59 protein-coding genes and 1 tRNA gene (1 of these 60 cut by a window edge) are annotated in these 54,100 nt (G+C 71.2%); 30 read left to right on the plus strand and 30 right to left on the minus strand.

The annotated features are described in order from the left end of the window. From VLK66_RS17525 to VLK66_RS17555, 7 genes are all read right to left on the minus strand, one after another. Positions 1 to 159 (minus strand): GTP-binding protein (locus VLK66_RS17525; RefSeq protein ID WP_325310860.1); only part of this gene is annotated, 159 nt, incomplete at its 3' end. 55 nt (positions 160 to 214) lie between these two features. Further along, positions 215 to 287 (minus strand) — tRNA-Thr (locus tag VLK66_RS17530). Positions 288 to 824: 537 nt separating this feature from the next. Continuing rightward, the gene (locus tag VLK66_RS17535) at positions 825 to 1,028 is read right to left on the minus strand and encodes a hypothetical protein (protein WP_325310752.1); all 204 of its coding nucleotides are present in this window, start codon (positions 1,026 to 1,028) and stop codon (positions 825 to 827) included. 79 nt (positions 1,029 to 1,107) lie between these two features. Then, the gene (locus VLK66_RS17540) at positions 1,108 to 2,238 is read right to left on the minus strand and encodes an ABC transporter permease (RefSeq protein ID WP_325310753.1); all 1,131 of its coding nucleotides are present in this window, start codon (positions 2,236 to 2,238) and stop codon (positions 1,108 to 1,110) included. Between the two features lie 412 nt (positions 2,239 to 2,650). Next, on the minus strand, positions 2,651 to 3,421 hold the full coding sequence (locus tag VLK66_RS17545) for an ABC transporter ATP-binding protein (protein ID WP_325310754.1): 771 nt from the start codon (positions 3,419 to 3,421) through the stop codon (positions 2,651 to 2,653). Further along, entirely contained in the window at positions 3,418 to 4,371 is a 954-nt protein-coding gene (locus VLK66_RS17550) for an HlyD family secretion protein (protein WP_325310755.1), read from the minus strand. Before VLK66_RS17550 ends, VLK66_RS17545 begins: the two co-directional genes overlap by 4 nt. After that, on the minus strand, positions 4,368 to 5,015 hold the full coding sequence (locus VLK66_RS17555; RefSeq protein ID WP_325310756.1) for a TetR/AcrR family transcriptional regulator: 648 nt from the start codon (positions 5,013 to 5,015) through the stop codon (positions 4,368 to 4,370). The genes VLK66_RS17550 and VLK66_RS17555 overlap by 4 nt, the downstream gene beginning before the upstream one ends. A gap of 381 nt (positions 5,016 to 5,396) precedes the next feature. Here VLK66_RS17555 and VLK66_RS17560 point away from each other — a divergent pair, with 381 nt between their 5' ends. The 10 genes from VLK66_RS17560 to VLK66_RS17605 all read left to right on the plus strand — a co-directional run bounded on the left by VLK66_RS17560 (position 5,397) and on the right by VLK66_RS17605 (position 9,557). After that, a complete protein-coding gene (locus tag VLK66_RS17560; protein WP_325310757.1) occupies positions 5,397 to 5,606 on the plus strand; it encodes a hypothetical protein in 210 nt (69 codons plus the stop codon). Positions 5,607 to 5,694: 88 nt separating this feature from the next. Further along, positions 5,695 to 5,916, plus strand: a complete 222-nt coding sequence (locus tag VLK66_RS17565; RefSeq protein WP_325310758.1) for a hypothetical protein — start codon at positions 5,695 to 5,697, stop codon at positions 5,914 to 5,916. 16 nt (positions 5,917 to 5,932) lie between these two features. Beyond that, on the plus strand, positions 5,933 to 6,082 hold the full coding sequence (locus VLK66_RS17570; protein ID WP_325310759.1) for a hypothetical protein: 150 nt from the start codon (positions 5,933 to 5,935) through the stop codon (positions 6,080 to 6,082). 35 nt (positions 6,083 to 6,117) lie between these two features. Further along, positions 6,118 to 6,333: a pinensin family lanthipeptide gene (locus VLK66_RS17575; RefSeq protein ID WP_325310760.1), complete on the plus strand. Its 216-nt coding sequence runs from the start codon at positions 6,118 to 6,120 to the stop codon at positions 6,331 to 6,333. Between the two features lie 13 nt (positions 6,334 to 6,346). Further along, positions 6,347 to 6,565 (plus strand): hypothetical protein, encoded by a 219-nt coding sequence (locus VLK66_RS17580; protein WP_325310761.1) that lies wholly within the window; start codon positions 6,347 to 6,349, stop codon positions 6,563 to 6,565. A gap of 32 nt (positions 6,566 to 6,597) precedes the next feature. Next, complete coding sequence (locus VLK66_RS17585) at positions 6,598 to 6,816, plus strand: hypothetical protein (protein WP_325310762.1); 219 nt, start codon at positions 6,598 to 6,600, stop codon at positions 6,814 to 6,816. A gap of 29 nt (positions 6,817 to 6,845) precedes the next feature. Beyond that, on the plus strand, positions 6,846 to 7,058 hold the full coding sequence (locus tag VLK66_RS17590) for a hypothetical protein (protein WP_325310763.1): 213 nt from the start codon (positions 6,846 to 6,848) through the stop codon (positions 7,056 to 7,058). A gap of 116 nt (positions 7,059 to 7,174) precedes the next feature. Continuing rightward, positions 7,175 to 7,417 (plus strand): pinensin family lanthipeptide, encoded by a 243-nt coding sequence (locus VLK66_RS17595; RefSeq protein WP_325310764.1) that lies wholly within the window; start codon positions 7,175 to 7,177, stop codon positions 7,415 to 7,417. Between the two features lie 47 nt (positions 7,418 to 7,464). Beyond that, entirely contained in the window at positions 7,465 to 7,707 is a 243-nt protein-coding gene (locus VLK66_RS17600) for a hypothetical protein (protein ID WP_325310765.1), read from the plus strand. A gap of 392 nt (positions 7,708 to 8,099) precedes the next feature. Next, the gene (locus tag VLK66_RS17605) at positions 8,100 to 9,557 is read left to right on the plus strand and encodes a hypothetical protein (protein ID WP_325310766.1); all 1,458 of its coding nucleotides are present in this window, start codon (positions 8,100 to 8,102) and stop codon (positions 9,555 to 9,557) included. A gap of 81 nt (positions 9,558 to 9,638) precedes the next feature. Here the strand turns inward: VLK66_RS17605 and VLK66_RS17610 are convergent, their stop codons facing one another. The 10 genes from VLK66_RS17610 to VLK66_RS17655 form a co-directional block, all read right to left on the minus strand. Further along, positions 9,639 to 9,920, minus strand: coding sequence for a hypothetical protein (locus tag VLK66_RS17610; RefSeq protein WP_325310767.1), 282 nt, complete (start codon positions 9,918 to 9,920; stop codon positions 9,639 to 9,641). Positions 9,921 to 10,141: 221 nt separating this feature from the next. Next, positions 10,142 to 10,906, minus strand: coding sequence for a hypothetical protein (locus tag VLK66_RS17615; RefSeq protein WP_325310768.1), 765 nt, complete (start codon positions 10,904 to 10,906; stop codon positions 10,142 to 10,144). A 74-nt stretch (positions 10,907 to 10,980) separates the two neighbouring features. Further along, positions 10,981 to 11,463, minus strand: coding sequence for a hypothetical protein (locus VLK66_RS17620; protein ID WP_325310769.1), 483 nt, complete (start codon positions 11,461 to 11,463; stop codon positions 10,981 to 10,983). Between the two features lie 269 nt (positions 11,464 to 11,732). After that, positions 11,733 to 12,197, minus strand: a complete 465-nt coding sequence (locus VLK66_RS17625) for a hypothetical protein (protein WP_325310770.1) — start codon at positions 12,195 to 12,197, stop codon at positions 11,733 to 11,735. Between the two features lie 96 nt (positions 12,198 to 12,293). After that, positions 12,294 to 13,517, minus strand: a complete 1,224-nt coding sequence (locus VLK66_RS17630; protein WP_325310771.1) for a winged helix-turn-helix domain-containing protein — start codon at positions 13,515 to 13,517, stop codon at positions 12,294 to 12,296. A 142-nt stretch (positions 13,518 to 13,659) separates the two neighbouring features. Next, on the minus strand, positions 13,660 to 14,727 hold the full coding sequence (locus VLK66_RS17635) for an NAD(P)H-dependent flavin oxidoreductase (RefSeq protein WP_325310772.1): 1,068 nt from the start codon (positions 14,725 to 14,727) through the stop codon (positions 13,660 to 13,662). 443 nt (positions 14,728 to 15,170) lie between these two features. After that, entirely contained in the window at positions 15,171 to 16,121 is a 951-nt protein-coding gene (gene coaA / locus VLK66_RS17640; protein ID WP_325310773.1) for a type I pantothenate kinase, read from the minus strand. A 382-nt stretch (positions 16,122 to 16,503) separates the two neighbouring features. Next, positions 16,504 to 16,998, minus strand: a complete 495-nt coding sequence (locus VLK66_RS17645) for a hypothetical protein (RefSeq protein WP_325310774.1) — start codon at positions 16,996 to 16,998, stop codon at positions 16,504 to 16,506. 445 nt (positions 16,999 to 17,443) lie between these two features. Continuing rightward, positions 17,444 to 18,655, minus strand: coding sequence for a polysaccharide deacetylase family protein (locus tag VLK66_RS17650; protein ID WP_325310775.1), 1,212 nt, complete (start codon positions 18,653 to 18,655; stop codon positions 17,444 to 17,446). Between the two features lie 92 nt (positions 18,656 to 18,747). Then, a complete protein-coding gene (locus tag VLK66_RS17655) occupies positions 18,748 to 19,401 on the minus strand; it encodes a hypothetical protein (protein ID WP_325310776.1) in 654 nt (217 codons plus the stop codon). Positions 19,402 to 19,591: 190 nt separating this feature from the next. Between VLK66_RS17655 and VLK66_RS17660 the strand changes: the two genes are divergently transcribed. From VLK66_RS17660 to VLK66_RS17685, 6 genes are all read left to right on the plus strand, one after another. Further along, a complete protein-coding gene (locus VLK66_RS17660) occupies positions 19,592 to 19,873 on the plus strand; it encodes a hypothetical protein (RefSeq protein WP_325310777.1) in 282 nt (93 codons plus the stop codon). A gap of 148 nt (positions 19,874 to 20,021) precedes the next feature. After that, positions 20,022 to 20,429, plus strand: a complete 408-nt coding sequence (locus tag VLK66_RS17665) for an endonuclease domain-containing protein (protein ID WP_325310778.1) — start codon at positions 20,022 to 20,024, stop codon at positions 20,427 to 20,429. A gap of 197 nt (positions 20,430 to 20,626) precedes the next feature. Then, on the plus strand, positions 20,627 to 21,532 hold the full coding sequence (locus VLK66_RS17670) for a deoxyribonuclease IV (protein ID WP_325310779.1): 906 nt from the start codon (positions 20,627 to 20,629) through the stop codon (positions 21,530 to 21,532). Positions 21,533 to 21,534: 2 nt separating this feature from the next. Continuing rightward, entirely contained in the window at positions 21,535 to 22,083 is a 549-nt protein-coding gene (locus VLK66_RS17675; RefSeq protein WP_325310861.1) for a CAP domain-containing protein, read from the plus strand. Further along, positions 22,080 to 22,337: a hypothetical protein gene (locus tag VLK66_RS17680; protein WP_325310780.1), complete on the plus strand. Its 258-nt coding sequence runs from the start codon at positions 22,080 to 22,082 to the stop codon at positions 22,335 to 22,337. The genes VLK66_RS17675 and VLK66_RS17680 overlap by 4 nt, the downstream gene beginning before the upstream one ends. Next, on the plus strand, positions 22,334 to 22,789 hold the full coding sequence (locus VLK66_RS17685) for a YhcH/YjgK/YiaL family protein (RefSeq protein WP_325310781.1): 456 nt from the start codon (positions 22,334 to 22,336) through the stop codon (positions 22,787 to 22,789). The genes VLK66_RS17680 and VLK66_RS17685 overlap by 4 nt, the downstream gene beginning before the upstream one ends. A 392-nt stretch (positions 22,790 to 23,181) precedes the next feature. Here the strand turns inward: VLK66_RS17685 and VLK66_RS17690 are convergent, their stop codons facing one another. Next, positions 23,182 to 24,366, minus strand: a complete 1,185-nt coding sequence (locus VLK66_RS17690; protein WP_325310782.1) for a class I SAM-dependent rRNA methyltransferase — start codon at positions 24,364 to 24,366, stop codon at positions 23,182 to 23,184. Between the two features lie 122 nt (positions 24,367 to 24,488). Between VLK66_RS17690 and VLK66_RS17695 the strand changes: the two genes are divergently transcribed. The 9 genes from VLK66_RS17695 (at position 24,489) to VLK66_RS17735 (ending at position 36,184) form a co-directional block, all read left to right on the plus strand. Beyond that, positions 24,489 to 25,688, plus strand: coding sequence for a HAMP domain-containing sensor histidine kinase (locus tag VLK66_RS17695; RefSeq protein WP_325310783.1), 1,200 nt, complete (start codon positions 24,489 to 24,491; stop codon positions 25,686 to 25,688). A gap of 544 nt (positions 25,689 to 26,232) precedes the next feature. After that, on the plus strand, positions 26,233 to 26,424 hold the full coding sequence (locus VLK66_RS17700) for a hypothetical protein (protein WP_325310784.1): 192 nt from the start codon (positions 26,233 to 26,235) through the stop codon (positions 26,422 to 26,424). A gap of 35 nt (positions 26,425 to 26,459) precedes the next feature. Then, positions 26,460 to 29,129: a cyanophycin synthetase gene (gene cphA / locus VLK66_RS17705; protein ID WP_325310785.1), complete on the plus strand. Its 2,670-nt coding sequence runs from the start codon at positions 26,460 to 26,462 to the stop codon at positions 29,127 to 29,129. Positions 29,130 to 29,534: 405 nt separating this feature from the next. Beyond that, the gene (gene mprF, locus VLK66_RS17710; RefSeq protein WP_325310786.1) at positions 29,535 to 32,147 is read left to right on the plus strand and encodes a bifunctional lysylphosphatidylglycerol flippase/synthetase MprF; all 2,613 of its coding nucleotides are present in this window, start codon (positions 29,535 to 29,537) and stop codon (positions 32,145 to 32,147) included. 505 nt (positions 32,148 to 32,652) lie between these two features. Then, positions 32,653 to 32,847, plus strand: a complete 195-nt coding sequence (locus tag VLK66_RS17715; RefSeq protein ID WP_325310787.1) for a hypothetical protein — start codon at positions 32,653 to 32,655, stop codon at positions 32,845 to 32,847. 49 nt (positions 32,848 to 32,896) lie between these two features. After that, positions 32,897 to 33,262, plus strand: coding sequence for a hypothetical protein (locus tag VLK66_RS17720; RefSeq protein ID WP_325310788.1), 366 nt, complete (start codon positions 32,897 to 32,899; stop codon positions 33,260 to 33,262). Between the two features lie 140 nt (positions 33,263 to 33,402). Beyond that, the gene (locus VLK66_RS17725) at positions 33,403 to 34,185 is read left to right on the plus strand and encodes a metallophosphoesterase (protein ID WP_325310789.1); all 783 of its coding nucleotides are present in this window, start codon (positions 33,403 to 33,405) and stop codon (positions 34,183 to 34,185) included. A 74-nt stretch (positions 34,186 to 34,259) separates the two neighbouring features. Continuing rightward, entirely contained in the window at positions 34,260 to 35,039 is a 780-nt protein-coding gene (locus tag VLK66_RS17730; protein WP_325310790.1) for a hypothetical protein, read from the plus strand. A 50-nt stretch (positions 35,040 to 35,089) separates the two neighbouring features. Continuing rightward, on the plus strand, positions 35,090 to 36,184 hold the full coding sequence (locus tag VLK66_RS17735; RefSeq protein WP_325310791.1) for a hypothetical protein: 1,095 nt from the start codon (positions 35,090 to 35,092) through the stop codon (positions 36,182 to 36,184). Positions 36,185 to 36,604: 420 nt separating this feature from the next. Here VLK66_RS17735 and VLK66_RS17740 read toward each other — a convergent pair whose 3' ends face one another. Both VLK66_RS17740 and VLK66_RS17745 read right to left on the minus strand, forming a co-directional pair. Continuing rightward, on the minus strand, positions 36,605 to 37,465 hold the full coding sequence (locus VLK66_RS17740; protein WP_325310792.1) for a hypothetical protein: 861 nt from the start codon (positions 37,463 to 37,465) through the stop codon (positions 36,605 to 36,607). A gap of 125 nt (positions 37,466 to 37,590) precedes the next feature. Next, positions 37,591 to 38,025 carry a hypothetical protein gene (locus VLK66_RS17745; protein ID WP_325310793.1) on the minus strand — a complete coding sequence of 145 codons (435 nt, stop codon included), beginning with the start codon at positions 38,023 to 38,025 and terminating at the stop codon, positions 37,591 to 37,593. Between the two features lie 107 nt (positions 38,026 to 38,132). Here VLK66_RS17745 and VLK66_RS17750 point away from each other — a divergent pair, with 107 nt between their 5' ends. After that, complete coding sequence (locus tag VLK66_RS17750) at positions 38,133 to 39,011, plus strand: hypothetical protein (protein ID WP_325310794.1); 879 nt, start codon at positions 38,133 to 38,135, stop codon at positions 39,009 to 39,011. A 390-nt stretch (positions 39,012 to 39,401) separates the two neighbouring features. Here VLK66_RS17750 and VLK66_RS17755 read toward each other — a convergent pair whose 3' ends face one another. Beyond that, complete coding sequence (locus VLK66_RS17755) at positions 39,402 to 40,181, minus strand: NRDE family protein (RefSeq protein ID WP_325310795.1); 780 nt, start codon at positions 40,179 to 40,181, stop codon at positions 39,402 to 39,404. 110 nt (positions 40,182 to 40,291) lie between these two features. Here VLK66_RS17755 and VLK66_RS17760 point away from each other — a divergent pair, with 110 nt between their 5' ends. Together VLK66_RS17760 and VLK66_RS17765 are read left to right on the plus strand one after the other, a co-directional pair. Beyond that, positions 40,292 to 41,191 carry a metallophosphoesterase family protein gene (locus VLK66_RS17760; RefSeq protein WP_325310796.1) on the plus strand — a complete coding sequence of 300 codons (900 nt, stop codon included), beginning with the start codon at positions 40,292 to 40,294 and terminating at the stop codon, positions 41,189 to 41,191. An 84-nt stretch (positions 41,192 to 41,275) separates the two neighbouring features. Beyond that, positions 41,276 to 41,710: an OsmC family peroxiredoxin gene (locus tag VLK66_RS17765; protein WP_325310797.1), complete on the plus strand. Its 435-nt coding sequence runs from the start codon at positions 41,276 to 41,278 to the stop codon at positions 41,708 to 41,710. Positions 41,711 to 41,800: 90 nt separating this feature from the next. Here the strand turns inward: VLK66_RS17765 and VLK66_RS17770 are convergent, their stop codons facing one another. Then, positions 41,801 to 43,162 (minus strand): S41 family peptidase, encoded by a 1,362-nt coding sequence (locus VLK66_RS17770; protein ID WP_325310798.1) that lies wholly within the window; start codon positions 43,160 to 43,162, stop codon positions 41,801 to 41,803. A gap of 595 nt (positions 43,163 to 43,757) precedes the next feature. Here VLK66_RS17770 and VLK66_RS17775 point away from each other — a divergent pair. Both VLK66_RS17775 and VLK66_RS17780 read left to right on the plus strand, forming a co-directional pair. Further along, a complete protein-coding gene (locus tag VLK66_RS17775) occupies positions 43,758 to 44,855 on the plus strand; it encodes a thiamine pyrophosphate-dependent enzyme (protein WP_325310799.1) in 1,098 nt (365 codons plus the stop codon). Positions 44,856 to 45,160: 305 nt separating this feature from the next. Continuing rightward, positions 45,161 to 45,967, plus strand: coding sequence for a PPK2 family polyphosphate kinase (locus VLK66_RS17780; protein WP_325310800.1), 807 nt, complete (start codon positions 45,161 to 45,163; stop codon positions 45,965 to 45,967). 160 nt (positions 45,968 to 46,127) lie between these two features. Here VLK66_RS17780 and VLK66_RS17785 read toward each other — a convergent pair whose 3' ends face one another. The 8 genes from VLK66_RS17785 to VLK66_RS17820 all read right to left on the minus strand — a co-directional run. Further along, positions 46,128 to 46,958: a phosphatase PAP2 family protein gene (locus VLK66_RS17785; RefSeq protein WP_325310801.1), complete on the minus strand. Its 831-nt coding sequence runs from the start codon at positions 46,956 to 46,958 to the stop codon at positions 46,128 to 46,130. 222 nt (positions 46,959 to 47,180) lie between these two features. Continuing rightward, positions 47,181 to 47,318 (minus strand): hypothetical protein, encoded by a 138-nt coding sequence (locus VLK66_RS17790; protein WP_325310802.1) that lies wholly within the window; start codon positions 47,316 to 47,318, stop codon positions 47,181 to 47,183. A 1-nt stretch (position 47,319) separates the two neighbouring features. Next, positions 47,320 to 49,170 (minus strand): long-chain fatty acid--CoA ligase, encoded by a 1,851-nt coding sequence (locus tag VLK66_RS17795; RefSeq protein WP_325310803.1) that lies wholly within the window; start codon positions 49,168 to 49,170, stop codon positions 47,320 to 47,322. Between the two features lie 811 nt (positions 49,171 to 49,981). Then, a complete protein-coding gene (locus VLK66_RS17800; protein ID WP_325310804.1) occupies positions 49,982 to 50,404 on the minus strand; it encodes a BrxA/BrxB family bacilliredoxin in 423 nt (140 codons plus the stop codon). Between the two features lie 345 nt (positions 50,405 to 50,749). Then, positions 50,750 to 51,322 carry a cob(I)yrinic acid a,c-diamide adenosyltransferase gene (locus VLK66_RS17805; RefSeq protein WP_349260517.1) on the minus strand — a complete coding sequence of 191 codons (573 nt, stop codon included), beginning with the start codon at positions 51,320 to 51,322 and terminating at the stop codon, positions 50,750 to 50,752. 2 nt (positions 51,323 to 51,324) lie between these two features. Then, on the minus strand, positions 51,325 to 52,041 hold the full coding sequence (locus VLK66_RS17810) for a hypothetical protein (protein WP_325310806.1): 717 nt from the start codon (positions 52,039 to 52,041) through the stop codon (positions 51,325 to 51,327). Between the two features lie 307 nt (positions 52,042 to 52,348). Beyond that, positions 52,349 to 53,266, minus strand: coding sequence for an LD-carboxypeptidase (locus VLK66_RS17815; RefSeq protein ID WP_325310807.1), 918 nt, complete (start codon positions 53,264 to 53,266; stop codon positions 52,349 to 52,351). Then, a protein-coding gene (locus VLK66_RS17820) for an MFS transporter (protein ID WP_325310808.1) crosses the window boundary here: on the minus strand, positions 53,263 to 54,100 show its 3' portion. It continues 311 nt past the right edge of the window; only the last 838 of its 1,149 coding nucleotides appear in the window; the start codon falls outside the window, past its right edge; its stop codon occupies positions 53,263 to 53,265. The genes VLK66_RS17815 and VLK66_RS17820 overlap by 4 nt, the downstream gene beginning before the upstream one ends.

The following is a 54,100-nucleotide window of genomic DNA, read 5'->3' on the forward strand; positions in this document are numbered from 1 at the left end:
AGCCTTGTCGATGTTGTCGAACGAGATGAAGTCGGCCAGCCCCTTGGCGGCCTGGATCCGCGTGATCGCCGCGGTCAGCGTGGTCTTGCCGTGGTCCACGTGGCCGATGGTGCCCACGTTCACGTGCGGCTTGTTGCGCTCGAACTTCGCCTTGGCCATGATCCTTGCTGGTTCCGATCCGGGGGTTTGATGTCGGTCCGGAGGGCCGTCCAGGAGCTCGCGATGGGACTCGAACCCATGGCCTCTTCCTTACCAAGGAAGTGCTCTGCCGGCTGAGCTACGCGAGCCCGTCCTCCGACGCTTCCGGGCACCTCTGCCCGAAAAAGACGAACAGGAGACCTTGCCGCGTCGTTGCGACCGGCAAGGCCTCGTGGCGTCTGCTGCACTCGCGGAGAGCTTCCATGCGCCCGCCGCGCCTTTCGGCCGATGGTGCGCTGGATACACTTCTCCCGGCGGAGTGCAAGACGAGGAAGTTACCGGAGAATTCCTCCGGAGTCAACCCCCGCGCCCGCCCTCACCGGGAGGGTTGCCGGACTGCCCGCTTCGTTGTCGAGTGTGCGGTTGATACGCCGCGGCGGGAGATCGGTTCCGCTCGGCCGGGGAGGGGAGGGCGAATGAATTCGCTGCAACAACGGCCCGAAGTCCGCCTTCGCGGACTCCCGCCCGCCACATCTGCGGGAGAAGCATCGAACCGCGCACCCCCCACCGCCCGCGCCGCGTATCCGGATTCCCCGTGCGTCCGGGCAGCAAGCGGGCGCGCGGTCCGGGTTCCGGGCCGCGCGCCTCATTCTTTTCCGTATCTCCCTTCCCGGTCGCCTGCGGCGTCAGAGGCAGCGGCAGCCGCGGCCGTCGCAGAAGCCGGTCTGGCCGGTCTTCGCGCACTTCATGTCGCAGGCGTTCTGCGAGCACCCGCGGAACCCGGCGTCCGACTTCGCGGGCGTGGCGGTGGCCTGCGCGGCCCCGAACCCCAGCGACGCCGCCACCACGGCGGCGAACGCTCCCCGGCGGATCAGCGATCTCGTGCGCATCGGCTCCCTCCTGGCGTGAGTGAAGATCCCGCGAGTCTCCGCGCGCCGCACGATTCACGCCTTCGCACGGACCGGCCTGCTACTCGATCGTCTTGGAGAAGCGGGCAACGCTGAGCATCAGGATAACGATCGCCATCACGGCGAGGATCGCGGCTTCCTGCCACAGGTCGCCGACGCCGACGCCCTTCAGGAGGATGCCGCGGAGGACGCGCAGGTAGTGCGTGAGCGGGAGCGCGGTGCTGATCCACTGCATCGCCCTGGGCATGGCCTCACGGGGAAACATGAAGCCGGAAAGGAGGATGTTGGGCATCAGCAGCATGAAGGAGAGCTGCATCGCCTGGGCCTGGGTGCGCGCGACGGTGGAGACGAAGAGTCCGAGCCCCAGGTTGGCGAGCACGAAGAGCAGGCTGATGGCGTAGAGCCCGGGGAGATTCCCGCGCACGGGGACGCCGAAGAGGACCCATCCGAGCAGGAGGATCACCGTCATCTGCACGTACCCCACGAGCACGAAGGGGAGGATCTTCCCCAGCATCATGCTGGTCTTGCCGATGGGGGTGACGATGAGCTGCTCCAGCGTGCCGCGCTCGCGCTCGCGGGTGATGGCGAGCGAGGTGATGAGGATCATGGTCATCGACAGGAGCACGCCCACCAGCCCGGGGACGATGTACACCTCGCTGCGGAGCGCGGGGTTGTACCACGGCCGCACGCGCACGTCCAGCAGCGGGATGGCCGCCGCGCGGCGGCCGGTGAGCTCGGCGGCGCTGGCCTGGCCGGCGAGCATGGCGCCGGACATGGCGCTCTGCGACGCCATGGGGTCGGCCGCGTCGACGATGACCTGCGCGGTGGCGCCGCGGCCGCGCTTGAGGCCGCGCTGGAAGTCCGGGGGGATGACGACGGCGGCGCGGGCGCTGCCCCGGTCGATCATCCGCTTCACCTCGGCGCGGCTCTGCACGTAGGCGACGACGTCGAAGTTGCCGGTGTTGCGCATGACGTCGACCAGGCGGCGGCTCTCGGTGGTGCCGCTCTCGTCGAGGACGACGGTGGGGAGGTGGCGGACGTCGGTGCGGATGGCGAAGCCGAAGATGACCAGCTGGATGGCGGGGATCATGACCATGATCCCCAGCGTGAGCCGGTCGCGGCGCATCTGGACGAACTCCTTCCAGAGCATGGGCCAGAGGCGCCAGTGGCGGATCTGCTCGCGGAGGCTCATGGGGCTCGCTCCGCGAACGGAAGTGCGAAAGTGCGAGAGTGCGAAAGTGCGATAGTGCGGAACTCAGCGCGTCGTCCGGCGCCCGGGGCGCTCCGGCAGGCATCTTCACCGCCAATGGAATTGGCGGGCAACAACTGCACGAAATCCCTGCGGGACTGCGGCCGCGGCATCGGGGCGGGGGGAGAAGCATCGCGGCGGCCGCCGATCGCCATGGCCGCTGCGTGAGGGATGCGCGCCCGGAGGGCCGGGACACCGCCGCGCCGCGCCGAGGCCGCGGAATCGACCGGATGCATGCGCGGCGGGGGCCCGGCGCGGTTGGCAACAGTCGTATCGTTGCCTACCGCGCGCGCAGCCCGTTTTGGCGCCTCGGCGCCAAACACGCCCAAAGCCTGCGGTTCCAACAGCTCACCCCTCATACGATCGCTCCCTCGTCGCGGCGCTGGAGCTCGATGAAGACGTCCTCGATGGTGGGCTGGCCGAACTGCGCGGTGATCTCGGCGGTGGTGCCGACGGCGATCAGGTGGCCGCGCGAGAGGAAGGCGATGCGCTGGCAGCGCTCGGCCTCGTCCATGTAGTGCGTGGTGACCAGGATGGTGGTGCCGCGCCGCGCGAGATCGTAGATGAGCTGCCAGAAGGTGCGGCGCGCGGCGGGGTCCACGCCGGCCGTGGGCTCGTCGAGGAACAGCATCTTCGGGCGATGGGCGGTGGAGCACGCCAGCGCCAGCCGCTGCTTCCACCCGCCGCTGAGGGTGCCGGCGAGCTGGCCCGCGCGCTGCGCCAGGCCCAGCTCGTCGACCAGTTCGTCCATCCGCTCGCGCCGCTCGCGGCCGGCCAGCCCGTAGACGGAGGCGTAGAAGCGGATGTTCTCCAGCACCGTCAGGTCGTCGTACAGCCCGAACTTCTGCGACATGTAGCCGATGTTGCGGCGCACCATCTCCGACTGCGTGGCGACGTCGAACCCGACCACCGTGGCCTTGCCGCCGCTGGGGGCCATCAGGCCGCAGAGCATGCGGATGGTCGTCGTTTTTCCCGAGCCGTTGGGGCCCAGCAGGCCGAACACCTCGCCCGCGGCGATGCTCATCGTGAGTCCCTCGACGGCCACGAGCGGGCCGAACGCCTTGCGCAGGCCGTCGGTGACGACCGCGGGGGCGGCGGACGGGTCGCGCGCGCCGGGGTCCGTCATCGCGCGGCGGCGCGGGGGAAGGTGACGGTGATGGGGAGCCCGGCCTTCAGCATCGGCTGGCCCGCGAGGAAGTCGACGCGGACGCCGAAGAGGAGGTCGGCGCGCTCGCGCTCGGTCAGCGCCACGCGCGGGGTGAACTCGGCCTTGCTGTTCACGGCGGTGATGCGCCCGCGGAAGACACGCTCGGGGAAGCCGTCGAGCCGCGCGTCGACCGGGTCGCCCACGCGCAGCCGCGGGAGCACGCGCTCGCCGACGTAGACGCGGGTGTACGGGTGCGCCGCGTCGCCCAGGGTGACGACGGGCTGGCCGGCGGCGATCACCTCGCCCGGCTCTGCGTAGCGGCCGACGACCACGCCGGAGACGGGCGCGGTCAGCGTCAGGTCGCTCGCGGTCGACTGTGAGGTGCGGAGCGCCGCCTGCGCGCCGGAAACCTGGGCGCGCGCGGCCTCGACCTCCTCGCGGCGGGGACCGCTCCGCACGGCGGCGGCCACCTCGCGCGCGGCGTCGCGGCGGCGGGCGGCCACGCGCGCGGCGGTCTGCGCGGCGTCGAACTGCTGGCGGCTGACGGTGCCGTGCGCGGCCAGCGGACGCAGCCGCTCCACGTCGCGGGCGGCGCGGTCGGCCTCGGCCTGCGCGGCGGCGAGGTCGGCGCCCGCGCGGGCCACGTCCTCGGGGCGGGAGCCGGCCTGCAGCTCGTTCAGCCGCGCCTGCGCCTGCTGCACCGTGGCCTCGCGCACGCCCACGTCGCCGACCGCGACCGTCTGCGTCAGCACGGCCAGGGTGTCGCCCGCGCGCACGGTGTCGCCCTCGCGCACGTTCATGCGGACGACGCGCGCGGGCTGCAGCGGCGCGGCATCCGTCTCCGTCATCTCCAGCGTTCCCGTGGCCATGTCGGCATCCGCGCCGCGCCCGCATGCGGCCAGCAGGAGCACGAGCGCGATCCGTCTCATCCTTCCTCCGTATCTTCTGCTCCACCCCGCCTCGCCTCGAGCGCCGAGAGGACGAACGCGGCGGCGTGGCGGGCGTAGGCGGCAAGGTCGTCGTCGGTGGCGGCACCGGGGCCGCGGTCCAGCAGCACGCCCATGGCCGGGCGCACGATGTGGGTGTAGGGGACGAGCGAGACGGCGCTGATGGCGCAGAAGCGCGGGTCCAGGTCGGGGCGGAAGAGCCCGCTCTTCTGCCCCTGCTCGATGAGCTGGCAGACGACGCGGAAGACGCCGCCGGCGAGCTGGCCGATGTGCTCGGCGGCGTGCTCGGCGTGCGGGTCGATCATCTCGCGCGCGAGGATGCGCGGGAGCGTGGGCCGCTCGCGCAGGCGCCCGGACTGGAAATCGATGAGCGTCCGGACCGCCTCGTCCGGCGGAAGGCCGGGCTCCATGCGCCGCGCGGCCGCGCCGAGGAGCCACTCGAACAGGCGGCTGAGGACGGCGCGGTAGAGCGTGTCCTTGCTGCCGAAGTAGTAGTAGATGAGCGCGGGGTTGGCGTCCGCCCGCGCGCCGATCTGCTTGATCGTGGTGGAATCGAACCCCTGCCGCGCGAACAGCTCTTCCGCCGCGTCGAGGATCAGGTCGCGTGTGGCCGCCTCGGTTTCCATGATGGAATTGATTAATCGGTTGATTAACTCGGCGCAAGGGCGTTGTGGTGAGTCTCAGGTGCGGAAGGGCGAATGAATTCGCGGCAACAACGGCCCGAAGTCCGCCTTCGCGGACCTCGATGGGCTGTATCCGGGCGGGTAGAGAAGCATCGTTGCCCTCGAAGGAACCGGCTTTGCTGATCCTCGTTCCGTAGCAGGATGAGAATCGCAGGCGAGTGTCTTGACTTCTTCCGTTTTCAGTCGAATTTAGATGTTGGTCTGCAATTCGATTGCAGCGCTCGGAAACACCTGACGGTAAGCGCACGACGCGCACAGCCGTCGCCGGGACTGCTCACTCCGTCGCGCCTAATCCGCCGCGGGGTGAAGTGGATGGAGACGAACATGAAGAAGAAGCTGCTGCTGGATCCGGGCGACCTGCGAGTGGAGAGCTTCCGCACCGCGGACACCGGCGGCGCCCGCGGGACGGTGCGCGCCCACGGATACACCGACCCGGACTACCCCAGCTGCGCCCGGACCTGCGGCTTCTCGCCGCCGCCCGACACCGAGATCTGTTACGGCTACGTGGCCAGCATCCCGCACTGCTGCGTCTGACCGCCGCACGCCTCCGCCCCCGGCGCACCCCGCGTCCGGGGGCGTTTTCGTCCGTCTCGCGATCACCTCAACCCGGCAAGGAGGACCGATGGATTCGTTTCTGTTGAATCCGGGCGACCTGCAGGTCCAATCGTTCCCGACCACGTCGTCCGACCCGGCGGTGGGGACGATGAAGACGTACGAGCCGGGCTGCACCACCCCCGACCTCTGCCCCAACGGAACCGTCGCCGTCGCGCCGATGAAGACGTACGAGCCGGGGTGCACCACGCCCGACCTGTGCCCGATCGGCGGCACGGTCGCCGTCGCCTGAGCCGGGAGGATCGCCCATGAGACCGACGAGACTGGAGCTGGACGAGCTGGCCGTGGAGTCGTTCGCCACCGCCGATCCCGAGGCCGCCGCGACGCTGCCGACGACGATGCGCACCTTCGAGCGCGACTGCACCTATCCCGACCTGTGCGGCGACACCACCGGGTGATCCGCCGCGGTTCCCCATCCCCCAAGGAGGGCGCGATGAAGAAGCTGAACCTGGACATGGCGGAGCTGAAGGTGGAGAGCTTCGAGACCTTCGTTCCGGAGGAGAAGCGCGGGACGGTGCACGCCAACGTCGCGTGCGTGACCGCCAGCTGCGGGGGAACCTGCGGCAACATCCCCGCGAGCGACCTGGAGAAGAACGGCGACTACGCGCTGATCTTCAACGGGCTGCGCACCCCGGCCTGCTGCGTCTGATGAGGAGGGTTCCATGAAGAAGCTTACGCTGGACATCGGCGGGCTGAAGGTGGAGAGCTTCGAGACCTTCGTCCCCGAGGACCGCCGCGGGACCGTGCGCGCCAACAGCGGCTGCATCACCTACAGCTGCCCGCCGGGCACGTGCGGCGCCCCGCCCGCCAGCGAGATCGAGAAGAAGGGCGACTACGCCGGGACCTTCGCCCCGAACTGCACCCCCGCCTGCTGCTACTGAGGCGCGGTCCCCGATCCCACGTGGAGGACGCCATGAAGAAGCTGGCGCTGGACCTGGCCGCGCTGACGGTGGAGAGCTTCGAGACCTTCGTTCCCGAGGACCGCCGCGGAACGGTGCGCGCGAACAGCGGGTGCGTGACCTACAGCTGCCCGCCCGGCACCTGCGGCGCCCAGCCCCTCAGCGACATCGAGAAGAACGGCGACTACGCGGGGACGTTCGCCCCGAACTGCACCCCGGCCTGCTGCGTCTGACGAGGCGCAACCCGAACGAGGAGTAGACGATGAAGAAGCTTACGCTGGACCTGGCCGGACTGAAGGTGGAGAGCTTCGAAACCTTCGTTCCCGAAGACCGCCGCGGGACCGTGCGCGCCAACAGCGGCTGCCAGACGTTCAGCTGCCCGCCCGGCACCTGCGGGATCGCGCCGGACAGCCTGGCCGAGAAGGACGGCGACTTCGCCGCCACGCCGCTGTGCAGCGGAAACTGCTGCGCCTGACCCTTCCGATCCACCCACACCGCTCCGGAGCGCCCGCGCGGCCCGCGCTCCGGAGCGGACCCATCACCGGGCCGCGCCCGATCGATCCCCGAATCGACTTTCAAGGAGAGACAGCGATGAAGAAGATGCGGCTGAACCTGGAGCAGCTCGCCGTGGAAAGCTTCGAGACCGACAGCGACCGCGCGAGAAGGGGCACCGTGCGCGGCCACGACGTGTGCAGCGACCTGTGCACCTACAGCGCGGAAGGCACCTGCGGCGCGCCGCTGGACTCGGTGCAGTCCGAGTGCAACGCCCTGCCGCAGACCAAGTTCTGCGGCGACACCATGGACATCTGCGGATCGCAGCCCTGCTGCGTCTGACGCATCCCGTCCCATCTGAACCGGATTCGCGGAAGGAATAGAGAACGATGAAGAAGATGAGCCTGAACCTGGAGCAGCTCGCGGTCGAGAGCTTCGAGATCGCGAACGAGCGGGCGCTGAAGGGCACCGTGCGCGGCCACGACGTGTGCAGCGACGTGTGCACCGCCAGTTGCGGCGGCACCTGCGGCATCCTTCCCGCCTCGGCCGAGAGCGAGTGCGCCGCCTTCCCGCGGACCCGGTTCTGCGGCGGCACGGAGGACCTCAGCGTGTGCCAGCCCTGCTGCGTCTGACCGCACGAAGTGCGGAAGTGCGTTAGTGCGGAAGTGCGGAAGTGCGGGAGTGCGCCGGGCCCTCGGGTCCGGCGCACTTTCCTTTTCGGGGGGATGATTCCCGCCCGTTCGTGGGTGCCGGCACGCTGGCGGGCCACAGGCGCAGCGATGGGAGCGCGGTGACTGGACGCGCCTGAACGGCCAGATATTAATCCATTCTTCCCCTTGTAATACCAGACATTTGTTTATAGCTTCGGAAACGTTGAGCGCGGCTCATCCGATTGCTGCCCAACGACTTAGGCGCTCTGTGCGACCTCACCCGCACGCCTGAGGCGGATTGTTTTACGCCTTCGCGTCCCATCCAGCGCGAGGCGATCGTCCCCTTCTCCACCCACCGGAAGGACGCCCCCCAGATGTCGAAGTGGAAGTTCCCGCGCCCCGCGCGGACCGCGGCCGTGCTGGCCGCCTGCGCCCTCGCGGCGGCCTGCGCCGACCAGGCCGACACCCCGCTCGCGCCCACCACGGCCCCCGCGCCCGCCATCTCGCCCGAGCAGGAAGCGGCCACCGAGCTGACCCGCATGGTGGCGGTGGCGCTGCGCGACCCCGAGCTGCGGCAGCGCGTGTTCGCGGATCTGCGCTCCTCGCGCTACAGCCGCGAGCACAAGCTGGAGCTCCGCTCCTACCTGCGCGGCCAGGGCGGCGGCGCGCTGCTGCTGGACAAGCTCGCGGGCGAGAAGGCCACGCGCGCTCCCGGTGCCGGTGCCACCGACCCGCGCGCCGCGGTGCTGCAGATGGTCGGGACGATCCGCCCGCTGGAGTTCTACATGCCGGTGCCCGAGCACCGCGCCGCCTGGACCGGCGGCCCGGAGCTGATCGTGGCCTCGCAGATCGTGAAGGACGCGGCGCCGGTGGGCTTCGACCTGAGCGGCTCGCCCGTGACGCTGAACAACGACACGCCCCCGGCCACCCCCGTGCTGGTGCTGGTGACGCAGGAGAACGCGTTCACGCAGCCGATGCCGGCGCAGTTCTCGAACGCCGACGACCAGGGCGGCCGCTCGCTGGGCACCCTGGCCCGCCCGGGCGAGAAGAACATCCGCTCGCGCTCGCGCTTCTCCGACGGCTCGGAGATCGAAGGCCCCCGCGCCATGATCGCGCCGGGCGACTGCGATCCCACCACGGCCATCACGGAGTGCCCCACCGACGGCGGTGGCGGCGGCGGCGGCATCAGCGCGCCGAGCTACCCGGCCGGCGTGTACATGGACGCCACGCACATGAGCGACCTGCGCGAGTCGTGGCCGCGCGGCGACGCCGAGGTGGAGGTGTTCGTGATCGGGCCCACGCTGTACGCCGACAGCCAGGGCGAGAAGATCGCCTGCGCGGGCCAGAACGGCTCGGGCGCCAAGTACTTCGACCAGAACGCCAACGACTGGACGCACTCGTCGTGGAGCGTGCAGGGCCAGCTCCTGACCAAGGCCGAGGTTTCGGCGTACTTCTCGGTGTACTCGGCGCCGTGGTCGATCCAGATGTGGGAGGACGACGACACCGCCTGCGACATCGTGTACAGCGGCCGCTCGACGCTGAACCAGCTGTACGACAACCTGCGTGCCGCGCAGCGCGCCACCACGCTGCTGCTGCAGGTGGCCACCGGGCACATCCTGATCAACCCGGCCACGGCCAACGCGCTGCGCAACCTGACCGGCGCGATGTTCCAGAGCGACGACGACTTCCTGGGCAACATCGTGTACCGCCCCAACAGCTCGCGCACCGACTACTACGGCGACACCTTCGTGGACGCCGACGTGTACCGCGAGGACATGACCTACAACGGGTGGGTCACCATCCGCACCAGCGACACCGACCACGTCCACTGAGACGCGGCCGGCCGATGACGGCGAAGGGCCCCGGGCGAGTTCATCGCCCGGGGCCCTTCGGCATTCGCCGCGGAGTTCGGATCAGCCCGCGTCTCCGTCGCCCGGCGGGGCGTGGTGGTCGCGGGCGTGGGTGGCGGCCAGGTAGGCCCAGGCGACGCAGAGTCCCCACACGGGAAGGATCCCCATCCCCACCGTGAACAGGCCGAGCACGACCATCAGGAAGAGCATGAAGAGTCCGGCGCCGATGCTGGTGTACATCAGCCCCAGCGGGCCGAAGAACAGCGCCAGCAGCACCGCCGTGCGCACCTGCACCGGCTCGCGCGGCGGATGGGGATGATCGGTCGGAAAGTCGGGGACGGCCATTCCTGCGCATATCCTGGGGGCCCATCGATCGGGATCGGCAGGATGCTGCCACCGCGCTGCGGCGGGCGCAAGTGCGGAAGGCCGCGCGAGATTCCGGATGTGCCCCGCGACCCGATGCCGTTGAAGCCTCGCGCGGTTCGCGAGGCTCTCCTTCGTCGTTGCCGCGGCTTCAGCCGCCTCTGGCGCGGCGAATCGTGGTTCCCGGTGCAGCGATCGGCCGGCTACGACGACGCCGGGAGACCCAGCGCCGCGGCGAGCGCGGGGTAGGCGGCGCGCGGGGCCTGCACCAGCACGGGGCGGGCGCGCGGGTCCAGCCACCGCAGCAGTACCTCGATCTCCCCGCCGTCCATCGCGGTGCAGCCGACCGTGGGGACGCCGGGCGCCTGCCACACGTGCATGAAGATGCACGACCCGCCGCCCGGCACCGGCGGCGCGTCGTTGTGCGAAACCCAGATCCCCAGCCGGTATACGCCGCTGGCGAGGCGCATCTCCTCGTGGCTGTCCCAGTCGGGCGCGGCCACGGTGTCCTGGTTCACCAGACCGCGGTTGTAGAAGCGCGAGGTCGCATCGTCCACGCACTTCACGCTGGGCAGGCTGTGCACGTACGGCAGGTGGATCCACGCCACCGAGTCCGCCGGCGCGTAGCCGAACGCCGGGCCCAGGCGGAAGATGCCGGCCGGCGCCTTTCCATCTCCCTCGCGCTTCTCCGGGCCGGCGCCGTGCGATGCGGCCAGGCCGCGCCCCCACGCCAGCCCCGTCCGCCCGACCGTCGCCGCCCAGGGCGAGCCCACCGCGCGCCAGGGGGCGCGGGCGCTCGCGCGCTCGTAGCGCTGGAGCACGGCGCCGGTGGAATCCCAGTCCGCGGTGAGCGAGACGACGGCCTGCAGCGGCGCGCCGGACGGGCGAGGCTCGGCGGCGCCGCCCGCGGCTCGGCAGGCGGCGACCAGCACGGCGGCGGTGATCAGGGGGATGGAGATGCGGCGCATGGGGCTCCCAACGAGTGCGGGGGTGATGCGCAAAGCTAACGCATCACCCCCGCGCCGCGCACTCGCCGCGCCGGTCAGTTCTCGAGGACCCGGTGCAGCACCCGCGAGGGGCCGTCGCAGATCGCGTAGCCGGAGCAGGGTGGCGAGAGGGTGAGCTCGGTGCCGGCGACGGCGTACACGCTCCGCATCACCCGCGGCTTGATGAGCCGGGGCTCGAGCGGCTGGGCGCTGAGCGGCTGCGGGTTCTCGGCGGCCATCAGCGCCGTCAGCACCAGCTCGTCGCCCTCCGTGCCCCACGTCCCCGTCTCCACGTACGTGGTGTACGCCGCGCCCGCGGCGGTCCAGAACTCGGTGTGGCGGCTGTACGTGCCCGCGGGCGCCAGCGACCAGAATTCTCGCATGGTGCCCGGCGTGGCGCCGGAGGGGATGGGGAAGGTCGCGGTCCAGGTGTCGCTCTGCCACGTGCCCACCAGCCCCTCGGGGGCGGCGAACGGGTTGTGGTCACACCCCGCCAGCGCGGCGAGGGCGAATACGGCGGCGATGATGCGCGTTTTCATGAGACGGATCGGGAAAGCGTGGGCCGGTTTCGGGTTCGTGAAAGAACGCGCGGCGCGCCGATGAGTTGACACGGCGGCCGCGCGGGATGACAAAGTGCGGGGAGATGGGATCAATCGGAGAATGCGTCGAGAGGGCGTTCGGAAGGTCGTGCGCGCCTCCGGCATCGCGCCCTCTCCGGCCGGCCTAGGCCGTCCAGCTCTCCCGTACCGGGAGAGGTAGCTCGGCAACTCTTGCGCTGCAATGACTCTATCCTGCCCGCCCGGCTCGGTCAGTCCACGGGGATGGCGCCGAGAGCGTCGCGGTGGCGCGTAACGAGCGCGGCGGCGTCCACCTGCGGGCGCAGGCGCGCGACCAGCGCGAGGAAGTCGGCGCGGTCGGCGGGGGTGCGCAGGTGCGCCTCGACGGCCAGCTCCAGCGCGCGGCGGGCGGCGGCGTTCGCGCCGGGGTCGTCGCCCCGCGCGCGGTGCACGTCCGCCTCGGCGGCGGTGACCTCGGCCCAGGCGCCCAGGACGTCGGGCTCGCCCACCATCTGCCCCGCGGTCACCGAATCCATGCGCGGGGCGACCGAGGCGAGCGGGCCCAGCAGCTTGCCGACGCCCTCTCGCGCCCGTGCCAGGATCTCGTCGGGCGAGCCGCCCTCGCGCATGCGGCCCATCATCCCGGCCAGCATGTGCCGGATCTCCTCGATCATGCGGAGGATGTAGTCCTTCTTCTCCGACGAAGTCAGCGGCATGGGAGTGCGAAAGTGCGAGAGTGCGAGAGTGCGCAGCCGTTCGCCGCGCGCCGGTCTCACGTGCTGATACGCGGGCGCGCGGGCGAAGTTGCGCGGCTACTCCATCTCCATCGCGGCGGAGAGCTTTGCGGCGAGCTCCGGCGGGTTGCTGCGGCGGACGGCGAGGCACGGGGTGCGGTGCCACGCCGCGCACTCGCGCACCGCGCGGGCGACGTCGTCCACCAGCCCCTGGGTGATGCGGACGCCGGGCTCGAGGTGGACCGTCTTCAGCTCGAACACGCCCTCGCTGCGGTGCGCCTTGGCGTCCACGCGGCCGATCAGGGCGCCGCGGCGGAGGATGGGGAGGGTGAAGTAGCCGTAGACGCGCTTGGGGGCGGGGGTGTAGCACTCCAGCCGGTAGTCGAAGCCGAACAGCTCGCTGCCGCGCGCGCGGTCCCACACCAGCGGGTCGAAGGGCGACAGCAGCGTCGTCAGCACCGGCCGGATCTTCCCCGCCGCGGCGGATTCGGCGAGCGCGCGGTGCCCGGGGTGCACGTAGCCGGGCTCCTTCCAGCCATCCACCGCCACCTCCAGCAGCGCCCCCTCCGCCGCCAGCTCGCGGACGATGCGCGGCGTGTCCTTCTTCGCCATCCGGTACCAGTCGGCCACCCACTTCGCCTTCGCGATCCCCATCGCCCGTACGGCCTTCAGCGCCAGCGCGCGGTGGCCGTCCTCGCGCGAGGGGAGCGCGGCGTCGCTCCAGCCGGGGAGGACGCGCTCGCGCAGGTCGTACACGCGCTGGAACCCCTCGCGCCGCGCGATCATCAGCTCGCCCGCGGTGAAGAGCGACTCCAGGATGCGCTTCTCCGGCTTCCATCCCCACCACGAGCCGCTGCCGGACTTCGGCGCGCCCAGCTCCGCGGAGCGCACCGGGCCGTGCTCGCGGATCGTCTCCAGCACGCGCGCCACCTGGTCGGGGTGCTTCTCCATCACCGCGTGGCTGAAGCGCCACTTCATCCACCCGCGGTCCAGCATGCGGTTGCGGAAGAGCGGGTAGTCCTCGATGGGAAGAAAGCACGCCTCGTGGGCCCAGTACTCGAAGAGCGCGCCCCCGGCCAGCAGCTCGTCCAGCCAGCGCGGCTCGTACGCGCCGAGCCGCGACCACAGCACGAAGTACGGGCTGCGGTTGACCACGCTGATGGTGTCGATCTGCAGCGCGCCCATGCCGCGGATGCACGCCAGCACGTCGGCCTTCGTCGCGCGGCGGCGCGGCCGGCGGTCGAGGCCCATCGCGGCCAGCATCAGCGCGCGTGCGGCGTCGGGGGTCAGGGAGATGGGCAAAGAATAGGATAGATCGGTGATCGGGATTGATCGGGATTGATCGGGATTGATCGGGAAGATCGGGATAGTCGGCGAAAAATGCGAGTGAACTCGCGGCTACAACGGCACGCAGTCCGCCTTCGCGGACTTCATCGGTGCGATCTCAGCTGCCGTTCGCGTCCTCCATCTCCGCGACGAGCGTGCGCACCAGATCCGCGGCGGGCATGGGGCGGGCGCGGGGGACGCCGGTTCCGGCCCAGAGGGAGAGGAAGCCGGGCTCGCCTTTCTGGCCCGCGGCGGTGCGCATCGGGCGGGTGAGCGCGTTCTGCAGCGGATACGGGAGGATGGCGCCCTCGTTCGCGGCGACGCGATCGATCCACTCGTTGCGCAGTCCCCGCGCGGGGCGGCCGGAGAAGGCGCGGGTGATGACGGTGGTGTCGTCGCGCGCATCCAGCAGCGCGCGCCGGTACGCCTCCGACGCGGCGGATTCGGGGGTGACGAGGAACGCCGTCCCCAGCGCCGCCGCGGATGCGCCCGCCGCCAGCGCCGCGGCCACGTCGCGCCCGTCCATCACCCCGCCCGCCGCAACGATGGGGATGCGCACCTCGCGCGCGATCCCCGCGACCAGCTCCAGCGTGGGCACCATCGCCGCCTCGAACGGCGCGGCGAAGGTGCCGCGGTGCGCCCCGGCCTCGGCGCCCTGCGCGATCACCGCGTCGGCGCCGGCCTCGGCGAGGAGGCGCGCTTCCGCAAGCGTGGTCGCCGTCCCCCAGCTCCGCATCCCCGCCTCGCGCACCCGCGCCATCACCTCGGGCGCGGGGATGCCGAAGGTGAAGGTGAAGACGGGCGGCCGCGCCTCCAGCACCGCCTCCATCTGCGCAGGGAACGGGTCGGGCGGCACCTCCGGCAGCACCGGCGGGTCGATGCCGAGCCGCGCGTGCGCCTCGCCCAGCATCGCCAGCATCGGCGCGGCATCCACGCCGGCCGGCTGCGCCCACGCGCCGGCGAACAGGTTCACGCCGAACGGGCGGTCCGTGAGCGCGCGGATGCGGCGGATGGCGTCGGCGATCTGCCCGGGCGCCATGTACGCCGTCCCGAGAATCCCCAGCCCGCCCGCGTTGGAGACGGCAGCCACCAGCTCGGGCGTGCTCGGCCCGCCGCCCATCGGCGCCAGCACGATCGGGTGCCGGATGCCGAGGGATTGGAGGAATGCGTTGGGGTTCATCGCCATCGAAAGATCTCCGTCGTGCGCGCGATCGGGGAATCGTCATCATCCCCATCTCGCTTCAAGACCGTTGGGTCGTTTGCTTTCAGGCGATCGTGCGCCGCCTCGCCATCGCGCCCTCTCCGGCCGGCTTAGGCCGTCCACCTCTCCCGTACCGGGAGAGGTAGCCTTCCAGCATCAGTGCCAGGACGAATGCATCTTGCCCGCCCGGCTGGCCCCCGGCACACCGAAACCATTCGCGTGAGCGGAGTTTCGCAGGCCGCACCGCCGCTGCCCCGCCCCCCTCGCCCGGAACGGGAGAGGGCGAGCGCTCTAAGGCGCGGGGAGAGGGCCCGCGGCGAGCACCAAAGCCCGCCCATCTCTAATGCCACGCGGCCCACCATCATCGCCCCGCACTCCCGCACTCCCGCACTCCCGCACTCCCGCACTCCCGCACTTCCGCACTTCGTCTACAGCTTCCGCAGCCACACCCGCTCGATGCGGTGATCCTTCCCCTTCTCCAGGATCAGCCGCGCGCGCTCCCGCGTGGGCTCGATGTTCTCGCGCAGGTTCACGGCGTTGATGGTGGCCCACACCTGGTGGCCGAACTCCATCGCCTCGGGCTCGCTCATCCCCACCGCGTACTGGTGGAAGAAGGAGCTCGGGTCGCGGAACGCGGTCTCGCGCAGGCGCTCGAAGCGCTGCAGGTACCACGTTTCCAGGTCCGCCTCGCTGGCGTCGATGTAGATGGAGAAGTCGAAGAAGTCGGAGACGAACACGCGCGGCGGCCGGTCGCCCGTGCCCGCCCCGCTCTGCAGCACGTTCAGCCCCTCCAGGATCAGGATGTCGGGGCGGCGCACCACCATCTCCTCGCCGGGGATGATGTCGTAGACGAGGTGCGAGTAGACCGGCGCGCGCACCTCGTCGGCGCCGGACTTCAGCTCGGCCAGGAACCCCACCAGCCGCCGCAGGTCGTAGCTCTCGGGGAAGCCCTTGCGGTGCATGATCCCGCGCTCCTCCAGCACCGCGTTGGGAAAGAGGAAGCCGTCGGTGGTCACCAGGTCGACCTTGGGGTGGTCCGGCCAGCGGGCCAGCAGCGCCTGCAGGATGCGCGACGTGGTGCTCTTCCCCCCCGCCACGGAGCCGGCGATGGCGATCACGTACGGCACCTTGGCCGCGGGGCTGCCCAGGAAGGTGTCGGTGACGCGGAAGAGCTGGTGCGTGGCGGCCACGTACAGGTTCAGCAGGCGCGAGAGGGGGAGATAGACCTCCATCACCTCGTCCATGCTCACGTGCTCGTCGGCGCTGTGCAGCGCGTCCAGGTCGTCGTGCGACAGCGTGAGCGGCGTGTTGCCGCGCAGCCGCGCCCATTCCTCGCGGCTGAACTCGATGTGCGGGGAGAATCCGCCGTCGACGATCACTTGGGAGTACGAAAGTACGGGAGTACGGAAGTACGGAAGTACGATGGGGATTCCGTGTGGGGCGGCGTCCCATCCGTTTCGCGGGCAGATGAGACTACGGCGGAGATGCGGCGCGTGCCAGTGCGGGGACGACATCGGGGCGCCTCCGCCTCCGCTATCCCCTGCCCTTCCTGCCTCCCGCCAATGGAATTGGCGGGCAACAACTGCACAAAGTCCCTGCGGGACTGCGGCCGAAGCATCCGGGCGGTGGATGATGCCGGCGCGCTCGACATCACCGAAGCAGCGCGGGCGGCCGAATCGGCCGCCCGCGCGGTTGATCTTCCCTCGGGCGCTGCTCGCGCTTCGTACTTCCGTACTCTCGTACTCCGACGCGAAGCGCGGGCTACGGCCGCAGCGACAGCCCCACGCCGACGCCGAAGTACTGCGCGTCGCCCACCTTGCGGAAGCGCGCGAGCGGGGTGAGCGAGACGCCGGTGCCCACCGGATAGTCGGCGCCCAGGCCGACCTCGAAGCCGGTGTCGTCGTGGAAGAGCACGCCGAACTGCGCGAACGGGGTCCACACGCCGGCGCCAGTGCCCAGCAGCACGCGGCCGCCCAGGTCGAAACCGTCGTCCTTCACGTTCACGCCGTCGGTGTCCTTCACGTCGAAGCTGAACTGCGAATAGCCGCCGTAGATGGCGAAGTTGGGCGTCAGGTCGAAGGCCGCCTGCACGCCCCACCCCAGCCCCACCTCGGTGGCGTCGCCCAGGTCGCCGGTGGGGATGCCGGCGTCGATGCGCGCCTCGAGCGAGATCGGCAGCGTTCCCTGCGCGGCGGCGCGGCCGGTGCCGGCGGCCAGCGCCGCAACCGCGAACAGACCCACGATGGCTTTCTTCATGGCCTTGGGCTTTCCTGGTTTTCGGGGTTGGGTCCGGCGCCGTCGGGCGCCGCGTCCGATGCGCCGCGCAAGCCGCGGCAGCCGCGCCGCGCTGAAGGCAAGCATCGCTCCGGCCGCGCTCCAGCATCCGCAAGTGGATGCGCGGCAACAGCGTAGCCCCGCCGCACGACCGCGCGCAAGCACGCGCCCGGCCGCGCCTTGTCTACGCGCAGGGACGCCGCGTGTCACAGCGAGGCGGCAGGGATGGCGCGGGTTGCCGCCGATCTCTCGCTTTCCTGCTCTCCCCGAATGGAATTCGGGGGCAACAACGGCACGAAGTCCCTGCGGGACTGCTTTCCGGCATCCAGGTGTGTATCGATCTGGTGCCAGGACAGAGCGGGGCGGCCGATGATCGGCCGCCCCGCGCTATTTCACCCGACTTGGCACTTGGGACTTGGCACTTGTCCTATGACTTCGTCCCTGCTGGCGCCGGAGCCGCCCCCGCTGGAGCCGCGCCCGGTGCCCCACCCGCCGGCGGTCCCGAATCCGGCACCACCTTCCCCTGCTTGCCGCGCAGGTTGCCGGCCTTCGAGGCCTCGCGCTGCGGGTAGCTGACCGTGTTCGGGTCGCCGTCGGAGACGTAGCGCTCGGCGGGGTTCGCGTCCCACCGCTTCAGCTGGTTCTCCAGCGCGTTCGGGGCCGCGATGAAGCGGTCCACCGAGTGCGGGTCCCACGAGCGGTCGAACGGCGACACGTTGGCGCCACCCGACACCTCCAGCACTACCTGGTAGTCGTACGACTTGCCGCCGCGGTAGGTGCCGTGCCAGGCCAGCGGCCGGTTCCGGGGCCACAGCCCCAGCGGCAGCGCGAACGTCGTGATCCTGTAGTCCGCCGGCAGGTAGTGGGCGATGGAATCCTGCCCGCTGCCGATCTGCTCCTGCACGAACGCGTCCGGGTACTTGGAGAGCTGCGCGTGCCACATGGTGTGGTTGCAGATCTCGTGGCCGTTCTGCAGCAGGAAGTCCACCTTCTTCTTGATCGTCGCTTCCCGCTGCTCGCGCGCGATCTCGTTGCTCTTCTTCTCGCCCCAGAAGTTGCTCGGGTAGACGGCGCCCGGGAGCACGCACCAGGTGCCGCCGCCGCTCCAGGCGGGGTTCTGGCGCTTGAACGCCTCCCACATCCCCACCATGGTGTGCGGGTCGATGGAGCCGTCGGGCTGGTAGTAGAACTGCCCCTGCGACGAGTCGTCGAACACGAACACCACCGGCGAGGTCCCCGCCGGGAGGTTGATGTTCCCGCTGGCCACGTCGCGCATGGTGACGGGCCGGAAGCCGCGGTCGTAGAGCATCTTCAGGTCGTTGCGGAAGTGCTCCTCGCTGCGGTACCACTCGCCCTCCTTGGGCCCGATGCGGTGGTATTCCAGCACCAGGATCCGCCCCAGCTCGTTGGGACCGGTGTTGGCCTTCGGGCCGTTGTCCTGCCCCGGCGCGGCCGCCGCCGCACCGCCGTTCGCCTGCCTCCCGTTGGCCGCCGTGGCGGAGGTGTCGCCCCCGGCCGTGGCCGGCGAGCCCGCCTTCCCGGCATCGCCCTTCTCCGCGCCGCCCCTGTCGCCCCCGCAGGCCGCGAGCAGCAGCGCGAGGGCGGCCGCGGCGGCCGCCTGCTTCCCGAGCGTCGTCATCTTCCGTCCCATTCCCCCGAAATGTGTGTCGCCAGGCAAAGCACCCCGCGTCCGGCCGGACGCGGGGTGCAAGGTCCATGCTGGACGCCGGGTCAGCCCGCGGCGCCGCTCCCGGGGACCACCTCGGCGGGCGGCGCCGGCGGCGCGTCCTCGTTCAGCCGCGGCAGCTCGGACTCGGCCAGCCGCGCCAGCACGCGCTGGTACACGATGCGCGCGCGGATCTCGGGGAGGTCCAGCCGCTCCACGTACAGCTCCACGGCGCGCGCGGGGTCCACCTCCTCGTCCAGGATGTCGACGAAGGTCTGCGCGTGGCGGGCGTGGGCGTCGGCCAGCTTCTCCTCGGCGCGCGCGGCGGCCAGCTCCAGCCAGAGCCGCTCCTCGTCGCTGCGCTTCTTCTGGCGCTGGATGAAGCGAAGCGCGCCCAGCGGCGTGGCGTAGCGCCAGTTGAATCCCCACCCGCGCGTCCCTTCCCGCGCCAGGTCCTCGCGCACGTCGGTGGCGTCGAGCAGCGCCACGGCGCGGGTGCCCACCGCCTCGGCGTCCTCGCCGTCCAGCCCCAGGCTCTCCAGGTAGCGCTCGATGGCGTCGTCGAACGGCATGCGCGGCGCCAGGATGCCGACCAGGTCGGTGGCCAGGCGGGCGTGCGTCTCGACCATGTCCTCGCGGGCCAGGGCCTCGGCGCGCTCCAGCTTGCGGTCCACCTCTTCGGGAAGGCGCTCGAACCAGCTCGAGACGGGAGAGGGCATGGGATGATCGTGGGGTGAGGGGGCCTTGTTTGCCGGGCTCGGCGGCGCCCGGCTATCTTGCTGCGGCGCCGCAAAACCGGCGCTCCGGCGGGCGATCCGGACGAAGAAAGATGCACCCTCCGCCGCCCGCCGACAACCGCCCTGGCGGAGCCGGGGCGGCCACACCGGCGAACACTGGAGATGGACGGCGATGGCTCTATCGCGGAGCTCCTCGTGGAAGGAGCACCGGCTGGCGAACCGGCTGGAGGTGGACGGCGCCGAGTACAGCGTGGACCTGGTGGCGCGCAAGGCCACGGGGGTGGAGGGGTGGAAGGTGACGGTGGTGTTCCTCCCGCGCGCCGCGGGGGCGCAGGAGATCAGCGCCGAGCTCCCCAACGCCGCCTCCACCGCCGAGGTCCGCCGCCTGGTGACGGAGCTGGAGGGGAACGAGGCGCGGCTGCGCGAGATGTGCCGCGGGCGGATGCGGGCCTGAGCGAGCCGCGGCGTCGCTGCGGCTTTCCAGCTTTCTCGGCATCCGACGGGGATCATCGTCAGCCCGGCGCCGCGGCCCTCTCCCCCCGGCCCCCTCCCCCAAAACTGCCTGGGGGAGGGGGAGACTAATCGCGTTTTGCGAGATTTCGATGCGATTCAGACATCGCAGGATTCGCGGGACGACACAGGAGCTCGATCTGGCCGCGCGGGAGATGCGGAAGGCATCCACTCGCGCGGAGGACGTGCTGTGGCAGCAGGTCCGGCGCGGCGCGCTGGACGGCTACCGCTTCCGGCGGCAGCACGCGGTCGGGCGCTTCGTCTTCGACCTGTACTGTCGCGCGCGCAAGCTCGTGGTCGAGGTCGATGGCGAGTACCACGACGAGGAGGAGCAGCGGATGCGTGACGAGTACCGCACCCGCGCCCTCGAGCAATCCGGCTTCAAGGTGATCCGCTTCCGCAACGAAGAAGTGCTGAACGACGTCGCCTCCGTCCTCGCGAAAATCGCGGCAGCGCTCGGCCCGCGAGACCCGTCGCAACGGGACGAAGCCGGAGAATGAGCCACCATCTCCCCCTCCCCCAGGCAGTTTGGGGGGAGGGCGCCGGGGGGGAGAGGGCCGCGGCGCCGGGCGACGCCAAGCCCCAGTCGCATGGGGGGATGCCTGGGAGCAAGATCCTCCTCGCGACTTCGACACCTGAACCGCACTCCGCGCCTCGCGAACCGGCGCCCGCTTCCTGATCAACAGTGAGAACTCGCATGGACCACATCTTCGGCACGCACGCGGTGGACAACGGCGGGATCGACATGGCCGCGCGGCGGGCGGCGGCGGCGGGGCTCAGCGCCGTCCAGATCTTCACTGCCAAGCCCACCTTCTACGGCGACAAGTCCGGCATCAGCCCCAAGCGCGTGGAGCGCTTCCACGCCGCGCTGGAGGACGTCGGGATGAAGCCCGAGCACGTGATGGTGCACGCCGCCTACGTCCTGAGCGTGGCCACCGCCGACGAGGCCAAGTGGGAGCGCGCGGCCGGCGGCCTGGCCAAGGAGATGGAGCGCAGCACCACCCTGGGCGTGGGCCAGGTCTGCTTCCACCCCGGCTCGGCCAGCGACGGCGACACCGCGAAAGCGGCCGAGCGGGTAGCCCGCGCGATCACCCTCGCACTTCGCAACACAGTCGGCAAAACGCGGCTGCTGGTGGAAAACACTGCCGGTGCCGGCAAGACGCTCGGGCGCACCGCCGCCGAGGTCGGCGACATCCTCCGCCACGTTCCCGACGAGCTGCGCGAACGCACGGGCTACGGTCTGGACACCTGCCACCTGTACGCTTCCGGATACGACATCAACCAGTCACGGCGCCGTTTTTCGGAGATCCTGGACGAATTCGAACAGGCTACGGGCGAGCGCCCGGGCTTCTTTCACCTCAACGACAGCGAGGGCGCGCTGGGCAGCAATCGCGACCGCCACGTCCTCCTGGGAGAGGGCCAGATCGGGCGCGACGCTTTCGCATGGCTTCTGCAAGACAGGCGCAGCCGGGGGGTCCCGCTCATCCTCGAAACTCCACAACAAAATTACGATGTAGACGAGGGTGACGCCTCCGCGGACGCATACGACGTCCGCATGGCCGACCTGTTGAAGGAGCTGCAGAAGTGGGAAGGACCGGGGTGACGATGATGGTCATGGGCGCGCTGGCGCTCCCCCTCACCGGGTGCATGGCGACGGTCTCGTCGTACGCCAGTGCGAGCGAGCGCGTGGCTCCCGTCCGCACCGCGGGCAGCGGCGCCCGGGTGGACGCCCGCGCCGGTGTCCACACCGCCGCCCGGGCGGCGGGTGACGAGGCGCGCATGACGGCGCTGCAGGCCGAGGTCACGCGGCTGGTGAACGCGGACCGCGCCCGCGCCGGGTGCGCGCCGCTGGCGTGGGACGGCGCGGCCGCCGAGGCGGCGCAGGCGCACAGCGAGGACATGGCGGCGCGCCACTACTTCGACCACACCTCGCCCGAGGGGCACACCGCGGTCGACCGGCTGCGCGCCGGCGGCGGCAGCTACCGCGCGCTGGCCGAGAACATCGCCATGGGGCAGCAGAGCGCGCAGGAGGTGGTGCGCGGCTGGCTGGAGTCGCCGGGGCACCGCCGCAACATCGAGAACTGCCGCTACACCCGCACCGGCGTGGGCTACCGCGACCTGCGGTGGACGCAGGTGTTCTACACCCCCGCATGAGCGACGAGATGCGCCGCCGCCGCGAGCTGCGGCGGCGGTTCCTGGAACGGCTGTACGAGCAGAGCGAGGGCGGCGAGAGCGAGTACCTGGACGGCTACGAGCTGGCCGCGGAGCTGGGGATCACCCGGCAGGACGCGGAGCGGGTCGTCCGCTACCACGAGGACCACGGGTTCGTGCGGAAGAGCGGGAGCCACGGACTGACGGTGCGCATCACCGCGCAGGGGATCGACCACGTGGAGACGGGCGGCGAATGATCCTGACCACGCTTGCCGCCGCGGACGCCTACGCCGCGCTGGCGCCGGGGATCGCGGCGGGGCTGGCGTGGCTCCGCGCCTTCGACCCGTCGCTTGCCGACGGGCGGCACGCGATCGACGGCGCCCGCGTCTTCGCCCTCGTTTCCAGCTACGACACCGGCCCGGCCACGGAGAAGCGCTTCGAATCGCACCGCGCCTACGTCGACGTGCAGTACGTGGCCGCGGGCGCCGAGCGCATCCTGCATGCGCCCACCGGCTCGCTGGTGGTGGAGACGCCGTTCGACGCCTCGAACGACATCGTCTTCTACGCCGAGCCGAAGGCCTCCAGCTCGCTCCTCCTCCGCACCGGCGACGTCGCCATCTTCCATCCCCCCGACGGACACAAGCCGGGGTGCATGGCCGGCGGCCGGGACGCGGTCCGCAAGGTCGTCGTGAAGGTCCGGCTCAGCTGATCTCACCCAGAGGCACGGAAAACCAGAGGCACGGAGAACTCATCGCGGTTCTCCGTGCCTCTGCGTCTCATCCGGAAGCGCACGTGCGACCTCGCCTGTAGATCCTTCGGCCTGCAGCCGCCCGTGCAGAGGCAACGACGGTCTGGCTGGCCTCAGGGTGACGTCATCTCTGTGCGTCTATCATGCACAGTTGATTGCCAGATCTGGCATCACCCGGGAGACCGGTTTCTGCATCCGCGCTGCACCCACCCGACGTCATCCTGAGGCCGGCCACACCGCAACTCGCATCGGCACCACACCTTGCAGGCCGAAGGATCTGTGGGCGCGGCAGCACGTGAGTGGGTCGGATGCACCGATCCTTCTCCCGGATTTCGTACGAAACCCCTTTCCGTCTATCCCACGCGCCCGAAGAAGGCCTTCAGGTAGGCGGTTTCAGGGATGGCGGGGTGGACCGGGTGGTCCGGGCCCTGGTGCCCCTGCTCCACGATCTGCAGCGAGCGGCCGCGGTTGCGCGCGGCGCGGAGCATGGCGTCCTGCAGCGCCTCGCGCGGGAGGTGGTACGAGCAGCTGGCGGAGACCAGGATGCCGTCCTGCCGCAGCACCTCCAGCGCCAGCTGGTTCACCCGCCGGTACGCCTCCTCGCCCGCCTTCTGGTCCTTCCTGCGCTTGATGAACGCCGGCGGGTCCAGGACCACCACGTCGAACTTCTCTCCCTCCGCCGCCATCATCCGCAGCACGTCGAACGCGTCGCCCTTGCGCGTGGACACGCGCTCCGCGGCGCCGTTCAGCGCGGCGTTGCGGGCCACGTGCTCCAGCGCCTCGGCCGAGGCGTCCACGCAGACCACGTGCTCCGCGCCGGCGGCCGCGGCCTGCACCCCCCATCCCCCGATGTAGCTGAACACGTCCAGCACGCGGCGGCCGCGGGCGTAGGCCATCAGCCGCGCGCGATTCATCCGGTGGTCGTAGAACCATCCCGTCTTCTGCCCCGCCACCGGGGCCTCGAAGCGCACGCCGTTCTCCTCCAGCGGCACCGCCGCCGGCACCTCGCCGAACGCCGTCTCCACGTACGTGTCCAGCCCCTCCAGCGCGCGGCCGGACGAGTCGTTGCGGAACAGGATCCCCGCCGGCTGCAGCGTGTCGCGCAGCGCCTGCACCACGTCGTCCTTCGCCCGCTCCATCCCCGCGGTGGTGAGCTGCACCACCACGTGGTCGCCGAAGCGGTCGGCCACCAGCCCCGGCACTCCGTCGCTCTCCCCGTAGGCCAGGCGGTAGAAGGGGCGGTCGAAGAGCATCTCGCGAAGACTCAGCGCCCGCGCGAGACGGCGCTTCAGCAGCGCGCGGTCCAGCCGGGCGTCGCGGTCGCGGCTCACCAGCCGGGCGGCGATGAGCGAGCGGGGGTTCACGTAGCCCACGCCCAGCGGCGCGCCGCGCGCGTCCTGCACCTCCACCATCTCGCCCGGCTCGAAGCCGGGGAGCGGGGTGCGCTCCACGTCGATCTCGTTGCTGAACACCCACAGGTGCCCGGCACGCAGCCTGCGGTCCTCGTTCTTCCTGAGACGTAGCGGCGGAAGGCTCACGTCATGCTCTCCTGGCTCGGTCGGGCCGGGCGGGCGTGCCCGGCGCGGGGCGCAAAGATACTGCCCCCGCGCCACGGCGCCACCGCCGCGCGTCCGTCCATCCCCCTTTGCCCGCGACGCCGATGGCGCAGGAGACCGTCACCGCACCCGAGCCTTCCGCCACCGCCGCGACCGCGCCCATGCCGGACGCGCGCGTGCGCGAGCTCGAGTCGCTGCGGTCGATGGCCGTCGCCGCGGCGGACACGGTCGACCCGGAGGAGATCTTCTCCATCGTCTGCCGCACGCTGGCCGAGCTGGCCGGGGCCGAGCTCGCGCTCGCCGCCATCCCCATCTTCGACACGCCGCGGCAGTGGTGCGGCGCCGCGGACCCGTCCCCCGACGCCGCCGAACGCCTCCTCGCGCTGGCGGACGAGGCGCGCGCGCGGGGCCGCACCGCCGTCGCGTCCGCCGACGGGACGAGCGCGGTCGCGGTGCCGCTGGCGGGCGAGGGCGCGGGGGGCGCGCTGGTGGCCGGGTGGCAGGGTGATCGCGAGGTCGATGCGGAGACGGTGCGGATCGTGGAGACGGTGGCCCTGCAGGCGGCGGCGGCGTTCCGCAACGCCACCCGCTACGACGCGCTGCGCCAGGCGGCGGTGCGCCGCGAGCGCTTCTTCAGCGCCATGAGCCACGACCTGCGCACGCCGATCACCGCCATCATGGGGTACAGCGAGCTGCTGCAGGACGGGATCATGGGCGACCTGGATCCCCACCAGCTGGAGATGGTGGAGCGCATCTGCCAGGTCAGCGGCCACCTGGCGCAGCTGGTGAACGACGTGCTGGACATCGCCAAGCTGGACGCGGGGCGGATGGAGTTCAGCCGCGAGCCGGTGACGCTGGGCGAGCTGGTGGAAGAGGCGATGGTGGCGGTGGAGCCGCAGGCGCGCAGCAAGGGGCTGGAGATCCGGCTGGAGATCGACGGCCACCGCGACGAGCTGCTGGAGGTGGACGCCGGCCGCGTCCGCCAGATCCTGGTGAACCTGCTGTCCAACGCGGTGAAGTTCACCGACGACGGCGCCGTGACGCTGGCCGCGTCGGTCGAGGGCGGCCGCGGCTGGATCCGCGTGTCCGACACCGGGCCGGGGATCCCCGGCGGGAGCGAGGAGGCGGTGTTCGAGGAGTTCCTGCAGATCGCCAGCGGCACCAAGGCCAAGCGCGAGCCGGGGAGCGGCCTGGGCCTGGCCATCTCCCGGCGCCTGGCCAGGGCGATGGGCGGCGACCTGACCGCCGGCAACGCCGACCCGGGCGGCGCCGCGTTCACGCTGCATCTGCCGGGGCCGGGGTAGGATCTTCACACGGCCGGGGGATCTTGCCCGCGGGGGATCTCGATCGAACACAGGAGGAAGGGGATGACGAGATGGCGGTCATCCCCTTCCTCCTGTGATTCCCCACGACGGGGACGAGGAGATCTCCGCTCCGCGCGAGGGTGGCGAAGGGCGGGCTCGGTGCCCGCGGTGGGCCCTCTCCCCGCGCCCTGGAGCGCTCGCCCTCTCCCGTTCCGGGCGAGGGGGCTGTCCAGCATCGGCGCGGCCTGCGAAGCCCGGTAGCGAAGGAGCTTGGTCGTGGCGGTGGTGCGGGATGGCTACCTCTCCCGGTACGGGAGAGGTGGACGGCCTGAGCCGGCCGGAGAGGGCGCGATGGCGGAGACACGAGCCGAAGCTTCTCCCCGCATCGTCCCTTCGCCGTCACCTCCGTTCGGGATAGCTGGGGAGGAATCAGGCGCTTCTTGCGGTGTAATCCACCGATGGCATACTCTCTGCGCCCCTGGCTGCGCCGGCGCCGGGCCCTTCGCCCGCGCCTGGAAACGCAGCCGCAGGACACGAAGTGAGCATGATCCCGACAGCCGCCAGCACCACGCCGGAACCGCGGTCCGCGCCGGCGCGCGACGAGCATGGCGGCGGGCGCGCGTTCGCCCGCCGCATCGAGTGCGACTCGGCGCGGAGCGCCCGGGCCACGCCCGCGCGCGGCGGCGGCATGCGCGATCCCGAGGCCTGGGAGCAGCTTCGGAGCACCCGCGGCTGAACCCCGCGGGGCATCCACCCGCCCCCACCCGATCCATGTCCGAACTCCAGAGCCAGTCCGCCGCCGGCCTCGCCGGCTTCGACCCCGACGAGCTGCGCATCTCGCGGCTGCGCCCCCTGCGCGGGCCAAACTTCTGGCGCCTGGCGCCCGTCATCGCCTGCGACCTGACGCTCGGCGCGCTCGAGGACGTTCCATCGACCGACATCCCCGGCTTCAACGAGCGGCTGATGTCGTTCCTGCCCACGCTGCGCGAGCACCCGTGCTCGCGCCCGGGCGAGGGCGGCTTCCTGGCGCGGCTGGAGGAGGGCACGCACCTCCCCCACGTGCTGGAGCACGTGGGGCTGGAGCTGCAGACGCTGGCCGGCTCCGACGTGTCGTTCGGGCGCGTGGTGGAGTCCGGCGACCCCGGCGTGTGGTGGCTGATCGTGGCGTACGAGGAGGAGGACGTGGGGATCCAGGCGGTGCGCGACGCCGTGCGCCTGGTCCGCGCCTGCATCAGCGGCGAGGAGTTCGACGTAGAAGGCACCGTGGAGGAGCTGCACGACCTGCTGGAGAGCGTGCGCCTGGGCCCGTCCACCGCGGCCATCGTGGACGAGGCGGCGCGGCGCGGCATCCCCGTGCGCCGCCTGAACTCCTTCTCACTGGTGCAGCTGGGGCTGGGGAAGAACCTGCGGCGCATCCAGGCCGCGATGAGCGACTACACCAGCGCCATCGCCGTCGAGATCGCGCAGGACAAGGACGACACGCGGCGCGTGCTGGGGAACATCGGCCTTCCCGTTCCCCAGGGCGACACGGCGACGACGCTGGACGGGGCGCTGGAGGTGGCGCGGGAGATCGGCTACCCCGTGCTGCTGAAGCCGCTGGACGCCAGCCACGGCCGCGGCATCTCGGGGCGGCTGGACGACGAGGACGCGGTGCGCGCCGCCTGGCCCGTGACCCAGGCGTACGGACGGCGCGTGGTGGTGGAGAACTACGTGCACGGGCGCGACTACCGCGTGCTGGTGGTGGACGGGCGGCTGGCCGCCGTGGCCGAGCGCGTTCCCGCGCACGTGGTGGGCGACGGGACGCGCACCATCCGCGAGCTGATCGTGGAAGCCAACCGCGACCCGCGCCGCGGCCGCGGCCACAGCAAGACGCTCACGCGGCTCCCGGACGACGACGTGACCGCGGACTATCTGCGCACCCGCGGCCTGTCCTGCGAATCCGTTCCCGCCGCGGGCGAGATGGTGTATCTCCGCGCCACGGCGAACCTGTCCACCGGCGGCACCAGCATCGACCGCACCGACGAGATCCATCCCGACAACATCACCGCCTGCGAGATGGCGGCGGGGATCGTGGGACTGGACATCGCGGGGATCGACGTGCTGTCGAAGGACATCTCCGTTCCCTTCCGCGAGAACGGGGCGGTGATCATCGAGGTGAACGCCGCGCCGGGGCTGCGGATGCACACGCATCCCACCGAGGGGAAGGCGCGCAGCGTGGGGGCGCCGATCGTCGACATGCTGTACCCGCCGGGCGCGGGGTACACCATCCCCGTCATCGCCATCACGGGGACGAACGGGAAGACGACGACCACCCGGCTGACCGCGCACCTCTTCCGGCAGACGGGAAAGACGGTGGGGTTCACCACGACCGACGGCGTGTACCTCCAGAACCGGCTGGTGATGGAGGGCGACATGACCGGCCCGTTCTCGGCCAACATCATCCTCTCCAACCCCACGGTCGACGTGGCCGTGCTGGAGACGGCGCGCGGCGGCGTCCTGCGCGCGGGGCTGGGGTGGGACGAGTGCGACGTGGGCGTGGTGCTGAACGTTTCGGCCGACCACCTGGGGCTCAGGGGGATCAACACCGTGGAGCAGCTGGCCGAGGTGAAGTCGGTGATCCCGGCGGTGGTGAAGCGCGAGGGGCACGCGGTGCTGAACGCCGACGACCCGCTGGTCTACGCCATGCGCGACCGCACCGGCGGCGACCTGGTGTTCTTCTCCACCATGGAAGAGGGCGAGAACGCGCAGTTCGAGGACCACATCAGCCGCGGCGGCATCGGCGCGCGGATCGAGGACGGCACGTTCGTGATCCGCCGCGGACGGCTGCGCATCCCCATCGCCGGGGTGAACGAGGTGCCGCTGATGATGGGCGGCGCCGCGCGCTTCCAGCAGGGGAACATCCTGGCCGCGATCGCCACGGCCTACGTGCAGGGGGTGCGGTACGACACGATCCGCGCCGGCCTGCTCTCGTTCTTCCCCAGCCCGTCGATGACGCCGGGGCGGCTGAACCTGCTGCGCGTGGGCGAGAGCCGCGTGCTGGTGGACTACGCGCACAACGCCGCCGCGGTGGGCGGGCTGATGCAGATGGTGGCCGACATCCCCGCGCGCCGCCGCATCGGCGTGATCGCCGTTCCCGGCGACCGCCGCGACGAGGACATCCGCGCGGTGGCGGCGCTCTGCGGCGTGCTGGACTTCGCGATCGTGAAGGAGGACTACGACCTGCGCGGGCGCCAGCCGGGCGAGGTGGCGGGGCTGCTGGTGCAGGGGCTGCGCCAGGCCGGCCTGCGCGTGGACCAGATCGAGCAGGTGGAAACGGAGCAGGCCGCCGTCACGCGCGCCATGTCGCTCCTGGGCGAGGGCGAGCTGGCCGTGGTGCTGGCCGACGACGTGGCCGGCGTGCTCGCGCAGATCCGCCCGAGGGCGACCGGGACGGGGTTGTAAGCGAGGGATCGACGGAGACGACGGTGGAGGCGATGGGCATCGGCTCGTCGCCTCCGGCATCGCGCCCTCTCCGGCCGGCTCAGGCCGTCCACCTCTCCCGTACCGGGAGAGGTAGCTATCCGGCGTCACCGCCACACGGCAACCTCTCCGCACGCCAGAGGCTGCAGGCCGCGCCGGGACCCCACCCTCTCCCGAGATCGCGAGAGGGCGAGCGCTCCAAGGCGCGGGGAGAGGCCCGACCGCGGGCACATCGCCCGTGACGCACCAACTCCGCGCGGCGCATCGACCCTCCGCACTCTCGCACTCTCGCACTCCCGCACTTCATCCCCTCCCGCTTCCGCGACCTCCGCGCGTCGCGTACATTCCGACCGCCTCCCACTGTTTGTTCCCCCGCACTTCCCCCGCGTGGACGAGCCGACCGCCGCAGCCCCCGCTTCCGCCGAACCGCCCGCCGCGTCCGCCGGCACCCGCTCGCGCGTGTGGCGGTGGGTGCAGCCGCTGATCGCGCTGGCGCTGTTCGCCACCGGGATCGCGGTCATCCAGTCGGACCTGCGGCGCGTGAGCTACGCCACCGTGCGCAGCACGCTGCGCGCGCTGCCGCACGACGCGCTGTGGTGGGCGGTGGGGTTCACGCTGCTGAACTACGCGGTGCTCTGCCTGTACGACCTGCTGGCCTTCCGCTACATCGGCAAGCGGCAGAGCTGGTGGAAGGTGGGGCTGGCGTCGTACACCGGGTACGCCATCAGCAACAGCGTGGGGTGGGCGGTGATCAGCGGCACCAGCGTGCGCTACCGCTTCTACTCGCGCTGGGGGCTCACGGCGGGCGACATCTCCCGCATCATCATCTTCTACAACGGAACGTTCTGGCTGGGGCTGCTGGTGCTGGGCGGCTACAGCATGGCGTTCGACCCGCACCCGGACCTGGTGACGCTGGCCGGCGCCTTCGTGATCCACGCGGCCGGCGTGCTGATGCTGGCCGTGGCCGCGGCGTACGCGCTGGCCGCGGTGCTCTGGCGCAGGCCCATCCGCATGGGGCGCTTCCAGGCGCCCATCCCCCCGCCGGGAACGGTGGCGCTGCAGTTCATCCTGTCGACGGTGGACTGGGCGCTGGCGGGGGCGGTGCTGTACGTGCTGATCCCGCGCACCGGGCTGGACTTCCCGGAGATGCTCTCGGCCTTCATCGCCGCGCAGCTGCTGGGGCTGATCAGCCACGTTCCCGGCGGCGTGGGCGTGTTCGAGGGGACGATGGCGTACCTGCTGCGCGGCTACGGCGTTCCCGCCGAGCTGGTGGCCTCGCTCCTCCTCTACCGCATCGTCTACTACCTGGTCCCCCTCGGCGGGGCGCTGGCCTTCCTGGTGGCCGACGAGCTGCGGCTGCGGCGGCATGCCATCGCGCGCTGGGGCGGGGCGTTCGGCGCGCTGACCGGGCAGGTGACGCCCAAGCTGCTGGCCATCTTCACCTTCCTGGCCGGCGTGGTGCTGCTCGTCTCCGGCGCCACGCCGGTGGAGCGCGAGCGGGTGCACTGGGTGGCGGAGTATCTCCCGCTGGCCGTCATCGAGACCTCGCACTTCCTGGGATCGGTGCTCGGCGTCGGCCTGCTCTTCATCTCCAACGGGGTGTTCCGGCGGCTGCGCTTCGCGTGGTACGTGGCGGGCGGCGCGCTGGCGCTGGGGATCGCCGCGTCGCTGCTGAAGGGCGGCGACTACGAGGAGGCGTTCTTCCTGGCCGCGCTGCTGGCGGCGCTCGCGGCCAGCCGCCCGGTGTTCGACCGGCGCGCGCACTTCTTCGCCGCGCGCTTCTCCCCCGGCTGGTTCGCGTCCGTGGTCGCCGTCGTGGGCGCCTCCATCTGGCTGGGGTTCTTCGCCTTCCGCCACGTGGAGTACAGCAGCGAGCTGTGGTGGCGCTTCGCCATCAACGCCGACGCGCCGCGCTTCCTCCGCGCCTCGGTCGGCGCCACGGTGGCCATCCTGGCCTTCGGGGTGCTGCGCATCATGCGCCCCGCCCCGCCCGAGGTGGTGCCCCCGTCGCCGCGCGACATGGAAGACGCGGGGCGGCTCATCGCCCTGCAGCCGCACACGCAGCCGTTCCTGGCGTTCCTGGGCGACAAGAGCATGCTCTTCAGCCCGCAGCGCGACGCCTTTTTGATGTACGGCGTGCACGGGCGCACCTGGGTGGCGCTGGGCGACCCCATCGGCGACCCGGCGTGCACCAGCGCGCTGATCCGCCAGTTCTTCGGCCGGTGCGACGACTTCGGCGGCATTCCCGTGTTCTACCAGGTCAGCAAGGATCGGCTGCACCAGTACGCCGACTTCGGCCTGACCTTCGTGAAGCTGGGGGAAGAGGCGTTCGTCCCGCTCGATTCCTTCTCGCTCGAGGGGGCCGAGCGCAAGCCGCTGCGGCTGGTGCTGAACCGCTTCGCGCGCAGCGGGATGCGCTTCCGCATCGTCCCGCGCGAGGAGATCGGCTCGGTGATCTCGGACGTGCGCCGCGTGTCGGACGACTGGCTGGCGCACAAGGCGGTGGCGGAGAAGGGCTTCTCGCTGGGCTTCTTCGACGAGGCGTTCGTGCGCCGCTTTCCGCTGGCGGTGATCGAGAGCGAGGGGCGGGTGCAGGCGTTCGCCACGGTGTGGCCGGGGCCCGACGGGACGGAGCTGTCGGTGGACCTGATGCGCTACCGCCGGTCGGCCGCCAAGAACGTGATGGAGGTGCTGCTGCTGCAGGTGATGCTGTGGGGGAAGGAGAACGGCTACCGGCGCTTCAACCTGGGGATGGCGCCGCTCTCCGGGCTGGAGATGAGCGCGGTGGCGCCGGTGTGGACGCGCATCGGCAGCTGGCTCTTCGAGCGCGGCGGCACGCTGTACAACTTCCAGGGGCTGCGGACGTACAAGGAGAAGTTCCACCCGGTGTGGGAGCCGCGCTACCTGGCGTATCCCGGCGGGCTGAGCCTGCCGCGCATCATGGCCGACGTGTCCGCGCTGATCGCCGGCGGCTACCGGCGCATCTTCCGCCGCGGCTGATTCCGCGAAAGATTGAGGCTTGCGCGGGGCTCCCGCATCGCTGGATCTCACGCGGAGACGCGGAGACGCGGAGCGGTTCGCCACGCACGGAGACGCAGAGGCGCGACTCACCGTGGGCACGGCTCACGCGAGCGATAACGATAAAGACGTCATCCTGAGGCCGGCCACACCATCGGCACGTCGGCACAACCGCCTGCAGGCCGAAGGATCCATAGCCGGCCAGCACGTCATCCGATCGGACGCAACGAAGTTTCGTCGCGGTTCTCCAGCGGACGTGCTCGAAAAGTATGGATCCTTCGGCCTGCAACTTACTGCGCGGACGCAAATTGCAGCGTGGCCGGCCTCAGGATGACGTCATCTGTGTGAACTCCGCGTGGGATGGAACGGTCGCGGCGCGGGCGCATCTCTCCTCATCGTCTTCGAAGGGAGATGGCGGAACAATCATGGGGATCCGGCTGTTCTGGGATTGGGGCCGGATCCGTCACGACGAGGGGACGTGGAGCGGATGGCGTGGAGAGCGCGGGACCCGGATCTTCCCGACGGGGTGATCAAGCTGCCGGTGGAGCCGGTAAAGGAGCCCAGCGGGTGCATGATCCGCGGATGCCTGGTGGCGGTGGTGGCACTGTTCGCGCTTCTGCTGCTGCTGATGGTGGCGCTGGCGCTCTTCCGCCCGTGGCAGACGCCCATGCTCACCCCGTGACGCGGCCCCGCGAGACGCATCCAATCTTCCGGAACGAAGGAGCAGACGGATGACACGCACGATGAAGCTCTTCATCGCCCTCTTCCTGGCCACGCTGGGCGCCGCCGCCTGCGTGGGAACGGGAAAGAACGCCCCCACCCCGCAGGCCGCCACCTACGTGCGCGTGGAGAACCAGTCGTGGCTGGACGTGGACGTGTTCGCCGTCTACGGCGGCACCCGGCGGCGCCTGGGCACCGTCACCGGCAACAGCACGCAGCGGCTGGTGATCCCCACCAGCGTGGTGGGAATCGGGCGGGCGCTGGCCTTCATGGCCGACCCGGTGGGCAGCAGCCGCACGGGAACCACGATCAGCGAGATCTACGTCACCCCGGGGCAGGAGCTGACGCTGACGATTCCGCCGGGGCTGGGGCGGTAAAAAGAAGTGCTGAGTGCCGAGTGCTGAGTGCCCCGGTGAAGAGCATCTCGTGCACTCAGCACTCAGCACTCAGCACTCAGCACTCAGCACTCAGCACTCAGCACTCGTCCCGATCCCATTACGACCTCAACCGTAGAGGCATGCGCATCTGGGCCGTGTCGGACCTGCACTCCGACTTCCGTGAGAACCGCCGGCTGCTGGAGCGCATCCCCGCGGGCGAGCACCGCGGCGACGCGCTGATCGTGGCCGGCGACGTGGCCGACAACCTCTCCATCGTCTCCGACGTCCTCGGCGAGCTGCGGCAGCGGTTCGCCGAGGTCTTCTTCGTTCCCGGCAACCACGAGCTGTGGGTGCGCGGCGAGGCGCGCGACAGCGTGGAGAAGTTCCACGCCGTGCTGGCCGCCTGCCGCGCCGTGGGCGTGCGCACCGCGCCGGCACGGGTGGGCGGCGCCTGGGTGGTGCCGCTCTTCTCGTGGTACGACGCCTCGTTCGACGTGGCCGGCGACGCCGATGCCGAGTCGCTGGAGGCGTGGAGCGACCGCTACTTCTGCCGCTGGCCCGCGGGCGCCGGGCGCGTGGACCGCCTGTTCGCGGAGATGAACGAGCCGCACCTGCGCGGCTACGACGCGCCCGTGGTTTCCTTCTCCCACTTTGTCCCGCGGCCCGAGCTGGTGCCGCCGGTGCGCTGGCTGCGCTTCAAGGGACTGCCGCTGGTGGCCGGGAGCGTGGAGATCGAGGCGCAGCTGCGGCGGGTCTCCGCCCGGGTGCACGTGTTCGGGCACACGCACATCCCCGAGGACCGGGTGGTCGACGGCGTGCGCTACGTGCAGAACCACCTGCGCGCCTCCGGCTCGGGCGAGGGCGGGCTGCTGAAGCGGGTGTGGGCCGACGGGGAGCCGCCCGCCGCGCCCCTGTTCTGCTGAACGCGCCGCGATTATCATCTTCCGTATACGAGGCGACAATCCACGCGCACCATGTACGACTGTCCGGTCCGAGGATGACCTCATCCGGCGCGCCCCCGATCGATCGCCACACGGCGGCCGTGGACGGCTTCGTGGTCCCCGACGCGCTGCTGGTGCCGGACGACTGGGCGCCCAGCCTGTTCGTGCGCATCAGCCCCGTCGAGGTCTCGTGGTTCGCCGGCGTGCCCGTGGCGCGCGCGGTGGAGGTGTGCCGCGAGGTCACGGGAGTGGAGCCGCACGTCCGCCGCGTGATCGACCGCTACTTCGACACGCCGGGGCTGGACCTCTTCGGCCGCCGCGTGTCCGTGCGCGTGCGGCAGCACGTGGAGCCGCCGCGCGCCATTGCCTTCGAGGTGATCGCCACCGGGTGGGGCGCCGACGCCATCCCCCGCCCCCTGAGCGGCTTCGTGCAGACCTTCGCGCGCAACGACGAGGCGATGCTGGAGCGCCTGCTCGAGCGCTACGCCCGTGAGGGGTACCGGCAGGTGGCCGCGTTCGACAAGGTGCGCTACACCTTCCCCGTCGTCCGGGGGCGCAGCGTGGACGGGGCGGGAAGGGAGATCGTCTCCGGCGAGCTGCGCGGCGTGGGCGAGGTGCACCCGCCCATCCGCGTGATCGACTTCGGGGTGAAGGTGGAGGTCGACGATCTGCGCGACAGCCCCTTTCCCGAGCCCGCCATCATCGAGGTGGACTACGCCCCCGGGCACGTGCCGCGGGCCCGCCCCATCGCCGACGGGATCGTTGCCGCGCTGGGGGCGCGGCTGCGCGCGAAGACCACCAGCAAGCTGGCGTACCTGCTCGGCTCCCCTCGCTGAGCCCCCACCCGCGGTTCATCGCAGTCCCACCACTTGGCAGCGAGACTTCCATGGCGGCGAAGATGGACTATTTCCTCCCCGGCGAGCAGCTCTGCATCCGCGACGAATGGCGGCGGCCCGCGTCGCCGGTGCATTCCCGCGCCCGCGTGTGGGCCCCCGCGCGGCTGCACTTCAACGTGATCGACTTCTTCCAGATGCGCCCCCGCATCCCGGGCGGCGGCGGCTTCGGCTTCTCCACCACCGGCGCGCACGGCGAGGTGGAGGTGTCGGTCGGCGGCGGCGGGAGCGGGGGGAAGATGGTGCCCACCGCCCTGCACCTGGTGCGGCTCTTCTGCGAGCTGGTGGGGCACGATCCCTCCACCGTCTCGGTCGGCGTGCCGCGGCGCATCGGCAGCGTGCACAGCGGGTTCGGGTCGAACGTGACCTTCAACACCGCGGTGCTCTCGGGGCTGAACGCGCTCTTCGGCACCCCGTTCTCCGTTCCCGAGATCTGGGACATGCTCACGCAGAACTTCGTGGAGAACGCCGACACCGACAATGTGCACATCTACTGGGGGATGGACACCGGCGTGGGCGAGGCGTGCCTGCAGTACGGCGGCCTGGTGTGGGTGGACCAGTTCGCGCGCTACGTGGGGAACGCGGACACGTCCGGCCTCTTCGTGGTCACCGCGCGCGGCGACACGGCAAAGCTGGCGGCCGAGCGGGTGAAGAGCTTCGGGCAGGGCGGCGTGCACGGCATCGGCGACGCCGACGAGCTGGAGAGCCTGGAGTTCTGCTTCCAGTACCAGCGCGAGTACCACGACCGCGTGCTCCCCTTCCTGGAGCGCCGGATGAAGCCGGCGCTGCTGCGCAACGACGCGCGCGCCTTCCTCTCGCACGGGTGGGAGCTGAACGAGATCGGCACCTACGTGATCATGGAGGACCTCTGGAACCGCGAGGTGCTGCGCGGAGTGCTGCGCACCGCGCGCGAGGCCGGCGCGCTCTACGCCATGTTCAGCTCCGCCGGCCCGTCGCTCTTCGCCATCTCCGACGGCCGCGAGCGCGCCGAGGCGGTGGCGGCCGCGCTGGAGTCCGGGTTCGGCGAGTACTACGACGCGTTCGCGGTCGGCGAGGCGGGGGTGAAGATGCGGATCGAGCTGGAGTGACGGAGTGCGGGAGTGCGGGAGTGCGGGAGTGCGGGAGTGCGTGAGTGCGTGGCGAGAAGAAATGGCGCGTGAAATAACGCGGAAGATGCGAGTAAACTCGCGGCTACAAGGGCACGCAGTCCGCCTTCGCGGACTTCATCCGCTCGAACGCCGCCGTTGGTGAGATCGCCGATGCGCCGGCGCACCTCGTCGTTCCTCGCCCGCGCGGAAATCGCCTCCGCGAGAACTCCGCGCAGGCGGAGTGTGTGCCGTTGTAGCCGCGACCTCGGTCGCATTTTCGCCCCACACTAGAACCGATCGGCCGCACCGCTAAAACTCACGCGGAGTCCAATACAATCACGCGGAGCCAACGAAGTCGGCGGAGATGTTCCTCCGTCGACTTGGCTGGCTCCGCGTTGACTTCGAGCTGTTCGCCCTTCTTCAGCGCTGCGGCACCGCGGCGCTCAGGACGCGCGAGCTGGCGACCTGGCCGGCGCGGTTCAGCACCAGCTCGATGACGGCGCCGCTCTGGTCGCGCACCTGGCGCACGACCTGGCCGGCGGTGTTCGTCGTCTGCTGGAGCACGGGGAGGCTCAGCAGGTTCGTCACGGTGCGGGAGCTGACCACGCCGCCGGCGGCGTTCAGCGTGCGCTCCACGATGCCGCCGTTCTGCAGCACGCGCTGCACCGTCTGCCCCGCGGTGTTCACCGTCTGGCTCAGCAGCCCGCCCGGCGCGGTGACGTTGTTCAGCGTCTGCCCCGCCACGCCCACCGTGCGGCTCACCACGCCGTTGGGCGCCAGCGCCGTGTTGGCCACGCCGCCCACCGTGCCCACGGTGTTGTCCACCACGTTCAGCACCTGCGTCAGGATGCGCGGGTTGCGGTCCAGCGTGGCGACCACGCGGTTCACGATGCGCGTGACGTTGTCCAGGTCCACGTACAGGAACGCCTGCGCCTCGACGCCCACGATCTCCAGCCGCACGCGGTCGATGCTTACGTCGGCGCCGGCGTCGAGCGTCACCAGGTTGGCGGCGTTGGCGGCCAGCGCCAGGTGCGCGCGCAGGTTCTGCACGGTCAGGCCGATGGAGTCCACCGAGAGGTCCGGCACCTCCAGGATCACGTCGTACCCCGGCGTGCCCCCCTGCTGCGCCGGGGCCGACACCACCCGCGGCTGGCCCGGGGGCGGCGGGGCGACGGGGCGGATCTGCCCCTGGATGCGCGTGCTGGCGGTATCCTGCTGCGCCGCCGCAACCGCCGGCGCCGCGGCCAGCGCGAGCGCGATCACCACTGCGGGACCCTTCATCCCCACCTCCGCTAGCCCGTGAGTGCCGCCGGGAGCCATCGCCCGGCGCGCCGAACCTCGTCTCATCTCCCAACCCGCATCTCCCACCCGCGCGCGGACCCGGCGCACGGGGCATGCCGCGCCCGCTACGGCCGGGGCGGCGCCCGCGCCGTGTCGCCCGCCGCCGTGTTGCAGATGCCCGCGAGCGGCGCATCCCCCGCCAGCGCGGCGATGCAGGCGGACTCCACGCGGCCCACGATCTCCACCGCCACGTACACGTCGCGGTAGGTGACGCCGGGCTCCACCCGCTCGGGAAGGTTGCGCCGCTCGATCACCCGCACCGGATCCAGGCCGCCGCACCCGGTGGTCCGCACGCTCGCCCGCGGCTCTGCGTCGAAGCGCAGCTCGGCGATGGAGACGGAGGCCAGGATGCGCACGTCCGCCCGCCCCGTGTCCGCGCGCGCCGAATCGCCCGCGGCGGAGCACTGCGCCGGCACGGCGGCCTGGGCGGACGCCGGGGCCGCGGCGAGCGCCGGCGCGAGCGCGGCGGCAAGGCGGAGGAGCGAGCGGGCGATGGTCACGCCGCCCCGGCGATCAACTTCCGTGCCCCGCGAACCGGCATGTTTTCTGCCCGCGATGTCCGCCCGATCGATGGGAGGCGGTTCCCACGCGCACGCGGAAGGGAAGAATGCGGAAGAGGTTGGGAGGAATCGCCATGGTCGCGCTGGCGGTGCTGGCGCCCGCGGCGGCCGGCGCGCAGCGGAACCGGCAGCCGGCGCAGCCCGCCGGGGCGGCCGAGGGATGCTCGACCGCGCCGGGAAGCTTTTCGGGCGCGAACGGGGGCCAACCCGGCCCGCCGCCGCAGTACGCCGGCTACGACGTGGTGCTGGTGGTGCCGAACCTGTGCGTGCAGCGCATCACCCTGGAGGTCGACAACCTGCAGGCGCGGGTGGCGCTGAACGCGCGCGTGGCCAACCTGGTGAGCGTGCAGGCGGGCGCCGACGTGCAGATCGGGCAGGTGAGCCTGGGGATCCGCGGGGTGCACGCGCAGGCGCTGCTCCTGGTAGACCTGGACAACGTGACGCAGGTGATCGAGCGCACGCTGACCTTCGTCGACAACCATCCCGAGGTCGTCACCCAGCTCACCGGGACGCTGAACCGCACCGTGAGCACGGTGGGCGGCGTGGCGAACACGGCGCTGCAGCCCGGCGGCGTGGTGGACCGCACCGTGGGCGTGGCCGGGCAGACGCTGAACAACCTGACCGCGCCCGGCGGCGTGCTGAGCCAGACGGTGAACACGCTGGGCCAGACGGTGCAGACCACGCTCGACGCCTCCGGCAACCTGGTCGAGCGGACGCTGGGAACGGCGGGGCAGGTGGTGGGATCGCGCACGCTGGGGAGCCTCACCAGCCTGCCGGTGGTGAACACGGTGACGAACCAGGCCGGGCAGGTGGTGCGCACCGTGCGCCTCACCTCCGGCGCGCTGGTGGAGTACACGCTGGACCAGGCCGGCCGCGTGATCGGCGCCCGCACGGTGCAGCAGGCCACCGGCGGTGCCCGTCCGTAGCATCCGCAGAATTGGGGGATGAAGATGCCGGGCCGTCCACATCGTGGGCGGCCCGGCATCGCTTTATCTCACACGGAGACGCGAAGAACTCATCGCGGACATGCATTCCCCATCGCCGTAAACGCACAGAAACGACGTCATCCTGAGGCCGGCCACACCACCGCCGCGTCAGCACAATCGCTTGCAGGCCGAAGGATCCATAGCCGGATCGCACGTCAGCCGGTGGGACGCCGGCTGACGTGCTGGACATGCTATAGATCCTTCGGCCTGCATGTTGTGGTGTGCACGCGAGTCCTGCGTGGCCTGCCTCAGGATGACGTCTTCTTTGTCATCTGCGAGAAGGCCGAACTATCGGTGAGTTCTCTGCGTCTCCGCGTCTCCACGTGAGAATCAGCCGGGCTGGTCGACGCGGAAGGGGTGGCGAACTTCGGTGAAGCCGTCCGTCGCGGGGAGCGTCGTCGTGCGCTCGACAAAGGTGACCTCGCCGTCGCGGGTGAGGAGGAGGACGGTGGAGCAGCGCGTGCCGTACTCCGGCGTGGCGATGAACGCGCTGGAGAGCGCCCGCTCGCGCTCCGGCTCGATTCCCGTGGACGGAAGCTCGGCCTCGGGCGCGGGGTCGCGGCGCGCGAGCGAGGCGAAGAGGCGCGCCTCCAGCTCCGCCTCCGGCGCGGCGAGCGCGGCGCGCAGGTCGGCCTTGCCGCTCACCACCTTGGTCCACGGCGTATCGAGCAGGTGGTTGCTGAGCCCGTACACCCCCGGCGGCAGCGTCCGCGCGCCGGCGGCGCGGTTGGAGGTCCACGCCAGCGTGGTCCCGTCGAAGAGCAGCAGGTTGAAGCCGTTGAAGCCGGGCGCCACCGGCATCAGCCCCGCCGCGAACCCGAGCGACGGCGCGCGGCTGAGCAGGAAGTTGGCGACCAGGAAGCCCCGCGACGGCGCGCCCTGCCGGTACATCTGCGGCTCGCGGTAGTTGGTCACGGCGGCGAAGCGGCCGGCGCGCGTCACCCCCATCCAGGTGCCGCCGTCGCGCAGGTCGCGCCCGGCCAGCACCTGCGGCGCGTCGTCCCACCAGCCCGCCGGGGCGGTGGGGCGCGCGTAGAACTCGTCGCGGTTGGCGACTACGATCAGCCGGTGCGTGGGGTGCGAATCCCAGGCGATCAGGACCAGGCACATGGGGATGCGGGGCGCGGGAACGGGGGATAGCTTGCGTGAGCGACCGAATCTAGCGGACGCCGTTCCGCCCCACACGGTGCGTCCCATCTTCCCGACTCCCGAGCGCCGCCGTGCCGAGCCGCCGCCGCATCTCCATCCCCCATCCCCTCTCCATCTCCCTTGCCGTTGCCGTGCTCGTCGCGCTCGCCGCGTGCTCGCGCGACCGGACGCCCGCGGGAACGCCGCCGCACACGTCGATCGTGGCGGCGGGCGACATCGCCGGGTGCTGGTGGCGCAGCGACGAGTCGACGGCGCGGCTGCTGGACCACATCTCGGGCGTGGTGGCGCCGCTGGGCGACAACGTGTACCAGGCCGGCACGCGCGCGCAGTACCGCGACTGCTACGCGCCCACCTGGGGGCGCCACCGCGCGCGCACCCGCCCGGCGATCGGCAACCACGACATGCGCACCGAGGAGGGCGCGGCGTACTACGAGTTCTTCGGCGCCGCCGCGGGGCCGCGCGGGAAGGGGTGGTACAGCTACGATCTGGAGGGATGGCACGTGGTGGTGCTGAACAGCGAGGTCGGCATCGACTCCACCTCCGAGCAGGTGGGATGGCTGCGCGCGGACCTGGCGGCGCACCCGGTGAAGTGCACCCTGGCGTACATGCACCGCCCCCGCTTCAGCTCCGGCGAGCACGGCGATTCGGAGCGGATGAAGCCCGCCTTCCGCGCGCTGTACGACGGCGGCGTGGACGTGGTGCTGGGCGGGCACGACCACGTGTACGAGCGCTTCGCGCCGCAGGACCCGGCGGGGCGCAAGGACCGGAACCGCGGGGTGCGCCAGTTCGTGGTGGGCACCGGCGGGGCGCCGTTTTACGACTTCCACGAGAAGCTGGACGACAACAGCGAGGTGCACCAGAACCGGGTGCACGGCGTGCTGCGGCTGGTGTTTCACCCCGACGGCTACGACTGGGAGTTCGTGGGGGTGAACGACGACTTCGAGGACCACGGCCACGGCGATTGCCACTGAGCCGCGGCGGCGGGTACATTCTCCGCCCCGCGCGCGGCAGGTGGCCGCGCCGGCGGTTCACGGCGACGACTGAGGGAGGCGGGGATGCCGACACGCAACGCGAGCGCCGTCTGGGAAGGCGGGCTGCAGCAGGGCAAGGGCCGGTTCGCGGGGGAGAGCGGCGCGATCTCGGGGAGCTATTCGTTCGGCTCGCGCTTCGGCGACGCGGGGGGGACGAATCCCGAGGAGCTGCTGGCGGCGGCCGAGGCGGCGTGCTTCAGCATGGCGCTGGCGGTGGGGCTGGAGCAGGCGGGGCACACCGCCACCCGCGTGGAGACGAAGGCGGCCTGCACGGTGGAGAAGCAGCCGGACGGCTTCAGGATCACCACGATGAAGCTGCAAAGCCGCGTGGTGGCGCCGGGGATCGACGACGCGCAGTTCCAGCAGATCGCCACGGCGACCAAGGCGGGCTGCCCGGTGAGCAAGGCGCTCGCCGGCGTCGACATCCAGCTCGAGGCGACGCTCGAATCGACGTCGTAAACGACAACAGCGGGTTTCACGGAAAGAAGCAGAGGAGCAGAGAACGGATCGCGGTTCTCTGCTCCTCTGCTTCTGCGCGTGAAATCCCGGTCAGTTCGTTTTCCGCAGCGTGGTCACGTCGCCGGCGGCGGTGCGGACGCGCAGGGCGATGACGGCGCCGGACGCGTCGCGCACGAAGTCGATGCGCTCGGCGGGCGTGGGCGCGAACTCGGTGGCGGTGATGGCGGTCAGCGCGTCGGCGGGGCGGTCGGCGCGGCGCTGGTACATCAGGCGTCCGCCGTCCACGCTCACCACGCGGTTGCCGTAGGTCCCGGCGTACGCCGCGATCGCCGCCGGGTCCAGCGCGACCGGGTGCAGCGCGGACTCGACGGTCTCGCGCGTCCACGCCAGCTCCTGCCTGCGCATCGGATCCGTCTCCCGCTCCGCCAGCGTCTTCAGCGCGTCGGCGTGCGCGGCGGCCAGCGCCTGCTCGGCCGTGGTCGTGGCGATGTCGGGCTGCACGCCGGCGCCCTCCCAGCCGCGCCCGGTGGTGGGATAGAAACCGTGGCCGATGGAGATGGAGATGCCCATCTGGTCGGTCAGCGGAAACATCATGTTGTTGTATCCCCCGCCGCCCGTGCGCGTCCCCACGACCCTGGCGCGGCCGGCGGACTGCAGGGTGAAGGCGAACGCCTCGGCCGCCGAGAAGGTGCGCCCGCTGGTCAGCACGTAGACGGGGATGTTCAGCCGCTTGGCGCCGCCCACGGGCACGCTCACGTTCTTCATGGTGTCGCCCGCGATGCGCGTGTAGTTCCACGTCTGCGGCGTGCCGTCGGGCAGGAACCAGCTGGCCACGTAGTGGGCCATCTGGTTGCCGCCGCCGTTCCTCCGCACGTCCACGATCATGGCGTCCACGTGGCCCAGGAACGCCATCGCCGCGTCGATTGCCTGGGTGGCCTCGTCGCCGGTCATGAACTGGGTGATCTCGAGGTAGCCCACGTTCCCGTCCAGCTTCTCCACCCTGGCGAAGCCGTAGTTGGCGCGCCGCTGGGCCGCCACCTCCTCGGCCGTGAGCTGGCGCGGGCCGCCGCGCATGGGGCCGCCGTTCTTCCAAGACGCCAGCGCCATGGCGGCCGGGGTGCCCGCGGCGGGGCGGTAGGCGGTGTAGAGGTGGCCGTCGTGGTTGAACGCCTGCATCTCGCGGGTTAGCGCCTCGCCCAGCTGCGCCTCGGTGGCCGCGCCGTCGAACGCGCCGGCGGCCAGGCGGGCGCGGAGGTGCGCTGCCAGCATCCGCCCCGTGTCGGCGAAGGCGTAGTTGGCGATCAGGAGCTTCGCCGCGCTGTCGACCACCGCGCGGCGCGTGGCGGCGTCCAGCCGGCGCTCGGCCACCGGCGCGGGCGCCTGCGCGGCGAGGGCGATGGGGAGCGCCGTCGTGGCGAGCAGGGCTGCGGCGAGGAGGGTACGCGTACGCATCGGTCAGGTCTCCGTCAGGGAGATTTCGGATTCGGTAGATGACGATCATGCCGCTCGCATCGTTCGCGGCGACGGGGGATATGTCGCACCAGCCGCGCGGAAGGTTGGATGGGGCAATGCGCGGCTAACGATCGGCTAATCCGCGGGTGGAGAAGGATGAGTGCTGACTGATGAGCGCACGCGCTGACCGGGAATGGAATTCCCGGGCTATAGCAGCACAAAGTCCCTTCGGGACTGCTCTCCGGCATCTTCTCTTCCCCCCAACTATTGCGCGGGGCTGCCATCCAGCATCTGCTCTCTCCGGTTGCACCCTGCCCGCCCGGGTGGCCCCCTCCCCCGCTCCGCGGGGGAGGGGAGAACTCAACGCTGCACCAGCATCAGTGAGGTGCCGGGATGCCGGAGCTACAGTCCCGAAGGGACTTTGTGCTTTTGTTGCCCGGGAATTCCATTCCCGGGTGCCGGCCGCGCACTCAGCACTCAGCACTCAGCACCCAGCACTCAGCACTCCTCCTCCCCGCCCTTGCCGCCCACGCGCCCCGGGCGTATGCTCCGCTCCGTTCCGCATCTCCTTGAACCGCCTGCCGTTGCCGCACCGATGAAGCGCTTTGCCGCGTACGATCCCCCCGAGTACCTGGACTGGACCGCCGACCCCGAGCTGCTGCGGCAGTACCGCGAGCGCATCGACGCCGACCCCGAGCGCCGCGCCGCCATCCGCGCGCTGTCGCAGGACGGGCTGCTGGCGATCTACGCCGGCCTTTTGCGCAACCGGCTGCACGACGTGGCGCTGAAGCGCTGGGTGAAGAACGGGGTGATCAGCAAGGCGTGGCTGGGCACCGGCGAGGAGGCCGTGACCATCGGCCCCGTGCACGCGCTGCGGCGCAGCGGCCCGGACCACGACGTGGTGGCGCCCATGATCCGCAACGCGGGCTCGTGCCACGAGATGGGGATGCCCATCGCCGAGATCTTCCGCACCTACCTGGGCACCGCCGACGGGCCCAACGGCGGGCGCGACCTGCACGTGGGCGACCTGCGCTACGGCGTGCTCTCGCCCATCTCCAACATCGGCGACGTGCCGCCGGTGATCAGCGGGATCGCGCTCTCGTTCCTGCAGCGCGGGCAGGACCGCGTGGGGATGACCTGGATCGGCGACGGGTCGACCAAGCACGCCGGGATCCACGAGGCGCTGAACTTCGCGGGGGTCAAGCGGCTCCCGGTGATCTTCATCATCCAGAACAACCAGGTGGCGCTGGGAACGCGGGTGGCCGTGCATTCGGCCGGCGCCTTCGACGACTGGCCGGCCATGTACGGCCTGGCCGGCGGGCGCTTCGACGGCAACCACGTGCTGGACGCGTACGGCGCCGCGCGCGTGGCCGCCGACCGCGCCCGCGCCGGCGAGGGCGCCACGCTGCTGGTGACCGACACCTTCCGCATGGGCGGCCACGCCACGCACGACGAGCGCGAGGCGCGCAGCCTGTTCTCCGCCGACACCTTCCGCGAGTGGGGGAAGCGCGACCCGGTGGGGATGTACGAGGCATGGCTCGAGGGCGAGGGCATTGCCCGCGACGTGCTGGAGCGCATCGAGGCCGAGGTCACCGCCGAGGTCGACGCCGCCGCCGAGGAGGCGCTGAAGAGCCGCGACGCGGCGATGCCGGCGGGCGAAAGCGCCGAGCTGGGCGTCTACGCCGCGGCGTGAGTCGTCCCCGCGCAGAGCGGGTCGGGGGAGGATGAAAGGTGATCGGCGATGAGCGCCGATGCCGCGGAGTGCGCGGAACAGCCTCGCGCAGTTTGCGAGGCTTCCCGTAGTTGTTGCTGCGACTTCAGTCGCCGGTGATCGCCTGCGCCGGAACCTTTTCATCCACGCCGGCCATACCTCTACCGGTTTCCGCGCAGCCGGTTGCAGGCCGACAGATCCATCGCTGGAAAGCACGTCGGCTCGGGATGTGCGCGGAGTCGTCGTTCGGCCGTGAGCGGCGCCGGAGACCTGCAACGGGAGGGGGAATGAAGCTGAAGGCGGTGAAGCAGCGCGAGCGCGTGCGGCTGCGCGACGAGGATGCCGCGCGCCCCGCCGGGCTGCCCGACGACGACGAGCTGGAGCAGCGGCTGGCCAAGCTCGCCGAGCGCCTGTCCACCTACCAGACCGCACTCTACGCCGAGGCCAAACGCTCGCTCCTGGTCGTCTTCCAGGCGCGCGACGCGGGCGGCAAGGACGGGGCGATCAAGCGCGTGTTCGGCCCGCTGAACCCGCAGGGCTCGTACGTGGCCAGCTTCAAGGCGCCCAGCGAGGACGAGCTGGCGCACGACTACCTCTGGCGCGTGCACCACTTCGTTCCGCAGAAGGGGTACATCGGCATCTTCAACCGCTCGCACTACGAGGACGTGCTGGTGCCGCGGGTGGAGGAGCTGGTGCCGCCGAAAGTGTGGAAGAAGCGCTACCGGCAGATCAACGACTTCGAGCGGATGCTGGCCGAGAACGGCGTCACCATCCTCAAGTTCTTCCTGCACGTCTCGCGGGACGAGCAGAAGGAGCGGCTGCTGGCGCGGCTGGACGATCCCACCAAGAACTGGAAGTTCCGCGCGGGCGACCTGGCCGCGCGCGCCAAGTGGCGCGAGTACAGCCGCGCCTACCGCGACCTGATCTCGCGGTGCAGCACGCCGTGGGCGCCGTGGTTCGTCGTCCCCTCCGACGACAAGCGCGTGCGCGACTACCTGGTCGCGCGCACCGTCGTCCGCATGCTGCGGAAGATGGATCCCCAGTTCCCCAAGGCCGATCCCGAAGTCCTCTCCTGGCGCGACAAGATCGAGTAGATCTTCGGCACGCGCAGACGCACGACAGGCACGAGCCGGAACTCCGCGCTCGTGCCTGTCTCGTTCTGCATTGAAGCCTCGCGCGGTTTGCGAGGCTTTCCGTCGTTGTTGCCGCGGCTTCAGCCGCCCTTGCGATGCCGGTTTCGTACTCTGGGGAGATTCACCGCGTCGGCGCCGACCACATGATCGCCATTCCGCCGTTCCCCGCGGGGGCCACGCGGGCGCCGAGGAGGAGGCGGTCGACGGGGTTGTTGGGATGCGCGTGCGTGTAGCCCACGACCTTCCAGCCGCTGAACGCGCCGATCCCCGCGCCCACCACCACGTCGCTCGCCCAGTGCTTGTTGTTGTACATCCGGCTGATGCCGACCAGGCTGGCCGCCGAGTACAGCCCCACCGCGGCCAGCGTGCGGTGCCGCGGCCACCAGTGCCCGATCTCGCTCGCGCCCGCCGCCGCGGCCGCGAAGGCGGCGCTGGTGTGGCCGCTGGGCATGGACTGGTGCTTGTCGCCGTGGAAGCCGCGCCCGAAGCCGTAGTCGAATGGGTCGCGCGGGCTTGCGTACGGCCGCGAGCGCCCCACGACGCCCTTGGTCAGCGTGGTGATGGCCTCGGCCATCATGACGGACTCGAAGGTGTGCAGCCCCGTGTCGGCCAGGTGCGGCCGCCCGAACGCGCGCCCCGCCGCGTACAGCCCGCCCGAGATGATGAGCGAGCCCGGCGCGCCCAGCAGCCGCACGCCGTTGGCGCTCTTCGACAGCACCCGGTTGGTCTGCACCGACGAGTCCTGCAGCGAGCGCGCGAGCGCACGGTCCAGCGGCGACATCACCACCGCGCCGGCCACGAACCCGCCCGCGATCAGCAGGTCGCGGTGCCGGAACAGGTGCGGGCTGCGCTGCGCCGCCGTGTCGGGCGCGTTCAGCGTCTGCCCGCCCGCCGGAGCCGCCGCCAGCATGGCGCCCGCGAGCGCCGCCATCCACCGTCGCGTCATCGTCATCCCCCCCAAGGTTCCCTCATCCTCCGCCCCACATCCCCGCAAACGCAAGGACACTGCCGCATCGTAACGTACCCCCGGCTTCCTTGCAGCAGGATGACGGCGAGCAGGAGATGCACCTCGACCCGCGCCGGCTCGTGGAGAGGGCGCGACGGCAGCAGAAACGCAAAGGCGGGCGAACCGTGCACGATCCGCCGCCTGCGTCAGCCTTCCAATCCTTTTCGATCAACTCTCCATTCCGGCCCGGCGCCAGAATTCCTCCTCGTCGATCAACCGAGCGCCGTCGTGAAAGATCGCGAGGAGGCGCTCGGCGGCGATCCAGCCCATCACGACATCGATCACGAGTTCCTGGAGAGGATTCATCTCAGTCCGGCGAGTGGCCGGTGTAGAGACGGTCGATGTCGTCGGCGTACTTCTTCTCGACCAGGTGGCGCTTGATGCTGAGCTTGGGCGTCAGCAGGCCGTTGTCGATGGTGAACTCCTCGGGGATCACCAGCACCTTCTTGGGCACCTCGTAGCGCGCGAAGCCGGTCAGCCGCCCCAGCGTCTCGCGCTCGAACAACTCCTGCACCTTCGGCTGGCGGGCCAGCGCCTCGCGGTCCGCCGTCTCCATCGCCTGCCCCTTCGCCCAGGCGTCCAGCTGCTCGTAGTCGGGAACCACGAGCAGGCTGGGGAAGGCGCGCCGGTCGCCGATCATCACCACCTGCGCCACGTAGGGCGACATCGCCGCCAGGTTCTCGATGGGCGCGGGGGCCACGTTCTTTCCGCCGGCGGTCACGATGATGTTCTTCAGCCGGTCGGTGATGCGCAGGAAGCCGTCCTCCAGCTCGCCGATGTCGCCGGTGTGGAACCAGCCGTCCTCGTCAATCAGCTCGGCCGTGGCGTCGGGGTTGTTCCAGTACCCCTTCATCACGTGCGGGCCGCGGGTCAGGATCTCGCCCTCGTCGCTGATCGCCGCCTCCACGCCGGGGACGATGGGGCCCACCGTCCCCAGCCGCCACTTCGCCGGCTTGTTCACCGCGATCACGGGCGAGGTTTCCGTCAGCCCGTACCCCTCGTAGACGGGGAGGCCGGCGGCCCAGAAGAAGCGCGCGATCCCCGGCGCCAGCGGCGCGCCGCCGGAGATGAAGGTGCGCAGCCGCCCGCCCGTGCGCTCCCGCAGCTTCGAGAACACCAGCCGGTCCGCCAGCCGGTACTGCATCGCCGTCACGGCGCCGGGCTCGCGGCCGGCCATCCGCGCGTCCACCACCGCCTCGCCGGTGCGCCGCGCCCACCCCACGATCGCCTTCTTCACCCCCGTCACCCCGGTCACCTTCGTGTAGATCTTCTCGAAGAGGCGGGGGACGGAGACGGCCACGGTGGGGCGCACCTCCATCAGGTTGTCGGCCACCTTGTCCATCGATTCGGCGTAGGCGATGCCGATCCCCGAATCGAAGTACCAGTAGTCCACCATCCGCTCGAACACGTGCGACAGCGGGAGGAACGAGAGCGCCACGTCGCCCGGCTGCGGATCGAGCACCTCGTGCTGGCGGCAGGCGGCCACGTTGGAGCACAGGTTCCAGTGCGTGAGCATCACCCCCTTGGGCGCGCCGGTGGTCCCCGAGGTGTAGATGAGCGTCGCCACGTCGTCGCGGGTGACGGCCCGCGCGCCCTGCCGGAAGTCGCCCGCGCGCCCCCCGGCGATGGCCCGCTTCCCGTTCGCGACCACGTCATCGAAGCCGAGCACCCGGTCTTCCCCGCACCGCCCCTCGAAGCAGACGACCAGCTTCAGGTCGGGGAGCGCGTGGCGGATCTCCTGGATCTTGGCCAGCTGCGCGGCGTTGGAGACGCACACCGCCGCCGCGCCCGAGTCGCGCAGGATGTACTCCACCTGATGCGCGGGAAGGGTGGGGTACAGCGGCACGTCGATGCCGTGGATGCCGAGCACCGCGTAGTCGGCCACCACCCACTCGGGGCGGTTCTCGGAGAGGATGGCCACGCGCGCCCCCGGCCCGATCCCCGCCTCGCCCAGCCCCGCCGCGAACGCCGCCACGCGCGACTCCAGCTCCTGGTGGGAGATGGGGTGCCACTGGCCGCCCGCCTTGTACTGCAGCGCGTCCGGCCGCCTGTACCGGTCCACCGCGTCCAGGAAGAGCTTGAGGATGGTGTCGCGCTCCACGGCCGCGAGCGGAACGAGCGGGCTGCGAGTTTTGAGCGCGGTGGCGGTCCTGGGCATGGATGCCTGGGGAGAAGGTGCGAAAGTGCGAAGGTGCGAGAGTGCGAAAGTGCATCGCCGTGAGGATGATACACCCCGCGGGGCGCACGATTGTTCGCGAATATGCCGGGCGCGGCGGGCGCCGCACAAGGCGGGCGTCGAACGCTCGTTCGAGGAGGGGAACACGAGCCGGGGGAGCCGGCTGGCGCCGGCTCCCCCGTGCTCCCGAGGCGGGAGGCGCATTTCTGGGCCCGCAAACCGCGACGTCTGGGATCGCGGTGAGGTTGCGGGCGGCGAGACCGAGAAAACCCGGCGCGGAGAGCGCCGGCCGTTCAACATTCCCGCCGCGGAGAAGAGAAATATCCGTTCCGGTTCGAGCTCAGCGCCGAAATCGCGCGCAAATGCTTGAGATTAGATGAGATGCATGGGGACGAATGCGTCCGAATCGGTTGCAATCCGCGCTCTGCACCGCGATTTGCGGCGTGCGCGCCGGGCGCTGGTCGCGCGGGAAACGGCGTGGAGCGCGCCCGCGGCATCGCGCCCTCTCCGGCCGGCTCAGGCCGTCCACCTCTCCCGTACCGGGAGAGGTAGCCGTCACGCATCACCGTCACACAGAAGCATCGGCGGAAGATGCGGTTGCAGGCCGCGCGCATGTCAATCCAGCCCCCCTCGCCCGGAACGGGAGAGGGCGAGCGCTCTCAGGCGCGGGGAGAGGGCGCGAGGCCGCGGACGCGCACGGCCGGTTGGTCCCCGGACGCCAAAGCGCCCCGCGGCTGCTCTGCCGCGGGGCGCCTGGTATGATCCGCTGATCCGGTTCCTGCTCAGCCGCGGCTCAGCAGTACTGCTCGAAGGCGGTGACGAGGTCGCGGGCGATGGCGTCTGCCGTGCGTCCTTCGATCTGGTGGCGCTCCATCATGTAGGCCACGTCGCCGTCCTTCAGCAGCGCGATCGACGGCGACGAGGGCGGATAGCCGTGGATGTACTCACGGGCGCGGGCGGTGGCCTCCAGGTCCTGCCCGGCGAACACGGTGGTCATCTTCGGCGGCTTCTTCTGCGCCGCCTCCAGCGCCATGGCAATGCCGGGGCGCGCGTTGCGGGCCGCGCAGCCGCACATGCTGTTCACCACCAGCAGCGTGGGCTCCTTCGCATCGGCCAGCTCCTGGTCCACTTCCTCGGCCGTCTTCAGCTCCTGCACGCCAAGGCGCGTAAGCTCCTGGCGCATGGGCGTGATGAACCGCTCGTCGTAAGGCATCATCCACCTCCGGTTATGTGGCTCGAATCGGCGGGGCGCCGATTGGTTCACTGCTGTACGATACCCAATCTACACCACCCCGCAAGCCGCGTACAACCGTGAGATCCGGACATCTTCCCGGGAATGGAATTCCCGGGCAACAACCGCACAAAGTCCCTGCGGGACTGCCATCCGGTATCGCGGCGGTTCTGCAGCCTCGGCGCGATCCCCGCCAAGGTTGCGCCTCGGCATCCGAAGCGCGCCGGGGGCGAGGCCGCAGTCCGCGAAGCGGACTTTGTGCTTTTGTTGCCCGGGAATTCCATTCCCGGGAAGGGCCACCGCCCGCCAGCCATCCCGCTCTCACCACCCTCACCGCGGGTTGGGCACCCACGCCGTGTCGGCCACGCCGTAGCGGCGGTTGGCCAGGCGCGCGAGGGTGAAGAGGAGATCGGAGAGGCGATTGAGATACCTGATCTCGTCCGCCCCCACCGTGGCCTCGTGCGAGAGCGCGACCACGCGGCGCTCGGCGCGGCGGCAGACGGTGCGCGCCAGGTGCAGCGCCGCGCCTGCCGGCGCCCCGCCGGGGAGGATGAAGCTGGCCAGCGGCTCCAGCTCCGCGTCGGCCGCGTCGATCCAGCGCTCCAGCGCCTCGATGCGCGCCGCGTCCAGCGGCGGGATGAAGGCGTTCTCGCGGCCGCCGTCCTCCGGCGCGGGGGTGGCCAGGTTCGCGCCGAGGGTGAACAGGTCCGCCTGCACCTGCCGCAGCCCCGCCGCCATCTCCCCCTCCCCCGCCGCCTCCAGGTGCAGCACGACCAGGCCGAGCGTGGAGTTCAGCTCGTCGACCTCGCCGTAGGCGTCCACGCGCACGTGGTCCTTGGGCACGCGCCCGCCGCCGAACAATCCCGTCTCGCCGCGGTCGCCAGTCTTCGTGTAGATCTTCATCGTCATGCGGATTCCCCGTGGTCGAGCGCGGCGGCGGCGGCGCGGCCGAGCGTCCATTCCAGCCAGAGCAGGCGGCGCAGCACCTTGCGCGGCGTCCACTCCTCGCCGTCCAGCTCCACGCGCGCGCCGCGGCGGTCCGCGTCCAGATGGCCCAGATGCTGGACGACCAGCGCCATCGCCGTGTCCAGCCGCCCGATGGTCGAATCCGGCGTCTCCGCCATCGGCGACGCGCCCAGGCGGCCGAGCGTCCACCACTGGGCGCGGGCCAGCTCCTCCAGCACCTGGCGGATGGTCCACCCGCCCTCGGCCGGCGCGTCGAGCGCGGCGTCGACGCCGCGGCGGGGGATGCGGCGGATACGCGCGAGCAGCGTTCCGCGCAGGTCGCCCAGCAGCCGCACGCCATGCCGCAGCTCGTCGTCGCCCAGCGCGCGCAGGTCGGCGGCGAAGAGGGCGGCGCTCTCGCCGATGGCGGTCTTCGCGTCGGTCTCGATCCACTCGTCCACTGCGATCTCCAGCTCGGCGTCGGGCGGGGGGACGGGCTCGCCGACGGAGGCCAGGAAGCGCAGCCACTCGTTCAGGTCGCGCTCGAACGCCGCCAGCGCTTCGCCGGGAGATGCGCCCACGCCCGCGCACCCCGCTGCATCGAGCGGATGCACCCACAGGTATCCGTCCGCGCCCTGCTCCAGGCCGATGGAGATGCGGGTCGGGGATGTAGTCATCTATCTACAATTCAAAGAGTTAAAGACATCCGCGCGGGCGTCGGCGGCGGCTCGTTACGTCCGCATCGCGCCCTCTCCGGCCGGCTTAGGCCGTCCACCTCTCCCGTACCGGGAGAGGTAGCCATCCCGCATCTCCGCCACCCCGAAACATGGGTGCGGACAGAGGTTGCAGGCCCCGCGCATGGCTTGGCAGCCCCCCTCGCCCGGAACGGGAGAGGGCGAGCGCTCTAAGGCGCGGGGAGAGGGCGGCGCGGATGCATCCGAAGCGCACCTTGCTTCCCCTCTCCCCTCGCCTCTCGTCCCCCCGTCAATCCACCCCCGCCTCCAGCAGCTCCAGCGTCCCCGCATCCGCATCCAGCCTCGCCCGAACGCCCTCGGGGAGCGTCCAGTTGTCCTCGACGTGGCCGAAGGGAAAGCCGTACGCGACGGGGATTCCCAGATCGCCCAGGCGATCACAGAGGACGTCGATGGCTTCGGGCTGATCGTCGCCGTTGGGTGTGACCTCGGTGAAGCCGCCGAGCGCGACACCGGCAACCCTGTCCAGCACGCCCGCCAGCCGCAACTGCGTCAGCAGGCGGTCCAGCCGGTACGCGGCCTCGCCGACCTCCTCGAGGAAGAGGATCGCGCCGTCCGCGTCGACCGCGAACCGCGTCCCCACCGTCGCGGCGACGAGCGCGAGGTTGCCGCCGACGAGCCGGCCCTCCGCCGCACCGGGGGCGATCGTCTCCGCGAGGCCGGTATCGTCCGGGAACGGGAGAACGCCCGCGGGCCCGGTGCCGGTGAGCGCGCGGAGCAGCCCATCTTCCGAGAACGCGGTCAGGTTTTCCGTCGCGGGATGGGGACCGTGGAAGGAGACGATCCCCAGGCGCTGGATGGCCAGGTGGAGCGTGGTGTTGTCGCTGAAGCCGATCACCGGCTTCGGGCGGCGGGCCAGCGCGTGCCAGTCGATGGCGTCCAGAATGCGCATCACGCCGTAGCCGCCGCGCAGGCACCAGACCGCGTCCACCGCATCGTCGCGGAGCGCCGCGTTGAAGTCCGCCACACGATCGCCATCGGGCGCGGAAAGGTAGCCGTGGCGGCCGCGCGCGTGCTCGCCCACCACGGCCTCCCATCCCCATCCCCCCAGCCGTTCGACCGCCCGCTCCACCGCGCCCTCGCTCAGCGGACCGGCGGGGGCGACGAGCGCGACGCGGGCGCCTGGCTTCAGCGCGGGCGGCCGGATCACGCCGCGCCTCCCGCGAGCAGCGCCAGCACGACGGCCGCCGCCGCGGCGATGCCGGACGCCGCCAGGAACGGCGCGGAGAGCCCCACGTGCTGCAGCGCCACGCCGCCGATCACCGGCCCGGCCACGCGCCCCAGCGCGGAGAGCGACTGGTAGACGCCCAGCAGCCGCCCCTGCTCGCCCGCCCCGCCCTGGTGCGAGATCAGCGACGACACCGACGGCGACGCCATCCCCTGCCCCAGCGCGAGCACGCCGACGCCGGCGAGCAGCAGCGCCATCGACGTCGCCAGCGCCGCGGCGGCGAGGCCGGCGGCGATCAGCGCCATCCCCAGCAGCGCCGTCCGCCGCTCGCCGGCGCGCTTCACCATCCGCCCGACCAGCGCGCCCTGGGCGATGACGGAGACGACGCCGAGGTACGCGAACAGGTACGCCACGCTGTGCGCGGAGACGTGCCAGCGCGCGTCCGCCCACAGGCTGAACGTCCCCTCCATCGCCGCGAAGGCCAGCGTGGCCAGGAAGCCGGCGGCGTACAGCGCGCGCAGCCGCCCGCTCGTCGCCCCGCCGAAGAGGAGGCGCAGGCGGTCGGCCAGCCCGAAGCCGCGCGACTGCGCCTGCCGCCGCGCGGGCGGGAGCGACTCGGGGAGGCGGACGACCGCCAGAAGCGCGTTGGCCAGCGTCACCCCCGCCGCGGCCAGGAACGGCGCCGCCATGCCGTAGCGCGACAGCACGCCCCCGATCGCCGGGCCCACCACGAAGCCCAGCCCGAACGCCGCGCCGATCATCCCCATCCCCTTCGCGCGGTCCTCGGGGCCGGTGACGTCGGCGACGTAGGCCTGC

This window comes from Longimicrobium sp. (genome assembly GCF_035474595.1).
In the GTDB taxonomy this organism is placed as follows: domain Bacteria; phylum Gemmatimonadota; class Gemmatimonadetes; order Longimicrobiales; family Longimicrobiaceae; genus Longimicrobium.

What these genes read in the sequence shown, in the direction of transcription:
- VLK66_RS17615 (WP_325310768.1), bottom strand. Translation starts at nt 10,906, where the DNA reads ATGCGCCGCATCTCCATCCCCCTGATCACCGCCGCCGTGCTGGTCGCC.
- VLK66_RS17800 (WP_325310804.1), bottom strand. Translation starts at nt 50,404, where the DNA reads ATGATGCCTTACGACGAGCGGTTCATCACGCCCATGCGCCAGGAGCTT.
- VLK66_RS17735 (WP_325310791.1), top strand. Translation starts at nt 35,090, where the DNA reads ATGGCGGCGAAGATGGACTATTTCCTCCCCGGCGAGCAGCTCTGCATC.
- VLK66_RS17535 (WP_325310752.1), bottom strand. Translation starts at nt 1,028, where the DNA reads ATGCGCACGAGATCGCTGATCCGCCGGGGAGCGTTCGCCGCCGTGGTG.
- VLK66_RS17755 (WP_325310795.1), bottom strand. Translation starts at nt 40,181, where the DNA reads ATGTGCCTGGTCCTGATCGCCTGGGATTCGCACCCCACGCACCGGCTG.
- VLK66_RS17680 (WP_325310780.1), top strand. Translation starts at nt 22,080, where the DNA reads ATGAGCGACGAGATGCGCCGCCGCCGCGAGCTGCGGCGGCGGTTCCTG.
- VLK66_RS17565 (WP_325310758.1), top strand. Translation starts at nt 5,695, where the DNA reads ATGGATTCGTTTCTGTTGAATCCGGGCGACCTGCAGGTCCAATCGTTC.
- VLK66_RS17540 (WP_325310753.1), bottom strand. Translation starts at nt 2,238, where the DNA reads ATGAGCCTCCGCGAGCAGATCCGCCACTGGCGCCTCTGGCCCATGCTC.
- VLK66_RS17675 (WP_325310861.1), top strand. Translation starts at nt 21,535, where the DNA reads ATGATGGTCATGGGCGCGCTGGCGCTCCCCCTCACCGGGTGCATGGCG.
- VLK66_RS17580 (WP_325310761.1), top strand. Translation starts at nt 6,347, where the DNA reads ATGAAGAAGCTTACGCTGGACATCGGCGGGCTGAAGGTGGAGAGCTTC.
- cphA (WP_325310785.1), top strand. Translation starts at nt 26,460, where the DNA reads ATGTCCGAACTCCAGAGCCAGTCCGCCGCCGGCCTCGCCGGCTTCGAC.
- VLK66_RS17560 (WP_325310757.1), top strand. Translation starts at nt 5,397, where the DNA reads ATGAAGAAGAAGCTGCTGCTGGATCCGGGCGACCTGCGAGTGGAGAGC.
- VLK66_RS17805 (WP_349260517.1), bottom strand. Translation starts at nt 51,322, where the DNA reads ATGAAGATCTACACGAAGACTGGCGACCGCGGCGAGACGGGATTGTTC.
- VLK66_RS17795 (WP_325310803.1), bottom strand. Translation starts at nt 49,170, where the DNA reads ATGCCCAGGACCGCCACCGCGCTCAAAACTCGCAGCCCGCTCGTTCCG.
- VLK66_RS17620 (WP_325310769.1), bottom strand. Translation starts at nt 11,463, where the DNA reads ATGAAAACGCGCATCATCGCCGCCGTATTCGCCCTCGCCGCGCTGGCG.
- VLK66_RS17775 (WP_325310799.1), top strand. Translation starts at nt 43,758, where the DNA reads ATGAAGCGCTTTGCCGCGTACGATCCCCCCGAGTACCTGGACTGGACC.
- VLK66_RS17550 (WP_325310755.1), bottom strand. Translation starts at nt 4,371, where the DNA reads ATGAGACGGATCGCGCTCGTGCTCCTGCTGGCCGCATGCGGGCGCGGC.
- VLK66_RS17595 (WP_325310764.1), top strand. Translation starts at nt 7,175, where the DNA reads ATGAAGAAGATGCGGCTGAACCTGGAGCAGCTCGCCGTGGAAAGCTTC.
- VLK66_RS17700 (WP_325310784.1), top strand. Translation starts at nt 26,233, where the DNA reads ATGATCCCGACAGCCGCCAGCACCACGCCGGAACCGCGGTCCGCGCCG.
- VLK66_RS17785 (WP_325310801.1), bottom strand. Translation starts at nt 46,958, where the DNA reads ATGACGATGACGCGACGGTGGATGGCGGCGCTCGCGGGCGCCATGCTG.
- VLK66_RS17585 (WP_325310762.1), top strand. Translation starts at nt 6,598, where the DNA reads ATGAAGAAGCTGGCGCTGGACCTGGCCGCGCTGACGGTGGAGAGCTTC.
- VLK66_RS17635 (WP_325310772.1), bottom strand. Translation starts at nt 14,727, where the DNA reads ATGGCGATGAACCCCAACGCATTCCTCCAATCCCTCGGCATCCGGCAC.
- VLK66_RS17695 (WP_325310783.1), top strand. Translation starts at nt 24,489, where the DNA reads ATGGCGCAGGAGACCGTCACCGCACCCGAGCCTTCCGCCACCGCCGCG.
- VLK66_RS17740 (WP_325310792.1), bottom strand. Translation starts at nt 37,465, where the DNA reads ATGAAGGGTCCCGCAGTGGTGATCGCGCTCGCGCTGGCCGCGGCGCCG.
- VLK66_RS17625 (WP_325310770.1), bottom strand. Translation starts at nt 12,197, where the DNA reads ATGCCGCTGACTTCGTCGGAGAAGAAGGACTACATCCTCCGCATGATC.
- VLK66_RS17790 (WP_325310802.1), bottom strand. Translation starts at nt 47,318, where the DNA reads ATGAATCCTCTCCAGGAACTCGTGATCGATGTCGTGATGGGCTGGATC.
- VLK66_RS17720 (WP_325310788.1), top strand. Translation starts at nt 32,897, where the DNA reads ATGACACGCACGATGAAGCTCTTCATCGCCCTCTTCCTGGCCACGCTG.
- VLK66_RS17765 (WP_325310797.1), top strand. Translation starts at nt 41,276, where the DNA reads ATGCCGACACGCAACGCGAGCGCCGTCTGGGAAGGCGGGCTGCAGCAG.
- VLK66_RS17715 (WP_325310787.1), top strand. Translation starts at nt 32,653, where the DNA reads ATGGCGTGGAGAGCGCGGGACCCGGATCTTCCCGACGGGGTGATCAAG.
- VLK66_RS17545 (WP_325310754.1), bottom strand. Translation starts at nt 3,421, where the DNA reads ATGACGGACCCCGGCGCGCGCGACCCGTCCGCCGCCCCCGCGGTCGTC.
- VLK66_RS17610 (WP_325310767.1), bottom strand. Translation starts at nt 9,920, where the DNA reads ATGGCCGTCCCCGACTTTCCGACCGATCATCCCCATCCGCCGCGCGAG.
- VLK66_RS17555 (WP_325310756.1), bottom strand. Translation starts at nt 5,015, where the DNA reads ATGGAAACCGAGGCGGCCACACGCGACCTGATCCTCGACGCGGCGGAA.
- VLK66_RS17665 (WP_325310778.1), top strand. Translation starts at nt 20,022, where the DNA reads ATGCGATTCAGACATCGCAGGATTCGCGGGACGACACAGGAGCTCGAT.
- VLK66_RS17725 (WP_325310789.1), top strand. Translation starts at nt 33,403, where the DNA reads ATGCGCATCTGGGCCGTGTCGGACCTGCACTCCGACTTCCGTGAGAAC.
- VLK66_RS17670 (WP_325310779.1), top strand. Translation starts at nt 20,627, where the DNA reads ATGGACCACATCTTCGGCACGCACGCGGTGGACAACGGCGGGATCGAC.
- VLK66_RS17660 (WP_325310777.1), top strand. Translation starts at nt 19,592, where the DNA reads ATGGCTCTATCGCGGAGCTCCTCGTGGAAGGAGCACCGGCTGGCGAAC.
- VLK66_RS17780 (WP_325310800.1), top strand. Translation starts at nt 45,161, where the DNA reads ATGAAGCTGAAGGCGGTGAAGCAGCGCGAGCGCGTGCGGCTGCGCGAC.
- VLK66_RS17590 (WP_325310763.1), top strand. Translation starts at nt 6,846, where the DNA reads ATGAAGAAGCTTACGCTGGACCTGGCCGGACTGAAGGTGGAGAGCTTC.
- VLK66_RS17650 (WP_325310775.1), bottom strand. Translation starts at nt 18,655, where the DNA reads ATGACGACGCTCGGGAAGCAGGCGGCCGCCGCGGCCGCCCTCGCGCTG.
- VLK66_RS17605 (WP_325310766.1), top strand. Translation starts at nt 8,100, where the DNA reads ATGTCGAAGTGGAAGTTCCCGCGCCCCGCGCGGACCGCGGCCGTGCTG.
- VLK66_RS17730 (WP_325310790.1), top strand. Translation starts at nt 34,260, where the DNA reads ATGACCTCATCCGGCGCGCCCCCGATCGATCGCCACACGGCGGCCGTG.
- VLK66_RS17645 (WP_325310774.1), bottom strand. Translation starts at nt 16,998, where the DNA reads ATGAAGAAAGCCATCGTGGGTCTGTTCGCGGTTGCGGCGCTGGCCGCC.
- VLK66_RS17685 (WP_325310781.1), top strand. Translation starts at nt 22,334, where the DNA reads ATGATCCTGACCACGCTTGCCGCCGCGGACGCCTACGCCGCGCTGGCG.
- VLK66_RS17600 (WP_325310765.1), top strand. Translation starts at nt 7,465, where the DNA reads ATGAAGAAGATGAGCCTGAACCTGGAGCAGCTCGCGGTCGAGAGCTTC.
- VLK66_RS17655 (WP_325310776.1), bottom strand. Translation starts at nt 19,401, where the DNA reads ATGCCCTCTCCCGTCTCGAGCTGGTTCGAGCGCCTTCCCGAAGAGGTG.
- VLK66_RS17575 (WP_325310760.1), top strand. Translation starts at nt 6,118, where the DNA reads ATGAAGAAGCTGAACCTGGACATGGCGGAGCTGAAGGTGGAGAGCTTC.
- VLK66_RS17810 (WP_325310806.1), bottom strand. Translation starts at nt 52,041, where the DNA reads ATGACTACATCCCCGACCCGCATCTCCATCGGCCTGGAGCAGGGCGCG.
- VLK66_RS17570 (WP_325310759.1), top strand. Translation starts at nt 5,933, where the DNA reads ATGAGACCGACGAGACTGGAGCTGGACGAGCTGGCCGTGGAGTCGTTC.
- VLK66_RS17770 (WP_325310798.1), bottom strand. Translation starts at nt 43,162, where the DNA reads ATGCGTACGCGTACCCTCCTCGCCGCAGCCCTGCTCGCCACGACGGCG.
- VLK66_RS17750 (WP_325310794.1), top strand. Translation starts at nt 38,133, where the DNA reads ATGCGGAAGAGGTTGGGAGGAATCGCCATGGTCGCGCTGGCGGTGCTG.